At 39.4% G+C, this 54,800-nt stretch carries 26 protein-coding genes, 2 pseudogenes and 1 riboswitch; of the genes and pseudogenes, 21 read left to right on the forward strand and 7 right to left on the reverse strand.

Annotated elements, in window-relative coordinates; genetic code table 11:
• The first annotated feature begins 153 nt into the window (after positions 1-153).
• From CBG10_RS01370 to CBG10_RS01380, 3 genes are all read left to right on the forward strand, one after another.
• The gene (locus CBG10_RS01370; RefSeq protein WP_094511408.1) at positions 154-1,314 is read left to right on the forward strand and encodes an MFS transporter; all 1,161 of its coding nucleotides are present in this window, start codon (positions 154-156) and stop codon (positions 1,312-1,314) included.
• A 92-nt stretch (positions 1,315-1,406) separates the two neighbouring features.
• Positions 1,407-2,486 (forward strand): LysM peptidoglycan-binding domain-containing protein, encoded by a 1,080-nt coding sequence (locus CBG10_RS01375; protein WP_094511410.1) that lies wholly within the window; start codon positions 1,407-1,409, stop codon positions 2,484-2,486.
• 13 nt (positions 2,487-2,499) lie between these two features.
• Positions 2,500-2,964: a hypothetical protein gene (locus CBG10_RS01380; protein ID WP_094511411.1), complete on the forward strand. Its 465-nt coding sequence runs from the start codon at positions 2,500-2,502 to the stop codon at positions 2,962-2,964.
• Positions 2,965-3,005: 41 nt separating this feature from the next.
• On the opposite strand, the gene CBG10_RS01385 is transcribed toward CBG10_RS01380, so the two are convergent.
• Positions 3,006-3,932, reverse strand: a complete 927-nt coding sequence (locus CBG10_RS01385; RefSeq protein WP_094511413.1) for a magnesium transporter CorA family protein — start codon at positions 3,930-3,932, stop codon at positions 3,006-3,008.
• Positions 3,933-4,166: 234 nt separating this feature from the next.
• Here CBG10_RS01385 and CBG10_RS01390 point away from each other — a divergent pair, with 234 nt between their 5' ends.
• On the forward strand, positions 4,167-4,688 hold the full coding sequence (locus CBG10_RS01390) for a GNAT family N-acetyltransferase (RefSeq protein WP_094511414.1): 522 nt from the start codon (positions 4,167-4,169) through the stop codon (positions 4,686-4,688).
• A 72-nt stretch (positions 4,689-4,760) separates the two neighbouring features.
• Here the strand turns inward: CBG10_RS01390 and CBG10_RS11395 are convergent, their stop codons facing one another.
• Positions 4,761-4,982, reverse strand: a complete 222-nt coding sequence (locus tag CBG10_RS11395) for a hypothetical protein (protein WP_225361490.1) — start codon at positions 4,980-4,982, stop codon at positions 4,761-4,763.
• A gap of 24 nt (positions 4,983-5,006) precedes the next feature.
• A complete protein-coding gene (locus tag CBG10_RS01395) occupies positions 5,007-5,930 on the reverse strand; it encodes a cytosine permease (protein ID WP_225361492.1) in 924 nt (307 codons plus the stop codon).
• Positions 5,931-6,005: 75 nt separating this feature from the next.
• Positions 6,006-6,112: riboswitch (TPP riboswitch) on the reverse strand.
• A 313-nt stretch (positions 6,113-6,425) separates the two neighbouring features.
• Here CBG10_RS01395 and CBG10_RS01405 point away from each other — a divergent pair.
• The 14 genes from CBG10_RS01405 to CBG10_RS01460 all read left to right on the forward strand — a co-directional run bounded on the left by CBG10_RS01405 (position 6,426) and on the right by CBG10_RS01460 (position 52,008).
• Entirely contained in the window at positions 6,426-7,007 is a 582-nt protein-coding gene (locus CBG10_RS01405) for a DUF4767 domain-containing protein (protein ID WP_035150899.1), read from the forward strand.
• Between the two features lie 427 nt (positions 7,008-7,434).
• Positions 7,435-8,490: a zinc-binding dehydrogenase gene (locus CBG10_RS01410; protein WP_094511415.1), complete on the forward strand. Its 1,056-nt coding sequence runs from the start codon at positions 7,435-7,437 to the stop codon at positions 8,488-8,490.
• Positions 8,491-8,804: 314 nt separating this feature from the next.
• On the forward strand, positions 8,805-9,419 hold the full coding sequence (locus tag CBG10_RS01415; RefSeq protein ID WP_094511417.1) for a sugar permease: 615 nt from the start codon (positions 8,805-8,807) through the stop codon (positions 9,417-9,419).
• 23 nt (positions 9,420-9,442) lie between these two features.
• Complete coding sequence (locus CBG10_RS01420) at positions 9,443-10,129, forward strand: matrixin family metalloprotease (RefSeq protein WP_094511418.1); 687 nt, start codon at positions 9,443-9,445, stop codon at positions 10,127-10,129.
• Positions 10,130-10,519: 390 nt separating this feature from the next.
• Positions 10,520-10,996, forward strand: a complete 477-nt coding sequence (locus tag CBG10_RS01425; RefSeq protein ID WP_003664767.1) for an S-ribosylhomocysteine lyase — start codon at positions 10,520-10,522, stop codon at positions 10,994-10,996.
• 115 nt (positions 10,997-11,111) lie between these two features.
• A complete protein-coding gene (locus tag CBG10_RS01430) occupies positions 11,112-11,975 on the forward strand; it encodes a MetQ/NlpA family ABC transporter substrate-binding protein (protein WP_094511419.1) in 864 nt (287 codons plus the stop codon).
• A gap of 251 nt (positions 11,976-12,226) precedes the next feature.
• Positions 12,227-12,352 carry a hypothetical protein gene (locus CBG10_RS11660; protein WP_019251578.1) on the forward strand — a complete coding sequence of 42 codons (126 nt, stop codon included), beginning with the start codon at positions 12,227-12,229 and terminating at the stop codon, positions 12,350-12,352.
• A gap of 191 nt (positions 12,353-12,543) precedes the next feature.
• Entirely contained in the window at positions 12,544-26,832 is a 14,289-nt protein-coding gene (locus tag CBG10_RS01435) for an MBG domain-containing protein (RefSeq protein WP_094511421.1), read from the forward strand.
• A gap of 442 nt (positions 26,833-27,274) precedes the next feature.
• Positions 27,275-28,753 carry a YSIRK-type signal peptide-containing protein gene (locus tag CBG10_RS11400; RefSeq protein WP_225361481.1) on the forward strand — a complete coding sequence of 493 codons (1,479 nt, stop codon included), beginning with the start codon at positions 27,275-27,277 and terminating at the stop codon, positions 28,751-28,753.
• A gap of 72 nt (positions 28,754-28,825) precedes the next feature.
• The gene (locus CBG10_RS01440) at positions 28,826-42,493 is read left to right on the forward strand and encodes a mucin-binding protein (RefSeq protein WP_263851422.1); all 13,668 of its coding nucleotides are present in this window, start codon (positions 28,826-28,828) and stop codon (positions 42,491-42,493) included.
• Positions 42,494-43,001: 508 nt separating this feature from the next.
• Positions 43,002-48,473 carry a mucin-binding protein gene (locus tag CBG10_RS01445; RefSeq protein ID WP_094511422.1) on the forward strand — a complete coding sequence of 1,824 codons (5,472 nt, stop codon included), beginning with the start codon at positions 43,002-43,004 and terminating at the stop codon, positions 48,471-48,473.
• Positions 48,474-48,829: 356 nt separating this feature from the next.
• On the forward strand, positions 48,830-49,939 hold the full coding sequence (locus CBG10_RS01450; RefSeq protein WP_080707472.1) for a PTS transporter subunit IIC: 1,110 nt from the start codon (positions 48,830-48,832) through the stop codon (positions 49,937-49,939).
• A 258-nt stretch (positions 49,940-50,197) separates the two neighbouring features.
• Positions 50,198-50,755: an elongation factor P gene (efp, locus tag CBG10_RS01455; protein WP_003664757.1), complete on the forward strand. Its 558-nt coding sequence runs from the start codon at positions 50,198-50,200 to the stop codon at positions 50,753-50,755.
• 209 nt (positions 50,756-50,964) lie between these two features.
• A complete protein-coding gene (locus CBG10_RS01460; RefSeq protein WP_094511423.1) occupies positions 50,965-52,008 on the forward strand; it encodes a hypothetical protein in 1,044 nt (347 codons plus the stop codon).
• 54 nt (positions 52,009-52,062) lie between these two features.
• Here CBG10_RS01460 and CBG10_RS01465 read toward each other — a convergent pair whose 3' ends face one another.
• The 3 genes and pseudogenes from CBG10_RS01465 to CBG10_RS01475 form a co-directional block, all read right to left on the reverse strand.
• Positions 52,063-52,341, reverse strand: a complete 279-nt coding sequence (locus CBG10_RS01465; protein ID WP_019251585.1) for a hypothetical protein — start codon at positions 52,339-52,341, stop codon at positions 52,063-52,065.
• Positions 52,342-52,499: 158 nt separating this feature from the next.
• A pseudogene (locus tag CBG10_RS01470) lies at positions 52,500-52,938 on the reverse strand (low molecular weight protein-tyrosine-phosphatase).
• Between the two features lie 62 nt (positions 52,939-53,000).
• Positions 53,001-53,531: a GNAT family N-acetyltransferase gene (locus CBG10_RS01475; RefSeq protein WP_019251586.1), complete on the reverse strand. Its 531-nt coding sequence runs from the start codon at positions 53,529-53,531 to the stop codon at positions 53,001-53,003.
• Positions 53,532-53,797: 266 nt separating this feature from the next.
• Here CBG10_RS01475 and CBG10_RS11410 point away from each other — a divergent pair, with 266 nt between their 5' ends.
• The 3 genes from CBG10_RS11410 (at position 53,798) to CBG10_RS11420 (ending at position 54,653) form a co-directional block, all read left to right on the forward strand.
• Positions 53,798-53,944, forward strand: coding sequence for a hypothetical protein (locus CBG10_RS11410; RefSeq protein ID WP_225361483.1), 147 nt, complete (start codon positions 53,798-53,800; stop codon positions 53,942-53,944).
• Positions 53,945-54,013: 69 nt separating this feature from the next.
• A complete protein-coding gene (locus tag CBG10_RS11415) occupies positions 54,014-54,250 on the forward strand; it encodes a hypothetical protein (protein ID WP_029507826.1) in 237 nt (78 codons plus the stop codon).
• Between the two features lie 55 nt (positions 54,251-54,305).
• A complete protein-coding gene (locus CBG10_RS11420) occupies positions 54,306-54,653 on the forward strand; it encodes a hypothetical protein (protein WP_225361485.1) in 348 nt (115 codons plus the stop codon).
• A gap of 39 nt (positions 54,654-54,692) precedes the next feature.
• On the opposite strand, the pseudogene CBG10_RS01485 reads toward CBG10_RS11420, so the two are convergent.
• Positions 54,693-54,800, reverse strand: a pseudogene (locus CBG10_RS01485) (IS30 family transposase); the annotation flags it as partial.

The following is a 54,800-nucleotide window of genomic DNA, read 5'->3' on the forward strand; positions in this document are numbered from 1 at the left end:
TGAATATGTCCAAGACGCTCCAGTCAATTCAATGTGATTAAGTTGTCGAACCGCCGTATACGGAACCGTACGTACGGTGGTGTGAGAGGTCGATAATTGAAATAATCAATTATCTCCTACTCGATTTTTATTTATACGAAAGGAGCTAAGAATATGTCTAAATTTCGCTTGCAGTCCGTTGTCTTTGTCTTAACCGCATTTTTATTAGGCTGCAATGAATTTATGGTTGTGGGTGTTATTTCTGATATTGCCAAGAGTTATCAGGCTTCATTATCAACAGTTGGTTTTTTAGTTACTAGTTTTGCAATTATCTATGCTATCTGCACGCCTTTAATTACCACTTTGACAGGTAAGTTTGATCGCTTCAAGGTTTTAATGGTGCTGATGGTAATCTTTTTAATCGGTAATACTTTAACCGCTGTTGCACCGAACCTATTTTGGCTATTTGTTTCGCGGATTGTAACAGCTGCGGTCGCGGGGACAATCATTTCATTGATTCTTGTCTTTGTAAGTATGATTGCACCAATTGAAAAGCGAGCAATGCTGGTTGCTTCAACGTTTGCAGGCTTTAGTATTGCGACGATTGTGGGGGTCCCAGTTGGCACGGCAATTAGTAATGCCTTTTCTTGGCGGGATAGTTTTGCCTTAATCTCAGTTTTAACCGTAATTATTTGTGGCTTTTTATACTGGCTAGTACCACGAAACAGTCGTCAAGAAAATGCTTCGTTAGGTAACCAAGTTCAACTGTTTAGGGATCGGCGGATAGTTCTTGGGGTTATCGTAATGGTAACTTTGATGTCTGCCGAATATACCTTCTATACTTATGTTCGCCCAATTATTACTACTGTTCTTGGTTTTAGTACGACTAACTTAACATGGCTTTTAGGACTAATAGGAGTTACGTTTATTCTTGGTAATATATGCGCCGGCGTAATCGCAAATCGTTTTGGAATCACTAAACTTACTATTATTAGTGGTACTGTCCTTGTTTGTTTATTACTGATGAATGCAATGTTCCATGTTGCATGGTTAGGAATCCTTTTATTATGTGTTATTTGTTTTGTTCTGGGGATGCCCGGTTCAATTCTGCAAGTAATGTTTCTTAATGTTGCTGATCGAGAATATCCAGAAGCAATGAATCTGGCGTCTTCATTAAATCCAGTTTGTACGAACGTGGGGGTATCGATTGGTTCCTTGACAGCATCGATCAGTATCAATTTTGTTCAAATTAACCAGATTGGGTATGTTGGGGCAATCTATGCATTGGTTGCCGTTTTTGGTTCGTTCTATCTTATTAAAACCAGCGCCAAATAGAAAGGGCCATACCTGCATTTGAAGAATTATTCTAATAGCAGTAAAATTATTTCTGTATTAATAGGTTTGATACTATTAGGGAGGATAATTCTATGAAGTTAAGTAAGAAACAACTAGCAGCAACCTTGATGACTGCTGTTTTGGCAGGGTCAGTAATGATTGGCTCTGTGGCAACTGTTGAGGCTGATAATGCCAGTGGATCACCAGAAGAGCAAGCTGATATTACTAATTGGATTGCTAATACCCCTGAACAAATTTCTAATAACATGGCGATGCAACACATTAATACCAATAACCTTAATGGCACTCGTTATATTATTCAGTGGGGTGACACTTTATCAGGGATCTCAGCTGCAACCGGGATTTCTGTGGTTAAACTTTGCTACGATAATAACATTCAAAATGCTAACTTAATTTTTGCCGGGGATGTTCTTATCTTAAACCGTGAAGGAAGCGTTCCTGCTGGCTATGATCCCAATGTAAATCCAAATGTTGTGGCCCAGACTAAAATTACAATCAATAACGGACCAACTACAGTAAATATCGCCGTTCAACCTCAATCAGTTGTTAAAAATTACGATAATTCCGACAATTCTGATCATTCGACAACAATTTACAAGGCAGGCGCAGTAAATTCATTTAATAACAATAACAATGACAATGATAATGATAATGAACAAAGTGCTAGTCAATCTAGCTCAACTAAGTCCCCTAAGCATAAAAAACATCAATCTTCATCAATCGATGCTTCTGACATTGTAAGTGGCTTGAACGATACTAATGATAATGACAAGTTATCCTTTGATGAAGGGGATGGCGGTAGTGATGCTGATGAACTTAATGTTGATTCAGCAGCGATCTTAAAAGATGCTAAGAAGAATGACTATGATGCGATCCTTAGTGAAATTGAAAGTGCCCTAGGATCAAAAGCCAAGAAGGATACGACAATTTACATTGAAAAAGATGGCAGCGAAATCCATGTCTATGCTAGTGTCAACGATGATGATAGCAGTAATAGTAGTAGCACTAAGGATGATGAAGATAGCGATAGTAGCAGTAGCAGCGAAAGTGAAAGCAGCGATGACAGCAGTCAAAGCAGCAGTGACGATGAAGATAGCCACAGTCAAGCTACTACTAGCGATCAAGACACCGACACTTCTGACGATGAGTAATAGGGGATAAGAAATGCAAAAAAAGACAAAAATTATTATTTCTGTTTTAGTAGTAGTAATGGTTGTCATTGGTGGCTTTTACCTCTATGCCAGTCGGACAGTGGCTAAACGCCTTCCTGGTCACGTTTATGAGTATACATCAGTGTCGGGTAATCAGAATGCCTATATGACCTTTGCCACAAGCGGAGATCAGGTTGTTGTTACTCCGGATAAAGATACAGCAATTAAAGCAAGTAATAGTGCTAGTGATTTTCAACAAGCCTACCAAGATAACGCTAAGGATGGTAAGTGGAATTATAAGGCACAAGGAAATCGCTTGACCCTTTCGAAACTCCAGAATGGGAAGGTTTCGATGTGGCAATATAATCATATGTTAGCATTAGGCAAAAAGATGCGGTCTGGTAACTTTACTTATCAGATTGCCAATGCTGGTCAAGGAATTGATCATAAAGCAACTAAGTTTGAACAAATTCGATGATATAAAGTTAAATAAAAAGGTCTCCCACTTCGGAGACCTTTTTATTTAAGATATTGTTTACGATGAAGCAGGTAGGCAATTAGCAATGACAAGATAGAAGCGATCCCAAGCGTTATCCAGAATCCATACAAATCATCTTTCCAAGGAAGACCGCCAACGTTCATTCCCATAAAACCGGTAACTAATGCTGCTACTGCAATTACCAGTCCAGCTGAGTCAAGGAATTTCATTAAGTTGTTAAGATTACTATCCATCATTGCGGTAAAAAGACTACTGATAGAGTCTAATAAATCGCGAAAAATATGAATAGCTTTTGTTAAACGCTGTTGTTCAACTGTTAAATTTTGACAGATGTCTTGTGGGACATTCTGACAAAAATCTGACTTAACTAAAGCTTCAATTGTTGACGTTTGATCAACCATTGTATGCTCAAGAAAGACTAGTTTTCTGGTAAGAGTTGTCAATTCTCTTAATCGTGTATTATTAAAGCCACGTCTTGCAGCACTATCTAAGTCATCAATTTGTTTTTTATAGCTTACAAGAACATCCATAATTTTATATTGGCATTGCGAAATATAGTTAAAAAGAATTTCACTTAAATTAGAGTAGTTGCTATTAGTAATATTTTTACAGCTATCTTCACTATCAGTGCAAATAATAAGGTGATCAGAATCAAAAATAATGAGTGATGGTACAAGTTGTTTTTCAATATGTTTGAAAGAAGAAATATAATCATAAACTACAAGAAAAAAGGGGTTATCTAACACATCACTAGTAGTTCGGTGAAAGCGTGATACTTCTTCAGGTGAAGAGCGATAGCGAAAAGAAAATTTGTTTAAGTTAAATGTTTGACAAAGTTGTTGAATTTCTTCGTCAGTAGGCCGAGTTAGAATAATTAAATCAGCTTGCTTAAGGGCGATGGTTGTTTTTTGCGGCCCACTAGTAGAGATTGAATATTTATTAAGCATAAAAAGTACCTCATCAAGTTAGTGCGATATTACCTTAATTATATTAAACCAAAATTAAGCGAAAAATATATGGATAAAAAGTAAAGAGTGCCTTAAGATGAAAACGCTATGATAAATGATTTAAACTTATCTAAAGCCTCACCAGTTCAATAATTAATCATGATAAAATAACCATACATTAATATATTAAGATTTTGTTGTTTAGGAATGAGAGATGATTAAGGAGAAAAGATAATGGCAATTTACTTACGACGGGCAAACCAGGATGATCTTCAAAGGGTTATGGAAATTATTGAGCAAGCTCGAGCGCAACTAAAAGAGAAGGGTAATCCTCAATGGCAAGATGGGCATCCTTTCCGGAAAACGATGAAAAATGATATTAAAGCTGGTTATAATTGGGTGTTAATTGATAACCAAAAAATTGTTGGGACGGCTACTTTACAACTAACCCCGGAACAAACGTATGAAGAGATTAAAGATGGATCATGGTTAAAGCCGAATGAGCCATATGCGATCATTCATCGACTAGCAGTTCTTCCTTCTAAAAATGGTCAAGGCTTTGGAAAATACATCTTTTCTAACTTACTTACGGTTGGTTATTTGCAGGGAGTAAGGAATTTCCGCTATGATACGCATTATAAAAATATTCCCGTCCAAAAAATAGGCCAGGAGATTGGCTTTATAAAACGCGGAACGATTTATATTGATGACAAAATTGACAATAAACATATGGGGTTTGAACTGAATTTAAAATAAAAATCCACCTGCCCTAAACGGTTATTAGGACAAATGAACTTAATATTCTTTTCCTGTAATTATTTAGCTTAACTATTTTGCTTTAACTAATTTCATAACGCGACAGGTGCCCCATGTCATTGCGATGATGACAATGATGGTAGTAACGGTACTGCCGAGCGGAGATGAATAATTTAGCAGAATTCGGTAAATGATAAAACCAATCAACCAGAGAATTAGGTTAATCCATTGGCAATTTTGTTGACGATAATCTACTTTCAAAATGAAGTAATCTGTAATTTGAATCGCAATCATTGGTGCAAAAACCGAACCAATAAGTTAAAGAAAATTACTGAAGTTATCCATGGGGAAAATTAATGCACTAATTGTTCCTAGAATAGTTGCACCAATTGCGGCCATTGTTCCCGACCATTTATTGAAAATCGTTTTTGAAGAAACACCAGCAGAATAAGCGTCCATAAATGTCGTTGTGATTGTGGAAAAAATAATGATAAATAAACCGGCAATTCCCAAGCCGGCCCGTAAAATAATCGTGGTGATGTTAATGTCATGAGTAAGGATAGCAGCTCCTAAACCGATGAAGACCATCCAACAACTAGTCAGGCCATAGACAACTGCACTAACCCCGCTAGTTGGCACGGGTCGTTGAGCAACACTGGTGTAATCACTAATAAGTGGCAACCACGATAATGGCATGGCGATAACTAGCTCCATCCCCTGAGCCCATGACAATGTACCAGTTGGTGAACTGGTAGAATGGTGGGTAAAAATGGCGGCATATAGGAGACCGCTTAGAATTAATAATGTTGAGATGGTCGCAAGGTTAAGGTAATAAAGGTGCCGAACCCCGACGAGCAGCCAGCCAATAATCAGAGCGCCGATTAAAATGACCCATAATGCCTGATTAAGGTGCCAGACCCCATTGGCTGCTAATGCACCATCATAAATCATGATGCCGGTCCAACCGATCAATTGGAGAACATTCAATAGGGCAAAAAACTTACTGCCATTTTGGCCAAAACTAATTTTTGCGGCGTTCATTAAACTAAGACATTGCTGACCGCCGATAATTCCAGCTAAAAAGAGCAAGAAACAGCCGATAAGGTGACCAATGATAATTATGGCGATCCTTTTTGTAAAACCAAGGGGAGCCAAGTAAGTTCCGGTTAGGATTTCGGCAATTGAAATTCCGGCGCCACACCAAATCATGCTGTTTTCGGTAATTGTTGTCTGTCGTTGCATAATTCCACCATCCTTATGTTTAATTTGATTAAGATAGTGCAAAGTAAAAAGCGACCAGTAATCACTTTGATCCTGGTCGTTCTTTATTAATCCTTCCTACGTTGGCATTATCCAAATCAGGTTCATTGGGTCGAGACGCATAGTCCCCTCTCAGCCTGTCTGCAAGCTCCCCGTTTATGCAATTCAATGTTAATCTTAGCAAATCTCAGTTGAATGTCAATTAATGATCTTAATTTACTGATTAAGCCAGACACTGCTCCTGTGATGTGATATAGTAAGGGTGTAATTTTTTAAGTAAAGCGAGGGAAGATCATGGCTAAATACACTGTTGAATTAAGTGAAGAAGATATCCAAATGATCAAGGATTGTCATTCAAAGAATCCTTCTATCATGAAGGCAATGAACGACGCTAAAAAAGTTGAAGATTAATAGGTAGACTGGAAAGAAGAGGGAAGCATTCTTTCTGGTCTTTATTTACGTTTGGGGAGGATAAAATTGAAAAAATTAATGGAAGTTCTTGCGATTGCTAGCCTGGGCGTTGCCTTAACTGGTTGTGGAAACCAAAGCACGCAAAGCAGTAGCAATACTGCAAAGACTAATTCAGAAGCTAGCAGCAGTCAAAGTACTGCCACTACTAATAATACAAGCAGTAGTAGTGAGCCGCACCACGATAGTTCATTATGGAATAACCAAAAGAATGAGCAGTTGGCATCGTTTATGCAAAAATGGGGACCAACAATGCACCAATCCTATGAACAATATGATGGTCAAAATGAATTGAAGGTTTCAACAGGAATAACATATCCCGATGGTTTAAGCAAAGAATTAGTAGAAGGTCAGTCTGGCTTGATTGGCTGGGCACCATCAGGCAAGGGTGATTATGAATATAATGTTGTCGCTATCTATAATCATGACGGGACAGAACCGCCATTACCAAACCGGATTACGTACTTCTTTGCCTTTCATAATGGCAAACCGGTTGTATTAGTTGACCAATCCAATAATGGTGATCCAGATTGTCATCCAACGACTAATACGGACCTGGAAAGTAATTTTGAACGAATTGCAAATCAATAATAAAAGAAACAATCCCACCATCTGATGTCATGGTGGGATTGTTATTGGAAAAGCTGTCTCTAAATAGAGATTGTTTTGTAACTGTGTATTAATGAATATTCTATCTAGGAAACAACGAATCCTTTTTTGAAAGAAATGGCGTCATCAAGCAACGGCAAAGATTATTACTGTACGCTCAACGATGAATTCAAATCGTCAGCCCGTGACTCCACTCCCTTAAGAAAGTGATAAGTAAAGCTAAAACCGTACTAATAACTTTATTTATCACCTCTATATTAACACGTTATAAAATATTTTATAGTGTAAAAATAATAAAAATGGATAGAAATAAATATTCAAAAACTGAATGGAAAAGGATAAAATTTAAATATTGAATTTTGAAATCAGATCGTTCTAGACTAGTTTTAGAATAAAGGAGGCAATTTCAATGAAAAAAGCAATTTTTAAAAAAGCGGGTCAGATGAAGATTGTTGATGTTGACCGCCCAACAATTGAAAAGCCTGATGACGTGATTATTAAGGTAGTGCGGACTTGTGTTTGTGGTTCTGACCTATGGAACTTCCGTGGAATCAATCCCGTCGAAAAAGATTCTGAAAATTCTGGTCATGAAGCAATTGGAATTGTTGAAGAAGTCGGTGAAGATATCACTACTGTCAAACCGGGTGACTTTGTGATTGCTCCATTTACTCATGGTTGTGGGTACTGTGCTGCTTGTCGCGAGGGCTTCGATGGTTCTTGTCAAAGCCACCGTGATAACTTTAGCTCTGGTGTTCAAGCGCAATATATTCGTTTCCAACACGGGCAATGGGCACTTGTAAAAGTTCCTGGTAAACCAAGTGATTATAGTGAGGGGATGCTTAAGTCATTATTGACCCTTGCTGATGTAATGGCCACTGGTTACCATGCTGCTCGAGTTGCTAATGTTAGTGCTGGCAATACAGTTGTTGTAATGGGCGACGGTGCGGTTGGTCTTTGCGCCATTATTGCTGCTAAGATGCGGGGCGCTAAGAAGATTATTTCTACTAGTCGTCACGCTGACCGTCAAGTTCTTGCTAAGGAATTTGGTGCTACTGACAATGTTGCTGAACGTGGTGACGACGCAGTTCAAAAGATCATGGAACTCACGAATGGTGCCGGTACTGATGCTGTCCTTGAATGTGTTGGTACTGAACAATCAACTGATACTGCCATGAAGGTTGGTCGTCCTGGCACCATCGTTGGTCGGGTTGGTTTACCTCATACGCCAAAGATGGACATGACGGTGCCATTCTACAACAACACTATTGTCGGCGGTGGTCCAGCATCAGTAACTACTTACGACAAGGACGTATTGTTGAAGGCTGTTCTTGATGGTGACATTAACCCTGGTAAGGTCTTTACTAAAAGTTTTGACCTTGACCAAATTCAAGAAGCCTATGAAGCAATGGATAAGCGTGAAGCAATCAAGTCTTACATTATTATGGATGGCTTTGAACGCGACTAATGTTTAAAACTGATTGAAACAATAGGGGCCGGGTGAAAATTTTTGTTTTCTCTCAGCCTCAACTACTTTTATGAACAATAGAAAGATAACGTGGAACTAGCTTCGCGTCGCCACAAGGCTCGAGTCTAAGTACGAACGATAATCAGCCCGTGCCGTGCTAATCATCGTCCTAGCTTAGCCAACTGCCTTGTCGAGGAGGTTATTTCCCACTCTCTTTTGCATACTTACAAAAATTCAGGACAAGATAAACGCATAAAATCAATAAGCGTGCTAAAATACTGTGATAGAGAATAAGCGTAAACGGGATGATAAAAATGCGTCGGTATGTATTTTTAGCGCTGGCGATTGTCTTAAACTCAATCGGTCATTCAATGACGATTGTAACAAACTTAGGGAGTATGCTCTGGCCAGCCTCGATCGTTAATATTATGCATATGATGGGCTGGAACATGACAGAGACGATTTTTATAGAAGGATTATTTGTCATTGGCCTTAATATTCTTTTGGTTGGCGAATTTGTTCCTAAAGAATTTGGCTGGGAGTTAACGTTTTTAGTTCCGTACAGTATTTTAATGCAACTCTTTGCGAACTTATGGCGATTTTGGGGAATTGATACGATGAACATTTTCCTGTGCTTCGGGTTTGACCTGCTCGGCTTAGTAATTGCTTTTGCCGGGTATGCTCTTTACCAGCAGTGTGATTGTTGTTTTCACCCGCATGATAAATTGACAGTCTACCTAAAACGCCGTGCCAGTCTTAAATTCACGAAATACTTTAATATTATCTTGCCCGTTATCATTATCTTATTATGTTCTCTTAAAAATCATGCAATCTTTGCTTTTAATATTGGAACGGTGATCGGCTTTTTCTCTCAGAACTGGATTGTCAGTTTCTGGCAGGAACGCCTCGAACCGTGTTGTCATTTCTAACTTTATGGAATGGGGATGATTAAATGCGCCGATTTTTAGTAGCACTCTTAGTCGCTGGCATGATCGGAATTGGCGATTATCATGTCCTAGCTGATGCAGATGCGCCTTCCCAACCCTTCCAGTCATCATTTTTTAGCCAGGATTCTTCTGATAGTAATGATTTTCAGTTTTCTAATGGCGGCCAACGACCAAATGCAGACCGGCTAAGAATTCCAGAAAACACACCGACACCGCTTGAAGGTTTTAAGTGGAAGAAAAAGAATATTACTATTTATATGGAAACGGCTGATCCAAAATTAAAATGGGCTTTTCGTGATGCAGTCAAAAAGTGGAATAAGACGAAAGCAGTTCATATCCGCTGGACTAAGAACGAAGATAAGGCCAATATTATTGCGGCTGATGGTGACCTAGCACGAAATAATACGGGAAACAATGGTGTTGGCTATACAACATCTGAACTCGGCTCAACTCGGACGGAATATGACCCCACTACGAATACCTTGCATAAGGCAACTTCAACTTTGGACCCTAATCAGTTAGATTATACTAATAAAGAATTTCGAAGTGAGGTTGCCCAACATGAACTGGGACATGCCCTTGGATTGGCTCACGCTCCAGAATATGAGCATAGTGTGATGATCCCACGAAATATCAAAAACGGAATAACTAAAAATGATGCTAAAACGTTAAGAATGTTATATCATGAATAATTTTGAAATAGGTGTTGACATTTTGTAAGGATAACGATATTATAATGACAATTAAATTAGAAAATGCTTAGAAAAGATGAGTAATCATTTAATGCTTTTACAGAGAGCTGATATTGATGAGAACCGGCATTGCGGATAATGATGAAGATGGTCTTGGAGCAGACTGATGCTGTGAGCGGTTAACGTTAGCAGCAAGCGCTTAGCACCCGTTATCGTGCTGGAGTATTCAAGCGAGTACTTCATGCGGAGCTTACTGTGAGGTAAGGTCGAATTAGGGTGGTATCACGTTAATTAGTATTAAACGTCCCTAGGAATTGGTTAGATTGCCGTTCCTAGGGATTTTTTAGTTCCAAGATTCATTCTCATCAGGCAGAAAAGGAGAGATTTATTATGGCTAAAGTTGAAAGTTTTACACTAGATCACACAAAGGTTAAGGCACCTTACGTTCGTTTAATTACTGTTGAAGAAGGGGCAAAGGGAGATAAGATTAGCAACTATGATTTACGGTTAGTCCAACCAAATGAAAATGCAATTCCAACTGCTGGTTTGCATACGATTGAACATTTGCTTGCTGGCTTACTTCGTGACCGTTTGGATGGCGTGATTGATTGTTCCCCATTTGGCTGCCGGACTGGTTTCCACTTAATTACGTGGGGTGAACACTCAACTACTGAAGTTGCCAAGGCCTTGAAGTCTTCACTTGAAGAAATTGCCTACAAGACTAAGTGGGAAGATGTTCAGGGAACAACGATTGAATCTTGTGGTAACTACCGTGATCATTCATTGTTCTCTGCTAAGGAATGGTCAAAGAAGATTCTTGATGAAGGGATTTCAGATAAGCCATTTGAACGGCACGTGGTTGACTAATAATAATTTTGGTAAACGCTGACTAAGGATTTCTCGAGAATAACGACATGTCGGATCCCGTTGGCTATTGCGACTAGTTATGACGAATAGCGAAAACAAAAGTAAAGGGGTAGTTATGATGAGAAAGAAAAAGCATACCGGTTGGTGGATTGTTGGTATTGTAGTAGTGATTTTAGTTGCGGCTGGACTTAGTGTGGGCGCTAATGGTGGGTTTGCCCGCAACGATGAGATTACTGTTGGAACGATTGGCCCAGATGTCCAAGTTTGGCAACACATTGCAAACAGTAAGCAGGCCAAAAGTGAAGGTTTGAAGATTAAGGTCAAGAGCTTTACTGATCCCGTAGCCTTAAACCGGGCGACTGCTAGTGGTGAAATTGACGTAAATGCTTTCCAATCATGGTCATATCTCCAAGCCTATAATAAGGAAAATAAGAAAGCACAATTAGCGGCGATTGGAACTACCTATTTAGAACCAATGGGCTTATATTCAGATAAGTATAAGAGTGTTAAAGATATTCCAGATGGTGCCACAGTTGCGATCGCTAATAACCCAGCAAACACGGCTCGTGGCCTTTTGCTCTTACAAAGTGCAGGATTGATAAAATTGAAGCCGGGCTTTGGGGCAACAAGTGGAACCAATGAGATTGCGGCTAATCCAAAGAACCTTCAATTTAAAGAAATTGATGATACCACCGGACCACGGGTATTAAAGTCAACTGATTTAGTATTAATCGGTAATACGATTGCGTTAACTGGTCATTTAAATGTGTTGAAAGATTCTATTTATCATGAAAAGGTTGATCAAAGCACGAAGGATAACATTAATGTTTTAGCAACTGCTAAGAAGAACCGTGATAATAAAGAATATAAGAAGTTAGTCAAGCTTTACCATAATAAGCAAATTCAACAATGGATTGCTAAAAAGTATCAAGGAACAAAGGTTAATGTTGATAAGCCATTAAATTATCTTGAAAATTAATAATAAAATTATAATTAGCTAAAAGATGACATTGTAGTAATTTAAAGCCCCTTTTATTCGTAACTATCGAATGAAAGGGGCTTTTTACACGTTTATATTGATGAATTGAAGATTATTATGAAAATTAATAATTTTATTCAATATTAGGACAAAGGATTCTATTAAACAAATTAATAAGAAGCGAGTATAATTAAAGTGATAGAAGCTTAGGTTTAACTACAAGGCATGATTTAAGTAAGGGAGCTAAAATTATGAGATGGGAAAGAAAACTTGCACAAAGCGTAGTAACGATTGTTTTACAAGCACTGGTTGCCCGACTCGTGTATCACTTATTTGCAAAGAAGCAACCGAAAGAAACAACGAAAAGCAATGACTAGTGTATTGTGGTAGCGGATGGGATTAAGCGTAAAGCGACCATTCGTTTTTTTATTAATTTTGCTCTTAACAATGCCAAGTATAAATTCTGTTGGCCTTTAAATTAATAAGATGATAAAAAAGTTAATTTAAAAGGAATTAGATTAGGCTATAATTATAAGAAGATAAATGACTAAGAGACGGGGGATATCTTATGAGTAAAAATAATCCTTTACGGAGCATGACTCCCAAAAATAAGAATTACAAATTATACAAAGCAAAGAAACAGTGGATTACTGCCTGTGCTACTTTTATGCTGGCTTTTGGGGCAACGGCAGTAGTAAATGCTAGTGTCCAAGCAGATACGACTACCCCAGCAACAACGCAAGCAAGTGGTAGTACTGTAACTGCAGCGGAATCGGCACAACCGCAAAGTTCCGTGACTGAGAGTGCTCAACAATCTGATGAAACGAAGAAAAATGTTGTAGCTAATACTACTGACACTTCTAAAACCAGTGAACAAAAGATTACAACTGCTCAGGATACTGAAAACTCAAGTTCCGCTTCTTATACAAATAGAACTAATAGTGAAGAAGAAAATAAAAATGCTTTTCTTGCTCTCAATGTAAATACTGCTGAGAATCCTGCCAATGAAGCACTTCAAGAAAATAAAACTGTTGCAACTGCAGCTACTACTAATGGCGGATATGATTCTGCTACGTGGGGGACATTAGATACCTCTAAGTGGACAGGGCAGACGACCACTTTTGATGGAAACAATTATTACCAATTAACTGGCTACACTGGCGATCAAACTCACATTATTGTGCCTAATGAGGCTGACTTTGCGGCCACTAATAAATCAACTGATGGTCTTCAAGTGTCGATTTCTAATGATTTAATTAAAAGCTGGAAAAATGCTACTACGATTGCTTTTAGTAAGACTAAAGATAAGAAGATTAAGCTTGCAAGTACTAACTTAGATAAGACATTCCAAAATGATGTGAATTTGACTAGTTTAGATGCTAATAGTTTAGATACAAGTAGCGTTACTTCGATGCAAAATACTTTTAGCGGTGCTACTAAACTCTCTTCTTTAACTGGAATTAGTGATTGGGATGTTTCCAATGTAACTAATATGTCCCTTTTATTCCAAAATGCGACGGGCTTGACTAGCTTAACTGGTTTGGAAAACTGGGATGTTCAAAAAGTTACGAATATGACTCGGATTTTCAACAATGTTAACAAAGTTACAGATCTTTCTCCTTTAAGCAATTGGAAGACTGATAGTTTACAAAACCTCAACACTGCATTTGCTAATAATAGTTTTACAAACTTACAAGGTCTAGAAAATTGGAATGTAAGTCATGTAACTGACATGGGTGTCATTTTTATGAGTGATGCTAATTTGACTGACATTAGTGCCTTAGCTAATTGGGATACTAGCAGTGTGACGGATATGAACCGGGTATTTAATGTTAACCAAGCATTAACTAGCCTGCATGGTCTAGAAAACTGGAATACCAGTAAGGTAACTAATCTTACTGCAATTTTTGCTAATGAAGGATCATTGGTTGATGCAAGTGCGATTGCTAACTGGAACACGAGCAATGTTACCAATATGTCAGTTTTGTTTGCTGGTTCATCGGCTCAATATGTTGATCTTTCTAACTGGGACTTTAGTAAGGTAACCAGTGCATCGAATGTCATAAATAATACTCAGTCAGTCATTTATCTCGGCAATAACTCCACCCTTACTGCTGATAAGTTAAACACTTTGGGTATTGCCAATGGTAGCTTTACTCAGCCAATCATTTTAGCTAGTGGTAATCTCTACACTCTTTTATCCAATAAAAACAATAATACACATAATATTACTATTAATAATGCAGATAGTGGGCAAAGTACAACTATTTCGTTCCCTGTTGTTTATGATGCAGCTGGCGCAAGTAACATGACGGATGCCATTAATAGTTACAAAGACATGGTTGATCAAAAGCTTGAGGATTATGTTACTGAACATAACTATGTACTAAAGAGAGTTTCAACTGCCCCTGTTGATGATGTAACAGGTCACAATAATCATCTAGTTAACTATGCGAATGCTACATACCAAGTTGTTACTATCCCGGCAGACCAAAAGAAAGAAATTCAGATTCAAGACAAGACTGTCTATAAAGGTAATAGTTTAACTGCTAAAGATTTAGTTGCTAATAGTGCAGATTTTCCAGCAGGCACTACATTTGAATTTATTAATAATAGTGAACCAAATTGGAATCAATTAGGAACATATAATGTTAAAGTTATTGCAACTTATCCAGTTTCTGTGAATGGTCAGCAATATACTGCCATAACTGCTCCAGCTACTGCTAAGGTAACTGTGACTGATCAAATGCAATTTACCATCACTTACTGGGATGATACGGAAAATAAAGAGATTGTTCAATTTGATATTCAAAATGCTGACAATGGTGGATATAGTCGACTTACATTTCCAGATGGCGTAAATTCAGATAAGTATCAATCTGTTAGTGTCTCTGGAGTACCTGCAGGAGCAACAGTTGCTGGAGATTACTGGAGATCATTTACAGATCCAAGTTGTAATTGGACAATACCAAATTATAAATGGACGACTGAGGCTGCTCCTTCATTCTATGGTGCAAATGTTGTTGTTCACTTAGTTCATAAAACTCAAGACGTAACTAATACTGATCCAGCTGCACAAGAAACACGCACTGTTACCGTAAATTACGTTAAGACAAAAGTTAATGAAGACGGTACTTACACTGAGGATGGTAATGCCTTTACTTCCGCAGTTTTAGATGTTTACTATACTCGGCAAGCTACAAAAGATTTGGTAACTGGAACTGTTACGTATGGTCCATGGCAATGGAATACTAAAAAAGGTGATAGTAATACACCTGGTTACCATGTAGTATCCGGGACTTGGACTAATTTACCGCAAGAGTGGGCTACAGTAACTGCCGATGTGCCAACCTTAGATGGATATACAGCTTACACTGGTGGTCCTGCTACAAATACTAATAAAGTTCCAGCTAATCAATTTGTTTTCCCTACTTGGAATGGTGGTGATGGCGATACCAGCGATATTTCTAAAGGCTCAACTGCATATACTACGGCTGCACCTCTTTATGAAGCTCAACCTGTTCATACCATTTTCTATGTTCCAAATAAAACTGAAGCTAGAACAATAACTGCTAAATTTGTGTATGCAGGTGGTGATAAGAATGGTCAATCAGTTGCACCCGATGCGCAGATTCAAGTTTTCTTCAAACAAGCTGGGACTATTAATGCTTCAATCAATAAAGTGGTTTATGGAGATTGGACTTGGGATAAGACGGTTGGTGATGAGGACCACTTAGGTTTCCATGTAATTTCTGGGAAATGGGATATAGCACAAGATGGACAATTTACTGTTACTCCTCCTGATGCTGGCAATGACTATGTAGTAGTAAACCTCAATTCTACAGGCACATATACTACTGTAAATTTTGCTAATCCAAATTATAATTCCAATACAGTATTTACTACTAATAATGCTCCTCAATGGTATGTTCGTAACGAATTGGCGACTTACTATGTACCTAAATCATTGACGCAAAAAACTATTAACCGTGTAATTAACATGATTGGGATCGATAAATCTATAAACGGGTCTGCCGTGGTCAAACCATCTATCACCACTCAATCAGCCACGATTACTAGACCTGTTAAAGTAAATGCTGATGATAGCGGAGTAACATTTGATGGCTTTGATGGGAGTGGCTGGACTACAGGTGAGTGGGGACGCTACAACAATATACCGGTTCCTAATAATTATACGAAAGTCATTAAACAAATAGTTACGCATCCTGATGGGACAACGACTGAAACAACATTAAATATTCCAAACTGGAGACCTATTCCAGCTCAAACTGTCACTATCGATACACTTCCGACTGTAATTAATATAACCTACACGGCAACTGCAACAGCATTTTTGGCAGGTACTAATGAGTCAACTTATACTGGCAGTCCAATCACTCTTAATGACCTTAATGATGGGGATGGTGATAATCCAATCTATGTTGGAGTTACAGGGCCAACTGGAGCACCTTATACTTTACAGGCTGGAGATGTTGAATTTTCATCTGATAACGGTCAAACTTGGACGACTGAAATGCCAACTAATGCAGGTACCTATGAGTTACGTTGGTCAGAACGAGGTAAGCAGGATGTTATAAAAGAATTTGGTAATAACAGTATTAAATGGGTAGATGCTCAGGGTAATTCAACCTTTACCAGTACTGCCACCTATATTATTAATCCAGCACCAGCTACTTTCACTTTAAGCAACCAGACATCTGGAAATTACACCAAGATCTATGATGGTCAACCTACGACTAGTATTGATCCTTCAAAATTAACAATTACTGCTAACTTTAACAATGCCAAAGTAGTTTTAGATACGACTGACCTTACTAGTGATAGTTATGAGTGGGTAGATGCTCAGGGTAATCCGATCAGTAATCCTGAAAATGTTGGAACTTACCACATAAAACTTAAGGACGCTGCGCTCTCTACTCTACAGAAGGATAATCCTAACTTTACTTTGACTAATGGTAGTGGCTTAGCTACTTACACTATTACAGCTGCTGAAAATACTGTAAGTGTCGATGGGACACAAACCAAAACTTACACGGGCCAATCAATTAGCGTTGATTATAATGCGAATGGCACTAACAGCGTTCAAGTAAGTATTAGTGCTAAAGACGGCGCAACAGCTAGCTTGAGCAATGTTCAATTAGATTCTGGTGACTTCCAAATTGTTGATGTCAGCGGTAAGCCTATCACTGCAACGAATGCTGGTGGTGTTTACCATATTGTCTTAACTGATGCCGGTGTTGCGAAGATTCAAAAGGCAGTTGGTGATAACTACAAGATTAGCCAAGGTACGAGTTTCGGTACTTTAGTCATTAACAAGGCCCAAGCATCTGCAGAATTTAGTGGCAACCCTTCATACGCTTACACTGGTAGTCCTAATAGAGATTACTTAAACGGCTTCTCAATTAAGCTGAATGAACCAAATAATCCAACTTATAACTTAGTTGCTGGCGATATTGAATTTAATGTTGATGGGACTTGGACTACTACTGTCCCAATTAATGTTGGAAAATATGAAGTTCGTTTATCGCAAGCCGGTTGGGATCATATCAAAGAAATTAATAGTGATAATGTAACTTGGGCTGCCACAGCATCTAGTGGAACTGGTACTTACACCATTACTCCTGCGAGCGCTAATACTGAACTTAGCGGTCACAATTCGATGGTTTACAATGGCAATTCAGTAACGACAGCTGATTTGTATACTGATGGTTCAACCATCAAGGTAGCCATTAATGGTAATAATGTTGTTAACTTACCAACTAGTTTTACTCTTGCAGATGGAGACTACGCTTGGAATACTCAAGATGGTAAAACACCTGTTAATGCTGGTAATTATACTCTGACTCTTTCTAGTGTAGGTCTTGATAAAATTCAAGCTGCAATTGATGAAGCCGTTGGTAAAGGCAATGTTATCTTGTCTAAGGACAATACTGGCAGTGCAACTTTCCAAATTGAGCAAGCTATCTCACCAGATGTTCAGTTAGATGGTAATGAAAAGAGTGAATATAATGGTCACGCAATAAGTTTTGATCCAACTAATGAAGAAATCAAGAAGAACTTTGGCTTCAATAATGTTCAAGGTTTGACTATTCCAGATTTAACTGCTGATGACTTTGAATGGGTCGATCAAGATGGCAAGCAGATTACTGCTCCAACTGATGCTGGTTACTACTACTTACAATTAAATGAAAAAGGTAAGTCCGCCTTTGCGAATGCTAACCCTAACTACACATTTGTTAAGGACGGAAATAGTACCATTTCAGGCCACATTACTTACCACATTTATCCAGCAAGTTTGATTATCGGCGTAAGTGGAACTGCATCACAAGTTTATAATGGTCAAAATGCAGCCATTAGCCAGACGCAGCTTGATAATGGTGATATTAAACTAGTGTGGGGTAACTCAAATGATGAGCCAAGTGGATTGGGAAGCTTCACTTTAGCTCCAGAAGATTTAGAAGTGGTTGATAGTGCTGGTAATCCAGTCAGCCATGCTAACGCCCAAGAAAACGATAAAACAGGTAATCCAGCTTATTATGTTCGTTTAACAAGTACTGCACTTAATAAGATTAAGAATCTAACAGGTGCAAGTAATTATGATATTAGTTTAGGTGGAACGACTGGTAATTTCTTAATCTATGCTCGCAAGGCTCAAGTTACTTTAAGCGGTAATCAAACGACCACTTACGGGGCTGATTTAGCCTTTGATCCAAGTGCTTACCACATTGAACTAACTAATTGGAATAGCAGTGTTCCTGTGCCAACTGATGCTGAAATTATTCAAGCAATTGGTGGGTTGAAGTCTGGGGATGTCTATATTAATGGCTTTGCTAATGGTCAAATGCCAGTCAATGTCGGCACTTATCAAGTTAAGATTGCTGATCAATTGTTACAAAGACTACAGGCAGCTTTTCCAGATTATGATTGGGACGTTGTTAATGGGACTGATAGTCCTGCTAGAAGTGGTTCATCTGATTTGCATTCTGTTGATGGCAAGCATGAACCAGCTACTTATGTCGTTACACCTGCTGATACTACCGTTACGATTAATGGCGCAGAACATATTAAATATGGTGAAAATGCGACGATTCAATATGGTGACGATAATGGCTACACTATTACCATTACTGCACCGGTCAAGAATGCGACAACTAACAATGAACATGAGCCAATTTATACAGATTTGAAGCTTGAAGCAGGCGATTTAGAGTTTGTAACTACTCCGGGCAATGTTGGCACTTATCAAGTGAAATTATCTGCTCAAGGGTTGAAGAAGCTTCAAGCTTTAACTGGCTCAACTAACTATAATTGGACGCAAGCTCCTGAAGCACGGGCTAACTTCTTTGTTGATCAAATGCCGGTGACAATTGCTGTCAGTGGAAATGAGCAAAACGTAACTTATGGTTCCAACGATTGGTTAAGTGCTATTAAGAAGAACCCTCAAGGCTACACTCTAACTGTAATAACTGAAAACGGTGATACTTTAAACTACCAAGCTAAAGATGGCGACTTGATTTTTAGTCAAACACCAGGCAATGTTGGTAGTTACCAAGTTGTCTTATCATCTCAGGGCCTGGATAATATCAAGAGTGCATTGGGTACTAACTATACTTATCCACAGGATGCGAGCGATGTAACTACTTATGGCACCTTTAAGGTGAACCAAGGCGAAGTAACGATTGGCTTAGATGGTAGCGATAGTAAGACCTATGACGGGAAAGCTACTACTCCAGCTGATTTGAACACTGGTAAGTATAATTTGACTTATTCAGCCACGGTTTATGCTCCAGACGGTACTGCACAAACAATTAAGTTAACTAGTGCTAATTTGCAGTTTGCTAATGGTGATCCTGTTAATGCTGGTAGTTATACGGTTGAATTATCACCAGTTGGTCAAGCTAAGTTGAAGAGTTTAACTGGCAACAATGGCGATAACTACAAGTGGACATTTAATACCAAGGCAACTTACACGATTAATACAGCTACTGATGCTGGTGCAAGCTTGTCAGGTTCTAACCAAATGATATTTAATGGCTCAGCAGTTACTACCGCTGAAATTAACAATGGTGGTGACATTATTGTTAACTTGACCTTCCCTGGTAGCACTGAAAATAGTATTTACCACTTGCAAGATGGTGATTACATTTGGACTAATGGTGAGGCACCAACTAATGTAGGTACTTACACTATTAAGTTGACCCAAGCTGGTTTGGCTCATTTGCAAGCTGCAATTGATCAATATGCTGGTTCAGGAAATGCAAAAATTAATGAGAATAGCTTAACTGGTTCAGCTACTTTTGAAATCGTTCCCAAGTCAATTACTGATGTAACTATCTCTGGCAAGGATCAAGAAAAGACTTATGATGGTCAGGCCGCTAGTTTAGATGTAAAAGACTTAACGATTAACGCTAATGATCTTGTGACTGATAACCCATTATCAATGAAGGATATTACTGCTAGCGACTTTGATTGGTATGATACGGACGGGAATAAGCTTGATGTGGTTCCAACTAATGCTGGAGTTTATGAAGCTCGTTTGAAATCCTCTGTTCTCCAAACATTACAAGCTGACAACTCTAACTACAGCTTTAATACTGCCAGCGGTACGATTAAGTACACGATTAATCAAAAAGCAGCTACTGATACTTTAGGTGGAAATGGCAATAAGGTCTACAACGGTCAAGAAATTTCAGTTAGTGATGTCTTTAATTCAATTACTTGGACGCCAAGTGACTTAGTTGATGGTCAAAGTTTAGATCTTTCTAATTTAATCGCTGATGACTACGCTTGGTACACCAAGAATGCAGACGGTACTTACACTGAAGTGACTGGCTTACCAACTAATGTTGGCACTTACTACTTGAAGCTTAAGGATAGCTCAATTGCCAAGATTCAGGCTGCTAACCCTAACTATAGTTTTGCTACTGGCGCAATTAGTGGTGAGTATACTTATAAGATTAATCAAGCTAATGCTACGATCACTTTGCCAGATACTAGTACTCAGACTATTACTTGGAATGGTAAGCCAGCAACGATTAATCCAGCTAGCTTTATTCCAGAGATTACTACCGATAATCCAAATGAAAAGACCATCGCTTTGCCAAGCACTTTGCAATTAACTGCCAGTGATTATGAATTCTTACAAAATGGACAAGTAATTTCTGCACCAAGTGAAATTGGCACTTATCAAGTTCGCTTAACCCAAGCTGGCTGGCAAAAAGTTCAAAATGCGATTGCTGGAAATGCCAACTACATTTGGAATTACCAAGGTGAAGGTAATTATCATATCGAAAAGGCAACCGCAACCATTGCTCTTGCCGGTTCAGGTTCAACAATTTATACAGGTAGTGCAGTAGTAATTCCAGCTACTGATGGAGTCGTTAATGGTATTAGCGTGAAATTATCGAATGGTCAAACTTATGTCTTAAAGCCGGAAGATCTTGAGTTTGTAGACGACCAGGGTAAGCAAATTCCTGCACCAACTAATGCCGGTAAGTATAAGGTAAGATTAACTGCGGTAGCCTTAGGTCAGATTCGAAGTCTTGAAAGTAATCACTATAACTATACTTATAATAATGATGCAGTAGACTTTACGATTAAAAAAGCTACAGCTAAAGTTGGTTTACTTGGTAATCAAAATAGCGACTATACTGGTAAGGCAGTAACCTTAAATAATGGTAAATTCCGAGTTCTAATTATTACTAACAATGGTCAAACCTTGAATTATAACTTGCAGCCCGGCGACTTAATGACAACCGTTGCAGATCCAACTAATGCGGGTCCCTATGATGTTTACTTGTCAGCACAAGGAAAACAAAACTTAGAAGATATTAATAGTAACTATAATTGGACGTTTGTGAATACACCAGCTCTACTGAATATTGCTCCAGCTGAATTAACAATTGGCCTTATTGGAACTGCTTCAAGTGTATATGATGGCAATCCAGTTAAAATTACCAGCCAAGATCAAATGCAGAACCTAAAGCTTCATTGGGACGGCTACGATGATGCACCTGAGGGAGTGAAGTTTACTCTTCAACCATCAGATTTAGTAATTAACTATGGAGCTGATGCAATTCAAGCTGGTCAATATGCTATTACATTAAGTGCAGCGGCCATTCAGCGCTTGAACCAAGAAAATCCAAATTATAATATTACCCAATCAACTAAAGATTTGGCTCAATACGTTATTTATGCGCGTAAAGGACGCATTACCTTAAGTGGAACTCAAACTACGCCATATGGTCGTCAAGTGGTAATTGATCCAACTAAATTTACAATTACTTTAACTGATACTATGAATGGGAAAGATATTCTTTATCCAACACCATTATCAGTAGGTGATTTACAATTTAAGGATACCCAATATTTTGATAATAATTTACCAACGCAAGTAGGTAATTATGAGTTAGTGCCAACTCAAAAACTTTATAATGCTTTAAAAGAATACTATCCAGATTATGACTTTGGTGATAGTAAATCAGAAGAATTTACTGCAACTAACGGTACTATGAGTAACGAAAATTCAGATATTACGTCTGATTCCGACAATACAGATACTGATAAGCAACATACAAAAGGCGCTAACTACATAATTACACCAGTTGATGCTTATATTTCTTTGAATGGTAGTGAAAATGTTCGTTACACGGGTAAGGATCAAGCAATTGATTATAGTGAGTATTCTGTTTCAATCGTTGGTTTAGTTAATGGCGATAAGTACAGCTATACTTTGCAAGATGGTGACCTTGAATTTGTAGGAATAACGACGCCCAATGAAGTAGGTAATTATCAAGTTAAGTTAACTAATCAAGCTCTGGAAAACATTAGAAAATTAAATAGTGTGGATTATAATTGGTTACTCTCAGATAATGCGTATACAGCACCATTTGATGTAACTCAAATGCCAGTAACGATTACTGTAGGCGATAAGACTAATGTACCAACGATTATTTATGGTGAGGATACTACTTTAAACCCAGCCGACTATACTATTAGTGTCAAAACCGCTGATGGCCAAACTTTAGCCTATACTCCAGTTGCCGGTGACCTCCAATTTAAAGATGGTACCCCAACTAGCATTGGTACTTTTGAAGTTATTCTTTCTAACCAAGGATTACAGAATATTGAAAAACACTTTGGGACAAAGAACTACACTTATACTTCGACAGATAATGGTAGCTTTATCGTTAAGAAAGCTTTAGCTGGAATTAAAATAGTTGCCAATGGTTCTGATAGTATGATTTATAACGGTGAAGTAGCTAACTTGGATGCTGAGGATTACAAGTTAGAAATCACCACTAACAATGGGAAAACAATTAGTATTCCACTTGTGGCAGGTGATTTAGTCTTTAGTACTGCTTCAAAGCCAGTAAATGTTGGAAGCTATGAAGTTACCTTAACGCAAGCAGCTCTTAATAAGATTAAAGAAGAGTATCCAAATTATGACTGGAGTAATCCAATTGCCGGCACTTATACTATTAATAAAGCTAGTGCTGATGTAACTACTTCAGGAGCATATGATGTGCTTTACAACGGCCAAATTCCTGAAATTAATGTTGCTAAGATTACTAACGCTATTGCTACTAACAATGGTGTAGATCTTACCGCCCCAACTTTATCTGCTGACGATTATGAGTGGGTTGATGAAGATGGAAAAGTAATTGCTGACCCAGTAAATGTTGGTACTTACTACTTGAAGCTCAAGAATTCTAGTCAAAGTAAGATTGCTAATAATAGTAATTACATTTGGAAATTCAATGGTTTAGCTAGTGTCACGATTAGCAAGGCAAATGCAACCATTGGCTTTAATGGTACTCAAGAAACTCCTTATACAGGCAGTGTAGTAGCATTAGAGCCTGATAAATTTGAAGTTAAACTTTCTAACGGTCAAACTTACCAATTGACTGACAAAGATATTCAAGTTATCGGTAATCCAATAAATGTTGGTACTTACCAAGTTAAGTTAAGCCAAGCTGGAATTGATGCAATCAAAGCAACTGATAGTAACTATAACTACAGTTACGATGACAGTCAGGGAGTACTAGTAATTGTTCCCGCCAAGGCTAGTGCAACAATAAGTGGTTCTCAAACTACTCAAGACTTAGAACTTGATCCTCATAACTACTCAGTTGTTGTAGCGCTAAACGAGCAACGACAAACTATTACTGGATTAACAGCAAATGATTTTATCTTCAGTAAAGATGGTCATCCAGCTCAATTAACTGAAGCAGGAACTTATGACGTTGAGCTTAGTGGGGATGCAATCAATAAGATTCGTCAAGAAAATCCAAATTACAATATTGACTTCAGTTCAATAGCCACATTTATTTTGGAAAATAGTAGTCAAACTATTAACTATGTGGATGCTGATGGTAAGGTAATTAGTGCATCCTCAGTTGGTGGAAAGCTTAAAGGAAATCAAGTTGAATTTACTCCTCAATTCCCTGCTGGTTGGGTAGCAAGTGATCCAAGTGAAGTGCCAACTGAAATCACCATTAATAATGGAATTACTGTAATTAAGATTAAGCATGGAGTAACTAACGTTGATCATAATAATCCGGTTCCTGACGGTGAGAAGACTGTAACCGGTGAAGTAATTGATGGCGCACATGAAAGTGACTTAAACCAGACGATTACTAGAACGATTGTTATAACTAACCCAGATAGAACAAAGCAGACGATCCCTCAAGAAGCTAAGATTTACCGTGATGCTACTTACGATGATGTTACTGGTAAAGTAACTTATGGGGAATGGTCAACGGCTAAATGGGATGCATATACTCCAGAAAATATTCCTGGTTACACGGTAAGTGAAAGCATCGTGCCAGCTGTTGAAGTGAAGAACGGTCAACAAGATGAGACTGTCAATATCACTTACACCGCTAATGAGCAAAGTGGTAAGATTTCATACCAAGATGCAGATGGCAAGGAAATTGGTTCTACAACAATTACTGGTAAGACAGGCGAAACTATAACTATTACTCCAGAAGTTCCAGCTGGTTGGCAATTAGTTCCGGGCCAAGGAATTCCAAAGACTGTCACTGCTACAGCAGACAGAATTCCAACGGTAATAGTTAAAGTTGAGCATAAGACGGTTGTTGTTACTCCAGCAACTCCTGCGACTGACATTCCGACTGGTAAAGTTCCAGGTGATCCATCCAAGAATTACTCAACAATGGAAAAACTAACGGTTACCCCAACGCGGATAATCAATATTAAATACCCAAGCGGTGAAGAACAATCGATTCCACAAAAAGTTACATTTACCCGGACAGCGGTCTTTGATGAAGTAACAGGTGAAATTAAATACACTGAATGGCTTCCCCAAGGCACTGCGCAATGGGCTAGTTATCAACCGACGACTGTTACGAACTATGTGCCTAGTCAAAAGATTGTGCCAGCAATGACGGTAAATCCTGAGACGCCAAATGAAACGGTTGACATCACGTACGATAAGATTCCGGAACCACAAGAAGGCCAAGAGATTATTAGTTACCAAGATGCCAATGGTCAAGTAATCCATACACAAACTGTTACTGGTGAAGAAGACAGTGATGTTTCCTTCAAGCCAGAAGTTCCGACTAATTGGCAACCAACTGGCGAACTTCCGCAGTCTGTGAAGATTACTAGTGGGACAACTGTGATTGTGATTGAGCCAGTTACTGTGCCAGTTCAAGAGCATAGGACGGTAACGCGGACAATCGTTGAGCACCTGCCAAGTGGTGACAAACAAACCGTGCAAACAGTCGGCTTAACCGGAACTGGGACAAAGAACTTGGTCACTGGTGAAGTTACTGACGTTAAATGGAATCGTGGCAAATTTGCGGCCTTTACTCCTGCAACCGTACCAGGGTACACGACAAATATGCGGATTGTTCCTGAGATAGATGTCACAGCAGCCAGTGGTGACAGTACTGTCGAAATTAACTACATTCCTAATGAGCAGACGGGGATGATTATTTACCGCGACGAAAATGGTAGTGATATTAGTCAAACTGCTCTCAAAGGTAAAACAGGTGCGAAAGTGGCGGTCAACTTAACTGTGCCAGCTGGTTGGCAACTTGTCTCCGGTCAATCAATTCCAGCAACAGTCACGGCTACTCCTGATGGAATTCCAGATGTTGTCGTTTTGATCAAACATCAAACGATCATTGTAAAGCCAGGAGAAGAAGCCCCAACCGGAAAAGTTCCTGGTAATCCATCAACAACTTACGAGAAGATGGAATCCCTAACCAAAGAGGTAACACGAACCATTACTGTTAAGCTGCCGGATGGACAACGCCAGATAATTACACAGGCTGTTAAATTTACCCGGGCAGCAACATTTGACGCGGTTACTGGTAAGGCAACTTATAGCGCTTGGCAAGTTGATGGCAGTAATGAATGGCCAGCATATACGGCACCAGCAATTAATGGCTATACCGCTAGTCAGACTGCTGTTTTCGCTGAAATGGTTATTCCTAGTGATGAAAATCAGAGTATCGAGATTGAATACACTAAGAATAATCAACCAGTAGAACCTGATCAACCAGTAACACCAACTCAACCGGCACAACCGACCGAACCATCAGTCCCAACAAATGATGGTGACAAGTTAGTGCCTGATGATCAGTTGCCAACTAAACCGATTGAACAAGAAAAGCAACAGGTTTCAAATCAACATTTTGTCTCACATCAATTAGCTCAGGCCCCAGTAGAAGGAAAGTCAAAAGCTAATGCCCTTCCTCAGACTGGTAATGATCAAAGTAATAATTCTGTATTAGGATTTGCATTCGTTGCCCTTGCAGGTATCTTTGGTTTAACTGGTATGAAGAAGAAAAAACGAGAAAAGTAATTAAAAATAAATAAAGCTAAACAAGCTCCTCATTATTCTCTAAATAGTGGGGAGCTTGTTTATATATCGATAAAATAACGAAGAATCTAAATAATTTATTAATATAATAAAGCTTGATTTTGATGATTAGATCAAGAATTTCTTTCTTTATCTAGTGATATATTAAAAGTGAAATGCTTAACGATTAACAAATGACAAAATTATCATTTGTTTAAAAAAACTTAAACATTTTTTCTGGCTTTGAAAATATTTAAAAATGCCGTTATATAAAGATTCTATCGATTGATAAGCTAAAACGCTGTTTTTAGTTTTTGAAAATCGACAAAAGAATAGTTGTGTTTTAAATCAAAACAAGTAATATAGAAAAAGTAAGCAAACAATTATTACAGTTATTTAATATATTTATTGCTGGCGCTATAAAAAATATTAAGGGGGAAATTTGATGTTATCACGGAATAATCATCAGGAACAATTTAAGAAGTATGAACCTAAAAAACAACGGTTCACCATTAAGAAGTTATCTGTTGGTGTGGCCTCAGTTCTTTTGGGGATTTCTTTTGCAAATGGTGTATCAGCTGATACAACTGATGCTAATGCAGATACCAATACTAATAATGGTGATGGTTCAGAACAAACCGACCACAATTTAGTTTTAAATTCTGCTAATAATCAAACGTTAAAAGAAGCAACTACTGCTAACCAAGCTAGCGGTGCTATGCCAGTCTCACAGAACCCTGCTGGTGATCTTAAAACTCCAGTGGCTGATCAGTTTGAACAGACTGTTGCTAGTGCAGCTTCTCAAGCAATTGCCCAAAGTACATTAGCAAATACAAATGATAGTGCAAATGCTAGTGTTCAAAATACTGCTCAGCCGGCTGCGGCGAACCAGGATAATAGATTATCAAAGGAAACAACTGCTGATACGCAATCATTTGCTACCCAGTCTTTTAATGTTTCAAACAATGCAACTGATTTAGATAATTCAGCCATGCTTGCTCAATTATTTAGAACTTCATTAGCAGCGGTACCAGCAAGTGAGGGCACTACTAATACTACGCCAGTTGACTTAAGTACTTATAATCCGAACTTTAATATTACTAATGGGAAAGAATATTCAACATACTTTGGAAACCTTCCACAAACTCAAATGGGATTTTCACAGTATCGAGATATAACTAATAATAATGTTTTGACCCTTGCTACTGATAAAGATAATCCGGGTAATAACATTTATTTCTATGTTAATAGTAAATTAGCTACTACAATTGGAAAAGATGAGTGGACAAAGCCCTGGAATGGACCATTAACTATAACGCAAACTAATGGCAATGTATATTCCGGTGGAACGTATAAATATTCTAGAAAAATAGTCACATTTGGAGGATACAAGTATACTCGAATAAATTTAGAGAATGGTAATGGTATGAGTCCGGTTGATGTACCAAGTACAGGTGCTTTTACCACTAGTGGATCGAATTTGATGATTTTATGGGGAGATGGTGATCCGATCGCTAAATCACCAGTTGCTCAGCAACGATGGAATAGTGGGGGAGAACGCATACCTGGTAAAGTTCAACAAACCATATGGTATGTTAATGCTGATACTGGTGAAGTCATGGCTCATAAATCATCTGACCTTTTAGTAGCTGGTCAGCATTATGATGTGTCAGCAGCAAGCCCTGCAAAAGTAGAATATAAGGGTCAAGTTTATGATTTGATAAATCGAACAGATGGAAAGTACGACTCTTCTGAATTAAATGAACAAGTCTTAAATGCGGTCTTAACTAACAATAATGGAGAAAAAATTACTGTTAGGGATGTTATTAATACACCGCTTGAAGGAAAAATAGGTAGTTCTAGAAAAGGAAACATTACCGTTGGGACTACTGACTATGGACCAAGCAGAATTTATGTTTCTTAACAATTAGACGATGGAGGAACAATTTCACTTAATACCTATGATATTCAGCCTAGCGATTCAACACCGGGAGCTATGGCAGCTACTTTTGTTGATGCAGGTAATATTTCCGCAAAAAGGTTGCCATCGGTATATACTGCTAATACAGGTGATGAAACTCAAGATGCTGCAGCAGCGACAGCACAAGGAGCTAGATCCGCGGTTTTTAATAATCGGGTTCCGGGAAATCAAGACGTTGTGTTCTTATATCGTACTCCAAAGGCCCAAGAGCAGAAGGCTAATGTTACTTTTATTAATGATGATACGGGAGTTGCTATTAGTGCTGTACAAACAGCTACAGGTAAAAGCGGAGAAACTATCACTTTCCCTAATGCCGCATACACTGTAGCTGACCTTGAAAAGACTTATACTTACAACGGCACTACTGGTAATGGAGTAGTCAATGGCGCAGCTTCGGGAAGCTTTACGAATGTCACTTTCCCAGTTTATGATTCTGATAATGATACAACGCAAAGCTTTGTTATTCACTTTAAGAATAAGACGCCAGATATGCCTACTTACCATCAAGGCAAGGAAGAGTCAGTGACCGTTAATCGGACAATTAACTATTACGATAAGGTAACTGGCGCTAAGATTCCAAGTGATTTAATCGCTACTAACCCAGTTAAAGATTCAGTAATTTTCACTCGTACTCAAGTATTGGATCAAAATGGTGAGGTTGTCGGTTATGGTACTGTTAGCAGTGATGGTAAGTCCTTTAGAACTCAAGATTGGCATACTGCTGAAGGCTTGACTACTGATGAATTTGCTGCTAAGAAGTCTGCGGACCTTTCAGCATTCAACTACACTGCTCCTGAATTCCAAGACGGAACTAGTGCAAATGTTGTAGCAGCTCATGAAGTAACACCAGATACTCAAAATCTTGAATACAATGTTTACTACGGTCACCAAACGCAACAAGTTACAACTAACCAAGATGTAACCCGTCGTTTCCACTACATCTTTACTGATGGCACTACGCCAGAAAGCCACTTGACTCCTCAAGCAGACCAAAAAGTAACCTTTACTGGAACTGCTACTAAGGACTTGGTAACTGGCAAGACTGGTGATACTGTTTGGACTCCATCAACTGGTACTTTAGCGCAAGTTGATGGTCAACAAGTAGCTGGCTACCACATTACTGGTAACGTAAATGCTAACGCTGATGGTAGTGCGAATGCCGTTACAGTAAACCCAGCTTCTGGCGATATTGATGTAACGATTGTTTACACTCCAGATGCTAAGACTCCGGATACTCCACAAAAAGCTAAGGTTACTATTTACGATAAGACTGAAAACAATAAGCAATTATCTGCTTTTGAAAATAACAATGGTACAAAGGGCAGTGCAATCAGCTTTGACGGTGAACCACAAACCCTTCAAGCTTACTTAAATTCAGGCTACGTATTTAATAGTGCAACTGATGCCAATGGTAATTCAATTGGTACTGCTTCAAACATTACCTTTGGAAACTTTGATAGTGTTGATGGCAATGTTCAAAGCTTTAACATTTACTTAGTTCACGGAACTGATACTAAGACTGAAAGTGCAACAACTAATGCTCACGTTCACTATGTTGTTGCCGGTAATGAAGCTAATAAGCCAGCTGCCCCAGCTGATAGTCCAGTTCAAACAATTAATTGGACTCGTACTAACACTACTGACAAGGTTACTGGTGCAACTACTGAAGGAACTTGGACTCCAGACAAGAACGGCTTTACTAGTGTAACTTCGCCTACGCTTACGAACTACACTCCAGATCAAGCGGTTGCTAACTTTACTACGCCACAACCAAATCGTGATCAAGTAGTAACTGTTGTCTACAATCCAAACCCAGAAGTTGCTCAAAAAGCTGACTTAGTTATTTACGACAAGACTGATAACAACAAGCAACTTAACAGCTTCAATAATAGTGGTAAGACTGGTACCCAAATTTCATTCAGTGGTTCTGCAAATTACGTTGCGGACTTAATTGCTAAGGGTTACAAGATTGACAGCTTTGTAAATGATCAAAACCAAACTTCTAACCCAACTTCATATGGTCAAATCAATTTCAGTAACTTTGATAACAACAGTACTAGTGACCAACACTTTAAGTTGTACTTAGTTCACGATACTGAAAACGTAACGGACAAGAAGACTACTACTTCAACTGTTCACTATGTTGTTTCAGATGGTAAGACTAACCCACCATCCGATAACACGCAAACAATTACGTGGACTCGGCCAGGAACTAAGGATAAGGTCACAGGTGTAACTACGCCAACTGGTAACTGGACTACTCCAGATAACTACACTGATGTGCCTACACCAAACCTTGATGGATACACTCCAGACAAGACTAATGTTCCAGCCCCAACTCCAGATCCAAACCAAAACCCAACAACTGTCGTTACTTACAATCCTAAGACTCCAGATGCACCAACTTACACTGGTACTACTGAGACTAAGACTGTAACGCGGACGATTAACTACTATGACCGGGTAACTGGTGAAAAGATTCCAGCTAACTTGATTGCTGATAATCCAACAACCCAAAACGTGACATTATCACGGACACACGTTGTATCATCAACTGGTCAAGACATGGGTTATGGGACTGTTAGTGCTGACGGTAAGACCTTTACTAAGGCCACTACTGCTGATGGTTGGAACACTGGTGACTGGGCGCAAGTAACTTCACCAGATCTTTCAAATGCAGGTTACACTACTCCTGATTTAGCACAGGCTGATCATGTAAAAGTAAATTCTGCTACTAAGGACGCGGTGGTTAATGTTTACTACGGTCACCAAACTGAAGTGATTACGTCAAATAACCCACATAATCCTGGTGGCAACATTAACCCTAATGATCCACGGAATACCCCATCCGTTTACCCAGATGGTTTGACGAAAGAAGCTTTAACTACTGAAGTAGCTCGTCATATTAACTATGTTGGTGTAAATGAAGATGGTACTACAACTCCAGTAAATGGGGCTCCAGATGGCAAGAGTACTTACACTCAAACCGTTTCCTTTGAACGTAATGCCGTGATTGATAAGGTAACTGGTCGAATCTTAGGCTACAGTACTGATGGCACTCCTAATGTAACGACTACTGATAAGGATCGTGCTTGGACGCCAACAACCCAAAACATGGATTCTGTAGCTTCTAAGACTCCTAGTGAAGTAGGCTATGACAAGGTTGACATTTCAACTGTTGGGGGCGTAACTGTTTACCCAGGTCAAAAGGTTAACGATGTAACTGTCACTTACACTAAGAACAAGACACCTGAAGTTACTCAAAAGGCAACCCTTGAAATTATTGATAACAACGATGCTAACTCACCTAAGCAATTAGCTTCATTTAGTAACGAAGGTAAGAGTGAAGATCAAATTAACTTCGCTAACTCAAATGAGATCCTTCAAAGTTACTTGAGTCAAGGTTACAAGGTTCAAAAGACTGCTGGTAACCTTAGTGGGGATGCTCAAAGTGGTTACACTTACCCAACGTACGGTAACACTGCCCAAGACTTCAAGATTTACTTAGTTCACGATACTGAAGACAAGACTGAAACTGCTACAGCAACTGCTCAAGTTCACTATGTTGTTGCGGATAATGGGGTACAGGCTCCTAAAGATAGTGATCTTCAAACTGTTACTTACACTCGCACCAATACCATTGATAAAGTAACTGGTGCTACTGTAAAGGAAGGTACTTGGCAAGCTGACAAGAACGCATTTACTGATGTAACATCCCCAGATCTTTCAAAGGATGGTTACACCCCAAGTCTTGAAAATGTTCAGTTTAACGCTCCAGAACGTAATGTAAATCAACGCGTAACTGTTGTTTACAACCGTTCTGCTCAAGCTGCAGACTTACAAATTATTGATGATAATGATCCACAAAACCAACGAGTATTAGCTACTTACTCCGCTGGTGGCGAATCAGGTAAGCAAATTAGTTTTGACGGTTCAAACGCGCAACTACAAAACTACTTGAACAATGGTTACACATTTGAAAAATCTGAAGGTCAAGGTATGAGTGGGGATGCCCAAAATGGCTTCACTTACCCAAGCTTTGATAACGATTCTCAATCTAACCAAAGCTTCAAGATTTACTTGAAACACGCAACTAGGAACAAGACTGAAACAGCAACAACTACTGCCCATGTTCACTACATCATGGCAGACGGTACAAAGGCTCCAGACGATAGTGCAACTCAAACTATTAACTGGACGCGGACGAATACTGTTGACCAAGTAACTGGTGCAATTGTAAATGAAGGTACTTGGTCTTCCGATAAAGGTGCCTTTACTGATGTTGATTCACCAGCAGTAGCAGGTTACACTCCAGGGACTAAGACTGTGAAATTTGCTACTCCAGAACGCGGTGTTAACCAAGTAGTAAATGTTGTTTACACGAAGGATGCTCCAACTCCTGAACAACAAAATGCATTAGTTGTTTACCAAGACGTAAATGACCCAGCTCATCCTGTTGATTTAGGACAAAGTGATCAATTAACTGGTCAAGCGGGAGATGCAATTAACTACAGTACTGCCGACAAGATTGCTGAATATGAAAAACAAGGTTATGTATTAGTATCGAATGGCTTTGATGCAAATGGTACTAAGCCAAGCTTTGACAATGTAAACGGCAATACTCAAACCTTCTATGTAACATTTAAGCATGGCATTCAACCAGTAACGCCAACAACCCCAGGTACACCAGACCAACCAATTAATCCTGACAATCCAGATGGTCCTAAGTATCCAGCTGGCACTGATCAAACCAGCTTAACTAAGGATGTAACACGGACTGTTACTTACGAAGGCGCAGGTGATCAAACACCAAATCCTGTAACCGATACGCTTCATTTCCAAGGAACAGGTTACTTGGATAAGGTAACTGGTAAGTGGACTGATGCTAATGGTAATGAATTAGCAGACCAAGCTAAGGGTATTACTTGGACAATTACTGATGGTACTAAGGATGAAGGTAGCTTTAACTTAGTTCCAACTAAGCACATCGATGGTTACACTTCCCAAGTTGTAACTGACGGTGCTGATGATGGCAACGGAAACGTTAAGAGTTACACTGGCATTACTCATGCGAGTGACAATATTAATGTCGTTGTTCGATACAACCCAGTTGTTGCTGAACAAGGTAACTTAATCGTTAAGTTCCATGATGATACTGATAACAAGGACTTGACTGGTGTAGGTACTGATACTGGTACTCAAGATGTTGGTACTCAAGTAACTTACAACCCAAGTACTGATTTAACTAACCTTGAAAACAAGGGTTACGTTTATGTATCAACTGACGGTAATATTCCTTCATCAATTGTTAAGGGAACAACTACTGTAACTATCCACGTCAAGCATGGTACTGTTCCAGTAACACCAGATAACCCAGGTACGCCAGATCAACCAATTAATCCTAACGATCCAGATGGTCCTAAGTACCCATCAGGAACGGACAAGGCTTCAATTGATAAGACCATTACGCGGACTGTTCATTATGAAGGTGCAGATCAATACACACCAAATGATGTTCAACAACCAGTACACTTCACGGCAAAGGGTGAACTTGATAAGGTAACTGGTGAATGGACTGCTCCATTAACTTGGTCAGCAGATCAAACATTTAATGGGGTAACCACTCCTAAGATTCCGGGTTACCACGTTGTAAGTGTTGATAAGGATACAACCGACAACCAAAACGTTGATAGTGCTAAGATTAGCCACACTGGTGCAGACTACACTGTAACAGTTAAGTATGCTAAAGATGCTGCACCAACGCCAGATACTACAGCTGGTAAGGTAACTTACATTGACGACACTACAGGAAGTACTTTGAAGACTGATTCGTTTAGCGGTAATGTTGATGCTAATATTGATTACACTACTCAAGATAAGATCAACAGTTACATCAACATGGGTTACAGGTTAGTATCTAACAACTTCACTGATGGTAAAGAAGTCTTTAATAAAGATGCTTCTAAGAACAACTTTGAAGTTCACTTGGTACACGATACTGTTCCAGTAACTCCAGAAAATCCAGGTACGCCAGATCAACCAATCAACCCTAACGACCCACGTCCACAAAATGAACAACCTAAGTATCCAAATGGTACTAGCGAAACTGACCTTGCTAAGGACATTACACGGACTGTTCATTACGAAGGCGCTGGTGAATACACACCAAATGATGTTCAACAACCAGTACGCTTCACGGCAAAGGGTGTCCTTGACAAGGTAACTGGTCAATGGATTACTCCATTAACTTGGTCAGCAGATCAAACATTTAATGGCGTAACTACACCTAAGATTCCGGGTTACCATGTTGTAAGTGTTGATCGGGATGCAAATGGCAATGATGTAGCTTCAACTACTATTGCTCACACTGGTTCTGATTACACAGTTAATGTTGTTTACGCTAAGGATGCGGTAAAGCAAGCTGAAAATGCCAACTTGCACATCATTGATCTTAGTGATAACCAAAAAGAACTTGCTAACTTCAAGACTTCCGGTGACGACAACACTGCAATTAACTTCAACGGTGCCCAAGTTACTATCGATAGCTTAATTAAAGCTGGTTACAAGGTTAATAGCATTGTTCAAGCAACCAGTGATCCAAATAACCCAACTAAATACGGTACTGATTATGCAAATGCAGCAGGCCAATGGACATTTGATGACAAGCCTGGTGTAGATCAATCATTCTACGTATATCTTGAACATGATTACGCTCCAATTAATCCAGAAAATGCTTATGGTCGAACTGACTTGACACAAACTGTTACTGAAACAGTCCATTATGTTGATGAAGATACTAACAAGCCTGTTGCCACAGACTACACCAATACTCTTACCTTCAAAGGCCAAGGTCGCGTTGACAAGGTAACTGGCAAGATGCTTAAGATCAAGAGCATTGAAAATGGTGTAATCACTTATGACTATGACGTTGCTAACCAAATTGACATTAGTAGTGCTAAGTTAAGTGATTTTGCTTGGTCAAATCCAACAACATTAGCTAAGGTTGTATCTCCAACCATTGCGGGATACACAATTGATGCTGCTAAGACTACCCCAAGTGAATTAGCTGACGGTAATGACATTAAGGAAATCCAAAATGTTGCTTACGATCATGGTAATGTAGAAGCTACTGTTTACTACAAGGCAAACCCAGTTGTAGAACAAGGTTCAATTAAGGTAACTGTTTACGATGTTAAGGCTGGTCAAGATGTTCCTGGCTACGAAGCAAATAGTGGTACTGAAAATGTTGGCACTCCATTTACTTACGACACTCAAGGCAACATTACTAAGTTAACTAATGAAGGTTACAAGGTACTTAACCCAGATATTACAATTCCAACTCAGATTTCTAAAGGTGATCAAAGTTTTGTAATTTACGTTGACCATACTGTAGTTCCTGTAACGCCAGACAAGCCAGGTAATGGTTTGAACCAAGATGATCTCCAAAAGACTGTAACTGAAACTGTTCATTATGTAGTTAATGGTGGAAATGCACAAGCTCCAGCTGATAAAACAGCAACACTTCACTTTAACGGTACAGCATATTACGATTCAGTAACTAAGAAGTGGACTGACGCGGATGGCAAGGAATTAAGTGATCAAACTCAAAACATTACTTGGACTGCTCAAGATGGTAATAAGTTCAGTACTGTTGTAACTCCATATCTTGATGGTTATATTGCAAGTGTTCAAGATGGTTATGATGACGGTAACAAGAACGTTAAGGAAATCACTGGAATTGATCAAAACAGTGCAAACGTAAACGTAACTGTAACCTATACTCCAGTGACTCCAGCTAAGACGCAACAAAATGCTCAATTGACTATTCGCGATGTAACTCCTGGTCAAGAACAAGACTTAGGTAGCTACACTCAACCTGGTCTTGAAGGCGATGCAATTAGCTTTGGCAATGCTCAAGAATTTGTTCAAAACTTATTGAACAAGGGTTACGTTTGGGATGGTGCTTCATACAACGGTACTAACCTAGATGCTACTAACTATGCTGGAATTAACTTTGGTAACTACGACAACGCTGATGATAAGAATGGCATCAGCCAAAAGTGGGTAATCAACTTAGTCCATGGTGTAACTCCGGTAAACCCAGATCATCCAGATGACAAGAATGGTTACACTAAGGAATACCTTGATCGCACAATTACACGTGATGTAACTTATGTTGACGAACAAGGTAATGAAATGCCAGGCTTAACTCCTGAACACCAAGAAGCTAAGTTCCAAGGTTCTGGTTACTTAGATAATGTAACTGGTAAGTGGGTAAATGTTGAAAATGGTAAGATTACTGGTCTCGCCGATGGATTAACTTGGACTCCAGATACGGATGCCAACTTTGCTGCAATTGCTGCGAAGACCGCTGATGGTTACCACGTAATTTCTGTGAGCGGCAATGGTATTTCAGAATTTACTGTTGATGCCAATGGTGCGGTTACTGCACAAACTGTAAATCACAATACTGCAAGCTCAACGATTAAAGTTGTTTACGCTAAGACACCAGAAGTTCCAGTACCTGCTAATGGTTCGATTATTTACATTGATGATACAACTGGTAACCAACTTGAAAATGCAACGTTTGGTGGTAATGTTGGTCAAAAGATTAATTACACTACGGCTGATCGAATTGCTAATTATGAAGGCCGAGGCTACAAGCTAGTATCCAATAACTTCAAGGATGGTAATGAATCATTTACGAATGGTGAAAACAAGTTTGAAGTTCACTTAACTCACGATATGACTACTAAGGATGTTACTAAGACCGTAACGCGTGATGTAACATACGTTTACGAAGATGGTAGTCAAGCAGATACGCCGGTTAACCAAAGCTTTACTTTCAACGGTAAGACGGTAACTGACCGTGTAACTGGTGCTGAAAAGACAAGTTGGGATACTAACGATCATAACTTCGATGCAACTAAGTCAATTGATACTACTAATTACCGAATTGTTGGTATCAGTAAGACAAATACTACTGCGAACGTTGACAATACTAATGGTGTAGTAGCAAGCGTAACAATTACGCCAACTAGTCAAAACAGCTCAGTAGTAATTACATTGGCTAAGAAGGTAACGCCGCCAACACCTGTAAAGCAAGGGACGATTGAGGTTATCTACCATGACACAACAGATAACGTTGATATTCCAGGTTATGGTCAACCTCAAACAAAGGAAGATCAAGGAACAGCCTTTAGCTACAATCCAAATGCTAAGGACTTGCCAGCTCTTGAAAACAAGGGTTATGTCCTTGATGGTGAATTGCCAACTATTCCAACTGAATACACTGATGGCAATCAACGGGTAGTAATTAATGTTAAGCATGTTACGCGTCCTGTAACGCCAGAAAATCCTGCTAACCCAACTGATCCTGTTGATCCACAACATCCACAAACGCCAACTCCAAGTAATCCAAACTTATCTAAGACTGATCTTGAAAAGACGATTACACGGACTGTTCAGTACCAATACGCTGACGGAACAAAGGCACATGCTGATGTTGTTCAAACCGTAAACTTTACTGGTGAAGGAACAATTGACTTAGTAACTGGTAACCTTGTCACAGTTGATAAAGATGGTAACATTCTTAACCAACGTGGTAAGATCACTTGGAATCATGACTCACAAGACTTTGCTAATGTAGCTGCAATTAACCATGATGGTTACTATGTATCAAACGTTAGCGAAAATGGAACTGCTGCTAAGGTTGATGGTACGGCAGTTGCTAGTGAAACAGTAACTCCAACTAGTCAAAATAGTACGATTGTTATTACTTTGACTAAGACCCCAGAAGTTCCAGTACCCGCTAATGGTTCAATTACTTACATCGATGACACAACTGGTAACGTTCTAGCCTCAGCAACATTTAATGGTAATGTTGGTCAAAAGATTAACTACACTACAGCTGATAAGATTGCTAATTACGTAAGTCAAGGTTACAACTTAGTATCAAACAACTTTAATGATGGTAACGAAACCTTCGCAAAGGATGGCAACGTCTTTGAAGTTCACCTTGTTCACGCAACTACGCCAATTACTCCTGAAAACCCAGGAAAGCCAGGGCAAGAAGTTCCAAATCCAAATGATCCAGAACATCCACACAAGATCCCGGCTAACTTTGTTCCACAAACATTGACTAACACTGTAACGCGTGATGTAACATACGTTTACGAAGATGGTAGTCAAGCAGAGGCACCGGTTCATCAAACATTTACCTTTACTGGTAACGGTGTGGTCGACCTTGTAACTGGTCAATTAGTAACAGTTGAAAATGGTAAGATTACTGGTGCGGGTCATATTACTTGGAACGCTGAAAACCATGACTTTGATGCAACTAAAGCTATTGATACAACTCAATACAACATTGTTAAAGTGGGTGAAAACAACACCACTGCTAATGTTGATATGAATAATGGGATTGTAGCTGGTGAAACGATTACGCCAACTAGTCAAAATAGCTCAGTAGTAATTACATTAGCTAAGAAGCCAGTAACACCTACGCCAGTTCAAAAGGGTACCGTAATTGTTAACTATGTTGATAAGACAACGGGCAAGACCCTTGAAATGGCAACTTCAACTGGTAATGAAGGTTCAAATGTAGATTACAGCACGAAGGATACGATTACTAAGTACACTAACCAAGGTTACGAACTTGAACATGATGGTTATCCAACAGGGACGGTAACTTACACGAATGGTACAGTTACTTACGAAGTTGACCTTGTTCACGGAACTGTTCCGGTAAATCCAGATCAACCAGGTCCAAAGACACCTAATACACCAATTAATCCAGATAACCCAGATGGTCCTAAGTATCCAGATGGTACCCAACCAGAACAATTAACTAAGACCATTACCCGGACGATTAATTACGTTGGTGACGGCCTCAATATTCCATCAGTTGAAAAGAGCCTTACTTTTGTAGCTAATGGAGTACTTGATAAGGTTACTGGTCAATGGGTAACTGTTGATAAGGACGGCAAGATCACTGGCAATGCTAATGGTATGACTTGGACAGTTAAGGATGGGGACGCTGATGAAGGTTCCTTTGATGAAGTAGCAGGACCTCAGACTGAGGGTTACCACATTACTAACATCGCTGCTTCAAACGAAGACTTGAGTGACATTAATAGTAGTACAGGTACAGTTGCTGGTAAGACAATCAACCATACTAATGGCAACATTGTAATTACCATTAACTACGCTAAGAACCCAGTAACACCAACTCCTACACCAGCTGATCAAACAGTTGTTGGTAAGCAAATTGTGCACTATGTTGATGGTGATAACAATAATGCTAAGTTATTAGATGACAATACTAATGACACGTTTGTATTTACTAAGTCTGGTGAAACTGGTACTTGGAATGCTGATAGTCATAAGTACGCAAATGCTAATGCCCCAGTAATTGATGGTTACGTTGCGGAACAAAAGACTTATGAAGGTCAAACGGCGACTCCAGGAGATGCTGATAAGGAAATTACCATTGTTTACCACAAGATTGGTAAGATTATTCCAGTTGACCCATCAGGAAACCCAATTCCAGATGCTCCAACACCTAGTTATCACAATGACCCAACTGATCCTACGAAGGTAACGCCAAATGAACCTACGCCAACTGTTCCTGGCTGGACAACTAATGTACCAAATGTAACGCCTGATACACCAACTGGCGACACAAAGGTACCTTACACCAAACCAATACCAACGCAAGACAAGGGTTCAATCACAATTACTGTTCATGACGTCACTGATAATACTGATTTACCAGAATACGGTAAGACGAGTGGTAGTCAAAACGTCGGTACTGAATTCAGCTATGACAAGACTGGTACGTTTACTTCGCTTACTAATAAGGGTTACAAGATTGTTAACCCAGATGTAACAATCCCAACTGGTATTACGAAGGGTGATCAAAACATTGTAATTTACGTTGAACACACAACGACACCAATTACACCTGAAAACCCAGGAAAGCCAGGACAACCAATTAACCCTAATGATCCAACTGGTCCACAATACCCAGATGGTTCTGACCAAGTAACGAAGAACGTAACACGGACTATTACTTACGTTGACAATAACGGTAATAAACTTCATGACTCAGTTGAACAAACTGCACACTTTACTGGTACTGGAGTTATCGATAACGTTACTGGTAAATGGGTAACCCCAATTACTTGGAATGGAAATGGCGACTTAAGCGGTCAAAATACCCCAGTAATTGATGGATACCATGTAACCAATGTTAGTCGTGATGGCGATGGTAACAATGTTGCTAAGGTTACAGTTAACCATGGCGACAGTGATTACACAGTTGTTGTTACCTACACGCCAAACGGTAAGATTGTGCCAGTTGATCCATTAGGAAACCCAATTCCAGATGCCCCAACTCCACAATACCCAACTGATCCAAGCGACCCAGCCAAGGTTACACCAGATGAACCAGTTCCAAGTATTCCTGGATTCACTCCAGAAGTACCAACTGTAACTCCAACTAATCCTGGAAAAGATACACCGGTAGTTTATACACCTGATACGCCAGTTACCCCAGTTACAGTTCAAGGTAAGGTAACATATGTTGACGATACAACTGGTCAAACGATCTCTACTGATAACTTCAGTGGTAAGGTTGGCGATAAGATCACTTACACTACCGCAGATAAGATTAGTGAACTTGAAGGTCAAGGTTATGAATTAGTATCTAATAACTTTAAGGATGGTAATGAAACCTTTACGAATGGTGAAAACAGTTTCGTTGTTCATTTGAAGCATGCAGAAACGATTGTTACTCCAGAAAAACCACATGATAGTGGCGAAGAGAGTTACACCACTCAAAAGACAACAACCTTTATTGTTCATTACGTTGGTGCCGGAGATAAGACTCCTGCTGATCGTGTTGAGACAATTCAATGGCATCGTGAAGTTACAGTAGATAGTGTCAGTGGAAAGGTAATTAGCACAACACCATGGGCAACTGATGGTAGTTACACTGGTGCAAATACCCCGGTAATTGATGGCTTCCATGCAGATAAGGCAGTTGTTAATGCTCCGCAAGCTGATCCAGACAAGGATGTTGTCGAAACGGTTACTTACGCACCAAATGGTCACATTATCCCTGTTGATAAGAATGGCACACCAATTCCAGGTGCTGACCAACCAGTTTACCCAACCGACCCAACAGATCCTACTAAGGTCGTACCAAACGAACCAGTGCCAACTGTTCCTGGATATACTCCAGAACGTGAGACTGTAACGCCAGTTGATCCTGGTACTGATACGCCAGTGGTATACGATCGTGGAAATACACCTGTTACTCCAGAAACACCAACTACTACCCCAACAACTCCTGGAGATGATACGCCAAGCAATGAAACTCCAGTAACTCCAGAAGTTCCGGTTGATAACGGTGGTGAAGAAAGTAATGATGAAGTAACACCAACGCCACAAACTCCAGAAAGCCCAGTTGATAATGGTTCTGTAAATCCTGCAGCACCACAACCAACTGCTGCTAAGCAAACTAATGCTCAGCAACCGGCTGCAACTACCAAGGCTGAAGCTAAGAAGTTGCCACAAACTGGTAATGTGGATGCTAATAGTGCTGAAATTCTAGGACTTGCTGCGCTTGGTTTAACTGGTCTTGTTGGATTAGGAAAGAAACGTCGCAAAGAAGACTAAAAATATGTTCAGACAGTAATGATGCAACAAGTTGAGTTAATTGCTATGACTTAACAACTATGTGAGGCGCAAGCAACTTGCTGCATTAATAAAAGAAGCTCTACAGTTTTAACTGTAGGGCTTTTTTTGTGTATAATCGTAAAAAGTTTATCGTTAGCTAAGATAATTATCTTATTGCGGAACTATTGTAAATTAAAAAATTATTGGGTGGTATGAGAAAAAATAGTTAAAAGCCGGGATTGAAGCCCATTATATTGCACTAGATATGAAATGGTTTTCATGTTTGCTAAATTTATTTTCATTAATTTAACATAAAATAATTTAAAGTTAATTATTGAGCTATCAGTATTTAAACGTTAAAATTGTTAACGGATGATAACTTAATTTTCGGCAATTGAGTTGTAATTTTAAGAATAAGTTTTATATTTAAAAGGTGAAAATAAGTTGCGATGCATGTTTGGACACCTAATAATTTAGCTTATCCATTGATTAAGGGGGATATAGAAAAATGCTATCTCATAAAAACCTTCAAGAACAAATTAAGAAAAATGAACCAACTAAGCAACGGTTTGCGATTAAAAAGCTAAGCGTTGGGGTTGCTTCTGTATTGTTAGGTGTTACTTTTGCCAGTACCGCCTCTGCTGATACAACTGATGCAAATTCAACATCTAATTCCGGAAGTGCTAGTGCGGAACAAACTGATCATAACCTTGTTGTTTCTTCTGCTAGCACTGCAACGATGAAGCAGGCAGCGGCCGCTAATGCTGCACAAAATGCTTCTGCCGCTGTTATCAATCCCGCTGGTAATATTGATACATCAGTCGCTAACGATTATGAAGCTGCTGTTAATAGCGCTGCCTCTGCGGCAATGAGTAGTGCAACGTCTGCAATTGTTAATAACACTTCTGCTAGTGCTGCTAATCAGCAATCAGCAGCTGTTGCATCAAATAATACAAGCAGTGCACCGCAAAACAATAGTGATGCAAAAGTCGCTCAAACTCCAAAGACTGAAACATTTATCCCTATAACGACCCCATCAGCTGAACATGCAATTGGTGTCCAAGGGTTAACTGCACAAAAAGTCGCTGCAACTCCAACGGTAAATGAAAATATTAATCAGACTTATAAAATCACCGTTAAGGCTGTTGATGTAACAACTGGTGCAGCTCCAGTTACCTCATCATATATTTTTAACTACAATTTTAAAAATGGTATTTTTAATGGAGAAGGTAAGACAGGTACTAGTCTATATTCGTTTGGGATGGCACCAACGGGTTACAAGTTATTAAATCCTGAAGTCCTTGATGAAAACTTTTCGATGAATGGTAATATGGCCCGGATTAAAGATAAGGATGTTGATATTACCCTTCGGTATGCCCGTATTTCCCCAATCCTAGTTCGTTATATTGATGAAGATACAGGAGAAGTGCTCTCAACTTCATCTGTTGGTGCAAATGCTTCCACTACAGCTAGTTATGCTTATAATCATGGCGATAACAAGGATATTGGTCCATCGAAGTTTCTTCTTCAAGCCATCGATATTCCTGGGTATCGGTTAGACGATCAGGCAACTTTTATTGATACTTATAACAATGTTCAATCTAAAGGAAATCTAAATTATCAAGTTCATACCTTTAAGTATAAGAAGATTATGGATAATCCTAACCCTAAGGACAGTCAAAAGGGATCAGGTGCCCAATATGGTGAATATTTTGGCCCAGCGTGGGATACGATTGATCCTGCTGATGTATTTAACGTTTCAGGAGTTAAGGGGTTAACTTATGAACATGATAATGGTGATATTGAAGCTAAGATTGATAACCTTGTTAAGAAGTATCATAATCAAGGTTACACTTACATGGGAACCTTTAATTACCACAAGAATACTGACTACTACAACTGGAATGAGGGAAGCACATCTCTTAACCTAATTCCAAACAAGCCAGTGACTGTTAAATTTATTGACGAGCAGGGGAACAAGCTTGCTGATGACCAAGTGATTGCCTTCAATAAAAACAATCCAGACCAAACTAATGATGGGATTAATGCAACAAAGCATTGGTACTCTGCCGGTGAATGGAGTACAACGCCAAAGACCTTTGATGGTTACACTTTACGGACAACCTATGGCGCGGATCACGGTCAATTTACTCCATATAATTATGTTGTAACTTATGAGTACGCTAAGGATGCCACTGCGCAGGTCAAGTACATCGATGATACGACTAATACTCAACTTAAAGCTGATGATCTTAAGGGATATGTTGGCGACCCAATTGACTACTCAACTAAGGATTCAATTGCTAATTTTGAAGGTCAAGGTTACAAATTAGTATCAGATGGTTTTACCGCGGGTGCTAAATACGCTGATGGTGCGAACGTCTTTGAAGTGCACTTCAAGCATGGGCAACAACCGGTTAACCCTGATCATCCAGACAAAAATGTTGATCCATCCAACTACCTTAAAGATGTTAAAGCAACTGTTCATTATGTTGGCGCGGGCGATAAGACACCAGCCGATAATGTTCAAACATCACAGTGGAGTCGGACAGTTACAATTGATACCGTTACCCATGAACTTGTTACGGATGGAGAATACGATACAGATTGGTCAATTGTTCCTGGTCAAAAGACGGAATATGATCAAGTAGCTACTCCAGTAATCGATGGGTTCCATGCTGATCGGGCAATTGTTCCTGCAACAGCTGTTACGCAAGATGACATTGAAACAACTGTTACTTATGCTCCAAATGGAAAGATTATTCCGGTTGACCCAAGCGGCAAGCCAATTCCAAATGTCCCAACTCCACAATATCCGACTGAACCAACTGATCCTACAGCAGTAACGCCAGATGAACCAGTTCCAGATATTCCAGGATGGGTTCCAAGTCAACCAACAGTAACCCCAACTGATCCTGGTAAGGACACTCCAGTTACTTACAACCAGATTCAAAAGGCGGACTTAACAATCGTGGATCAGGATAACAATAACCAACAAATTATTGTTGCAGGCATCACGACTAAGTTCAACGCTGATGGAATTGAAAATACCAAGATTGGTTTTACTGGCTATGGTGATTCAATCAATGCGCTTGAAAGTCTTGGCTATGAATACGTTAGTTCAGACTTTAATGTCGAGCAGACTTTTGATAACGACGGTAATAACGATCAACACTTTATTATTGTGATGAAGCATGGTACTGAACCAGTCAATCCAGAACATCCAGGGGCTGGTTACAACAGGACCGATTTACAAAAAGAAGTTACGCGGACAATCAACTATGTAAATGCTAAGACTGGTGCGCAAGTAGCCGATCCGATTAATCAAACGGTTAACTTTACTGCTCAAGGGACAGTTGATAAAGTTACAGGCAAATTGGTCACAGGTGAAGATGGGAAGATTACAGGCCCTGGCGAGTTAACTTGGACATCAGCTCAAGATGTCAAGGGGGTTGAATCGCCAAGTATTGCTCGAATGCATGTGGTTTCCGTTAGTCGAGATGCTGACGGTAATGATGTCAAGAGTGTGGCATTGAACCATGGGGATGAGAGTTACACTGTTACTGTTAGTTATGAAGATAACGGAACAGTCGAGCAAAATGCGCAAAACATTCCAGCATCCCAGACGATTAAGTTTGTTGACGAAAATGGCAACACGCTTCATGAAAATAATGTTCAAACCAGTGAATTTATCCAGACGGCGGATATTGTTGATGCGGTAACCGGGGATGTAATTACTAAAGGTTCATGGAATAAAACTAGCCACAAGTTCGGCACAATTAACGTTCCAGTAATTGATGGCTACGTTGCTGAAGTTACAACTGCCGGTGGATTGACAGCAACTACTGATAATCCAAACGTTGTGACGGAAGTAGTTTACAAGAAGGCTGGTAAGATTATTCCAGTTGATCCGAGTGGTAAGCCAATTCCGAATGTCCCAACCCCAAGTTACCCAACCGATCCGACAGATCCAACGAAGGTAACACCAGATGAACCAGTACCAACAATTCCTGGTTACACCCCAAGTGTTCCAACAGTAACTCCAGATAAGCCAACTGAAGATACGCCAGTTGTTTACAACCAAGTACAAAAGGCTGACTCGACAATTGTTGATCAAGATAGCAACAATCAACAAATTATTGTTGACGGTGTTACTACTAAGTTCAATGCCGATGGTATCAAGGATGAAAATATTGTCTTCATTGGTACTGAAGCTGCTCAGGCTGCCCTTGAAGGTCGCGGTTACGAATTTGTAAGTTCAAACTTCACTAGTGGCACTAAGTTCGATGATGACGCCAACACGGACCAACACTTCGTAATTGTTATGAAGCATGGTACAACGACCTTCAAACCGGATAAACCAGGTACACCGGGTGAACCAATTAACCCTAACTACCCAGACGGACCGAAGGTAACTAATGAAGATGTTGATTACCTTAAGGATGTTAAGTTTACTGTCCACTATGTTGATGCGGGAAATAATAACCCAGCTGACAACGTGCAGAACGCACAATGGACTCGTTCTATTACGGTTGACAATGTGACTGGTAAGATTATCAGCTCAACAGCATGGGTAAGTAATAAGACGAATTACAGTAATGTTCCAACACCGGTTGTTTCTGGATACCATGCTGATCGAACTCAAGTAAATGGACAAACTGTAACGATGGAAGATCAAGAAGCTACAGTTACTTATGTACCAAACGGCAAGATTATTCCGGTTGATCCAAATGGCACTCCAATTCCGGATGCTCCAACACCACAATACCCAACCGATCCAACGGATCCAACCAAGGTTACTCCAGACGAACCAGTACCAACAATTCCAGGCTACAAGCCGGAAGTACCAACGGTAAAACCGACTGATCCAGGTGTTGATACACTCGTTAAGTACACGCCAGATACAGTAAATCCCAAGCCAGCAGTTGATCAAATTGCGATTGTTAACTATGTTGACCAAGATAATAACAACGTTCAAATCGCAACTTCCGGTAACCTGACTGGTAAGGAGGGTACTGTAATTGACTACAGTACGGCTAACCAAATTAAGGAATTGGAAGCAAAAGGTTATGTTCTTGTAACTGATGGTTTCCCAGCTGGAGCAACCTTTGATGATAATGCAGACCAAAACCAAGTCTTTACTGTTGTCTTGAAGCATGGTCATGCTCCGGTAGGACCAAACAATCCACATGAACCTGGTACACCAGTAAACCCTGATGAACCAAATGGTCCAAAGTGGCCTGCTAAGGACACTTACACGAAGGAATACACTTCAACGGTTCACTTCGTGGACAATAACGGGAACAAGATGCGTGATGACGATGTACAAACTTCAACTTGGACTCGGACATTAATTATCGATAAGGTAACTGGTCAAATCATTAACCCTGACGAAGAATGGACTGCTGATAAAGCCAGCTATAATGAAGTTAAGGTTCCAGTAATCAATGGTTACGTTGTAGATAAGGCAAATGTTCCAGCTAAGGAAACTGTTCAACGGAATATTGAAGATACGGTTACTTACACTAAGGTTGGAAACATTGTACCGGTTGATCCAAGCGGCAACCCAATTCCAAATGTTCCAGCTGTGCCATACACCAATGACCCAACTGATCCAACTAAGGTTGTACCAAATGAACCAGTGCCTTCAGTTCCTGGAATGACACCAAACGTTCCAACGGTAACGCCAGCGCACCCAACTGTTGATACGCCAGTCGTTTACACGACGCCAACACCAGTAACTCCTGAGACGCCAGTAACACCACAACCAGATGAACCGGCAACTCCTCAAACTTCTGCTGCACCACAAGCAGAGACGCCAGCCCCAGCAAAGGCAGTGCCAGCTACCCCTGTTAAGCAAGAAGCTAAGGAGTTACCACAAACTGGTAATGAAAACAATTCAGCTACTGCCCTTGGATTAGCTGCATTAGGCTTAACTGGTTTATTGGCTGCAGGAAAGAAACGACGCAAAGGAGATTAGTATAATTCTTTGAAGTGTCAAAGATAAGTTATGCGGAGAGTTGTGGTTAATTTGAAGATGGTTTATTGCAATGACTTAACACATAATGCAATGGATAGTGGCTTAACAGATTCATAGCAACAAACTCGACGCATAAAGGGATAGCAAGCAGAAATGTTTGTTATCTCTTTTTTTAATGAAACTTTAATATATTTTTATGAAAAGGCTTTCTTTTAATGTAATTGAGAATGAAATATTTATTAAATAAGAGATTTGATTAACATTAAAATGTCATTAGAAATATAATTGACTTTTAATTCTGAGTCGATTAAACTAACAACAATCATTAATCAAAAATAAATTATAAGGAGGCGTTAATGATGGAAAATCAAGTTAGCAATTCTAAAGCTAATGCAACTTATCAAAATTCATCGAAAGTCAAGGAAGTGGCTTACCGAATTTTTGCGGCGGTGGCTAATGCTATTTTGGTCGTTCTAGGAGGCGGACTATTAACCCAAACAATTGGTAACTTGACAGGTATTCATGTTCTTACCTTAATTGGTGGGGAAGCCCAAGCATTATTAGCGCCTGCTATTGGAGTTGCGGTTGCTTCACAAATGAATACGAATACCTTAGTTACATTTGCATCAATGGTAGCAGCCACTGTTGGTTCAAATGGGGTTCATTTTACTGATACGGCCCTTAAAGGCATGACTGCAACTGGGCAAGCAACTGTAGCGGCAGCCGGAGCGCCAGTTTTTACTACTGGGCAACCTGTTTCTGCTGTTTTGGCGGCGATCGTTGCAGTTCTCGTCGGCAAGTACTTAACGGGGAAGACACCGCTTGATATGGTGCTTGTCCCATTTGGTGCGCTAGCCGTGGGAATCGGTTTTGGCCTAGTAGTTGCGGCAGTTGTTACGCCGGCGCTTCTTGCTGTATCTGCCTACATTGCGCATACGATGCAAGTTTCACCAGTTTTAGGATCAATGGTAATTTCCGTTGTGTGGGCCCTATTTCTGATGACGCCTGCCTCTTCTGCAGCCTTGGCCGTTGCGTTGATGCTTGATCCGATCTCTTCGGCAGCTGCTTTGATTGGGACTACTGCTCAATTTGTTGGCTTTACTGCGATGTCATTTCGGCAAAATAACCTTGGCGCAAATATCGCCCAAGGACTTGTTACACCTAAAGTTCAATTTCCTAATCTCCTCATCAATCCTTATCTCTTGGTCCCAACGGTTGTTTCAGCAGCGGTTTGTGCACCAATCGCAACAGTTCTGTTTGATTTCCGTTCAACATCGACATTAGGAGGATTGGGACTAAACTCCTTGATTGCACCAATCGCTTACTTATCACGTGGCTGGTCTCAGTTCAGCACCTACATGGTTTTCGGTGTGGTAGTACCCGCTGTCTTGTCAATTGCTCTTTACCTTGTCCTTAAGCGCGCTGGATTCATTGGTGAAAAGCAATTACATCTTGAGTTAGTTTAGAAATACCGGTCAAAGAAAAAGCTGTTTGTCTATTGAAAATTGTAAAATAGGCAGACAGTTTTTTGATTGATAAAACATCCTAACAACTGCTATTGTTGTGGTTAGGGAATGTGATACAATAGACAGTGAATGTAAATTATAGATGGTAACTATCTATGATTAACGGCACGGAACGAAGCCCAAGATTAAGGCCTGCTTAAAGTAAAGCACCATTAATCGGTAAAAGAGTTCAGTTTTATATGAAGGAGTTTTTATACTATGATCCAAACAATTGATTTGAAAAAAGGTATGGTTTTTGAACGTGACGGTAAGTTATTAAAGGTTCTTCAAATCAACCACCACAAGCCTGGTAAGGGTAACACTTTAATGCAAATGGACATCCAAGACCTCCGTTCAGGTTCAATTGTCCACACTACTATGCGTCCATCTGAAAAGGTTGAACAAGTTAATGTTGACAAGCGTTCTGCTCAATACCTTTATGACGAAGGTGACTCAGCCGTATTTATGGACCTTGAAAGCTACGAACAATACAGTTTAAACCATGACTTGCTTGGTGACGACAAGAACTACCTTGTTGAAAACATGAAGGTTATCTTAAACTTTGTTAACGGCGACATCATTGGGGTTGAATTACCAACCACTGTTGAATTAACTGTTGCTGAAACTGAACCAATGATTAAGGGTGCTACTATCGATGGTGGTGGTAAGCCTGCTACGATGGAAACTGGTTTAGTTGTTAACGTTCCTGCATTTATTAAGAACGGTGACAAGTTAATCATCAACACAACTGATGGTAGCTACAAGTCACGGGCTTAATTAAAATTGAAGTGGGAAATACCCCCCCTCGACAAGGGGGTGGGCTAAGCTAGGGCGATGATTAGCACGGCACGGGCTGATTATCGTTCGTACTTAGACTCGAGCCTTGTGGTTATTTTCCACGTTATCTTTCTATTGTTCACAAAAGCAGTTGAGGCTGGAAGAAAACAAAAGTTTTCTCCAGCCTCATTTTTTATGGGAGTATTAATATGAATAAGAAAATAGGATTTTTAATGGTCACGGGAATGGGCCTATTGCTGGCTGGTTGTGGAAATCAGGCTAACAATAAAGCGACTAATTCTTCATCTGCATCAAGCAGTAGTTTATTAGTGGCTAAAAGTAATGTGAAAGTTAATAGTGATAATATGAGTCCCCAAGAAGCTGTCAGTTTGATTAGTACGTATTGCGGCCTTCGTTATGGTGGAAATTGGGCTGCTATGGCTAAAGAAGCGCAAAGAGAGGGATTACAGGTAAATCTTTACCCGAGTTCTAAATACCAATTAAGTGATGGCGGGCAAGGAGTAGCTTACGATGTAACTGCTGGTGGAAAGTCACAGGGCCTGGTTTATACTGTTAATAACGATGATGTAAATATCTACCAAAACGTCAAGGAGAATCAAAAAAGTACCAAACTTGCTACGATCTCAAAGTCGGAAATGGCTAATTATGTTAATCAAGAAGGTCAAGGGAAGCTCGTTAATGACCTAGCTGCTAAGGCGCAGGTAGTTGATAAGCGTAGTAGTGATAGCAATTCCTCAGTAAGCACCAGTAATTCTGGCAATGATCATAAGTATGGCCGCATTGGTACTATTGATGTTCCGAGCGAAATGCAGGGAACATGGTATTCGGCAGATAATGATGCTGATTCAACCATGACTTTTGGACCTCATTCTTACACATACAGTTATGATGACGATAGCGGAACTACTCAGCTTTACAAGCAGGATCCGCAATTTGGTGAAGATGAAGATAACTATACTAACGAAGATGTTCAAAAAGCAACCAAGAACTGGGGAAAAGTGAGCTATCTAAATATTGATGGCGAACGTTGGTTAAATGTTCGCGGTTGGACCCAAAGTGCTGGCGATGGTGAGTCATATGCGGTGAAGACAGAAACCATTGATGGTAAGCAAGCTAAAGTCTTAGTTGTTGGCGGTGGCGCTGAAAACTGGGTAGATGCTGTTTATTACCAATCAAAGGATATGGCGCAACAGAACGCTGATAAGAAGTTTGACGACCTTCATTACCGATAAAAAGAAAAACACGGCTGTAAATTTTTCAGTCGTGCTTTTTTGATGATTAGTTAATTAATTTTCTTCACTATTGAGATTAGTTATAACTTGTTCATTCTCTAGTTGTCGTTTTGCCCGCAGATCCGCGTATTCCCGTTTCAAAAGTTCATTGCTAGAGATAATTTTAACGGGAGAGACCTTCGACTCAAATAGTACAGTTGTGGTATTCGCAGGCGCCTCAAGAGTAGCTGCTGATACTCGGTGGTTGATTAAGAATAAACCGCACAGCAGAGAAGCAACAAGAATAACAAAGCGCTTGCCAATCGGTGAGTTAGTAGTACTTTGGAATTTCATAATAAGTCCCTCCTCAAATTAAAATTTATATTGGGTGATTGCAACATATATTATCGATCTTTAAGACAATAGGGAAGAGAATTATCTTAGTTGCTATCAAATATTAACCACTTTCAACTCTTCTTAATCAAATGAACATAGAAAATTAAAACAGCTAATTAATTTTCAACAAGCCAATTGGGAAAGGACTCGCTTAAGCTATTATAAGTATCTTGGAATCGATGAGTAATCCAAGGGTCAACGATATAACGTTTTTCTTTTCCCGGGGTATCCTCAAAGATTCCGTGAACCTTATTTTCTAACCCAGCTGGCGCCATATTTTTTGCATCTCGGACATTCATCTGATCCATTGCGATAATATAATCGGCGTCATAATAGTCACTGTCGCGCAATCATTCCGTCGTCTTTAATGTGATATTTATCAAGAATAGCTTTTGTTCGACTATCAGCAGGTGGACCTTCTGCAATGTTACTTGTGCCGGCTAAGCCAACAGTAATTTGATCAGCAACACCAGCTTCTGCAACTATTTTTTTGAACATCGCTTCCGCCATTGGTGAGCGGCAAATATTACCGAGGCAAGCAAAAATTACTTTCATAAAAAGGCTGTTAAAAAACAAAAACGTTTTTCAACAACCTTAAACTAGTAAAATTGAAATATTTATTGAATCAGCCAACCAAGAGGCCATGAGAACCACTCAAAGGCCTTATCAATCTTGCCTTGGTTGATTTTTTTATTGGTTGCTAACACTTGGAAAGTTACTTTTTCCTCTTTGAAAAGTTTTGGAGTTGGGAAAAAGCCATTGCGCCGATAAAACTTAAGTCGTCGTAACCGTTGCTGATTATTTGCCGCCTGAGGATTGGGTTGCTCAACATCCAGGGCAAGTGAATCTTCAGGGTAAAGGCTACGAAGCTCATTAATAATCCGTGTCCCATATCCTTGAGAACGGATTTGATCATTAACTGCGAGATATAAAATATAATGCATACCGTGACTGTGAATAACATAAGCAAACCCAACAAACTGTTCCTGGTCATAGAAGGCCATGAAGTCAGCGCGTTGATACTTACTCTTGATGAGCAACCACGTCCACGGTTCTCGCTCATATTTCGGAAATGCGCGCATATATAATTGTTTAACTTGTTTATATTCTTTTAAACTCAACCTCACGGGCTGTATGTCTAAATCCAAATAATATCACTCCTTGTAATTAAATATTTTACCAGAAAAGGATTAAATAGACAATTTGAAATCAAACATTTGTTCTGATATAGTAATACAGTATTTTAAGAAAGGGATGAGAGGATGGATAAAATTATTACGTTGACCCGCCAACAGCGAGAAACTATTTTACAACATTTAACGGCCAATCAGGTTCAGGCTTTGAGTGAGTTTACCTGTTATGCGATGTTCATACCCATCACTATCTTAAACAGACTGATTGGGAGTTTCAGGGAATGGTAATTGACCCGTGGTATCAGCGGCAACATGACCACCCTGGCGACAATCTTTATTGTGATTGTGGTCGGCGTTTAAAAAATCAATTTATCTTACGTTCTCGTACAAGTGGTCGTCAGTTATCTCTAGGCATTTCTCATTTTTAGCAGCATGCTAGCATTCCTCAAAAGATTGCTAGAGAGATTCAGGCCGGAATTAATGAGATTAATCTGTACATGGATAGCATCCTTTTGGCTTATCAATCTGGTTATCTGTTTCCACAAAAGAAATTTCAGTTTGTTGTTGTTCATCAAGGATTTAAAAACCACGAAGGAACGATCCTTTACCAGCGATGTAACTTATTTAGTCGAGTTGACCTCCCGCTCCACCAACGCGATTATCAAGATCTGCAAACTTTATATCACCAATTAAAGCAAGGAGTTACTCACCGTCTTACCAAAAAAAGAGATTAAGAAATTACGAGTCGATATTGCGACAGATTGGCGTCAAGTTGACCAGCAGATTACAATGTTTAATTACCTCCTCCGTCAACACGGCCTTACCGTTCAAGACCTTCACCGGGTTAAGAGTAATTCAATTAACTATGCTTTGCAACGACGAAAGACACGGTTCTTTATTAGTGATTATAAACAGTTACTAGCTCTAACCTTAACCAAGGCGCGAAGTCAATTAGCAATAAAACTTCGCCAACTATCTTTCTATGTTCAAACATGTGAAGAGGTCTCAGCAGCAAAAATTTTGTGTGAACAAGCAATTCAAATTCTCCTCGCTCATAAGACAACAAGTGGCCATTTGAACTTTTGTGAGATAAAAGGAGGTAAAAAGTTTACTGAAAAATTAATGATCAATAATTAATATTGTGTATTTTATTTTCCCCTGAAATGTCAATTTAAATTAGAAAAAAGGTGAAAGTTGTTCTTCTGTGACATGACTCAAGAATACTTCTAATGGTGTACGATAATTAAGAGATTTTCGTGGGATATTGTTGCGACGATGTGATAC

It is taken from the genome of Limosilactobacillus reuteri, assembly GCF_002254085.1.
GTDB classification, from domain to species: domain Bacteria; phylum Bacillota; class Bacilli; order Lactobacillales; family Lactobacillaceae; genus Limosilactobacillus; species Limosilactobacillus reuteri_K.

Bases quoted from the DNA above. Each gene is read 5' to 3' on its own strand.
- CBG10_RS01370 (WP_094511408.1), top strand. From the start codon at position 154: ATGTCTAAATTTCGCTTGCAGTCCGTTGTCTTTGTCTTAACCGCATTT.
- CBG10_RS01375 (WP_094511410.1), top strand. From the start codon at position 1,407: ATGAAGTTAAGTAAGAAACAACTAGCAGCAACCTTGATGACTGCTGTT.
- CBG10_RS01380 (WP_094511411.1), top strand. From the start codon at position 2,500: ATGCAAAAAAAGACAAAAATTATTATTTCTGTTTTAGTAGTAGTAATG.
- CBG10_RS01385 (WP_094511413.1), bottom strand. From the start codon at position 3,932: ATGCTTAATAAATATTCAATCTCTACTAGTGGGCCGCAAAAAACAACC.
- CBG10_RS01390 (WP_094511414.1), top strand. From the start codon at position 4,167: ATGGCAATTTACTTACGACGGGCAAACCAGGATGATCTTCAAAGGGTT.
- CBG10_RS11395 (WP_225361490.1), bottom strand. From the start codon at position 4,982: ATGATTGCGATTCAAATTACAGATTACTTCATTTTGAAAGTAGATTAT.
- CBG10_RS01395 (WP_225361492.1), bottom strand. From the start codon at position 5,930: ATGCAACGACAGACAACAATTACCGAAAACAGCATGATTTGGTGTGGC.
- CBG10_RS01410 (WP_094511415.1), top strand. From the start codon at position 7,435: ATGAAAAAAGCAATTTTTAAAAAAGCGGGTCAGATGAAGATTGTTGAT.
- CBG10_RS01415 (WP_094511417.1), top strand. From the start codon at position 8,805: ATGCGTCGGTATGTATTTTTAGCGCTGGCGATTGTCTTAAACTCAATC.
- CBG10_RS01420 (WP_094511418.1), top strand. From the start codon at position 9,443: ATGCGCCGATTTTTAGTAGCACTCTTAGTCGCTGGCATGATCGGAATT.
- CBG10_RS01425 (WP_003664767.1), top strand. From the start codon at position 10,520: ATGGCTAAAGTTGAAAGTTTTACACTAGATCACACAAAGGTTAAGGCA.
- CBG10_RS01430 (WP_094511419.1), top strand. From the start codon at position 11,112: ATGATGAGAAAGAAAAAGCATACCGGTTGGTGGATTGTTGGTATTGTA.
- CBG10_RS11660 (WP_019251578.1), top strand. From the start codon at position 12,227: ATGAGATGGGAAAGAAAACTTGCACAAAGCGTAGTAACGATTGTTTTA.
- CBG10_RS01435 (WP_094511421.1), top strand. From the start codon at position 12,544: ATGAGTAAAAATAATCCTTTACGGAGCATGACTCCCAAAAATAAGAAT.
- CBG10_RS11400 (WP_225361481.1), top strand. From the start codon at position 27,275: ATGTTATCACGGAATAATCATCAGGAACAATTTAAGAAGTATGAACCT.
- CBG10_RS01440 (WP_263851422.1), top strand. From the start codon at position 28,826: ATGGCAGCTACTTTTGTTGATGCAGGTAATATTTCCGCAAAAAGGTTG.
- CBG10_RS01445 (WP_094511422.1), top strand. From the start codon at position 43,002: ATGCTATCTCATAAAAACCTTCAAGAACAAATTAAGAAAAATGAACCA.
- CBG10_RS01450 (WP_080707472.1), top strand. From the start codon at position 48,830: ATGATGGAAAATCAAGTTAGCAATTCTAAAGCTAATGCAACTTATCAA.
- efp (WP_003664757.1), top strand. From the start codon at position 50,198: ATGATCCAAACAATTGATTTGAAAAAAGGTATGGTTTTTGAACGTGAC.
- CBG10_RS01460 (WP_094511423.1), top strand. From the start codon at position 50,965: ATGAATAAGAAAATAGGATTTTTAATGGTCACGGGAATGGGCCTATTG.
- CBG10_RS01465 (WP_019251585.1), bottom strand. From the start codon at position 52,341: ATGAAATTCCAAAGTACTACTAACTCACCGATTGGCAAGCGCTTTGTT.
- CBG10_RS11410 (WP_225361483.1), top strand. From the start codon at position 53,798: ATGGTAATTGACCCGTGGTATCAGCGGCAACATGACCACCCTGGCGAC.
- CBG10_RS11415 (WP_029507826.1), top strand. From the start codon at position 54,014: ATGGATAGCATCCTTTTGGCTTATCAATCTGGTTATCTGTTTCCACAA.
- CBG10_RS11420 (WP_225361485.1), top strand. From the start codon at position 54,306: ATGTTTAATTACCTCCTCCGTCAACACGGCCTTACCGTTCAAGACCTT.